At 44.5% G+C, this 57,671-nt stretch carries 47 protein-coding genes (1 of these 47 running past the window's edge); 21 read left to right on the forward strand and 26 right to left on the reverse strand.

The annotated features are described in order from the left end of the window. The 7 genes from K7G75_RS06595 to K7G75_RS06625 form a co-directional block, all read left to right on the forward strand. Positions 1-608 (forward strand): hypothetical protein (locus tag K7G75_RS06595; protein ID WP_222983469.1); only part of this gene is annotated, 608 nt, incomplete at its 5' end. A gap of 167 nt (positions 609-775) precedes the next feature. Beyond that, on the forward strand, positions 776-4,249 hold the full coding sequence (locus K7G75_RS06600) for a hypothetical protein (RefSeq protein ID WP_222983470.1): 3,474 nt from the start codon (positions 776-778) through the stop codon (positions 4,247-4,249). A 49-nt stretch (positions 4,250-4,298) separates the two neighbouring features. Beyond that, positions 4,299-5,579, forward strand: coding sequence for a glycosyl hydrolase family 17 protein (locus K7G75_RS06605; RefSeq protein ID WP_222983471.1), 1,281 nt, complete (start codon positions 4,299-4,301; stop codon positions 5,577-5,579). Between the two features lie 9 nt (positions 5,580-5,588). Further along, positions 5,589-7,121 carry a glycoside hydrolase family 30 protein gene (locus tag K7G75_RS06610; protein WP_222983472.1) on the forward strand — a complete coding sequence of 511 codons (1,533 nt, stop codon included), beginning with the start codon at positions 5,589-5,591 and terminating at the stop codon, positions 7,119-7,121. Then, positions 7,118-8,683, forward strand: a complete 1,566-nt coding sequence (locus tag K7G75_RS06615; protein ID WP_222983473.1) for an MFS transporter — start codon at positions 7,118-7,120, stop codon at positions 8,681-8,683. The genes K7G75_RS06610 and K7G75_RS06615 overlap by 4 nt, the downstream gene beginning before the upstream one ends. A gap of 28 nt (positions 8,684-8,711) precedes the next feature. Then, positions 8,712-9,620 (forward strand): glycoside hydrolase family 17 protein, encoded by a 909-nt coding sequence (locus K7G75_RS06620; RefSeq protein ID WP_222983474.1) that lies wholly within the window; start codon positions 8,712-8,714, stop codon positions 9,618-9,620. A gap of 137 nt (positions 9,621-9,757) precedes the next feature. Then, complete coding sequence (locus K7G75_RS06625; RefSeq protein ID WP_222983475.1) at positions 9,758-10,609, forward strand: universal stress protein; 852 nt, start codon at positions 9,758-9,760, stop codon at positions 10,607-10,609. A 1-nt stretch (position 10,610) separates the two neighbouring features. Here the strand turns inward: K7G75_RS06625 and K7G75_RS06630 are convergent, their stop codons facing one another. The 3 genes from K7G75_RS06630 to K7G75_RS06640 are packed head-to-tail and all read right to left on the reverse strand — an operon-like array spanning position 10,611 to position 13,557. Further along, positions 10,611-11,288 carry an ABC transporter ATP-binding protein gene (locus K7G75_RS06630; protein ID WP_222983476.1) on the reverse strand — a complete coding sequence of 226 codons (678 nt, stop codon included), beginning with the start codon at positions 11,286-11,288 and terminating at the stop codon, positions 10,611-10,613. 8 nt (positions 11,289-11,296) lie between these two features. Further along, a complete protein-coding gene (locus tag K7G75_RS06635; protein WP_222983477.1) occupies positions 11,297-12,559 on the reverse strand; it encodes an ABC transporter permease in 1,263 nt (420 codons plus the stop codon). After that, positions 12,556-13,557 carry an efflux RND transporter periplasmic adaptor subunit gene (locus K7G75_RS06640; RefSeq protein WP_262420273.1) on the reverse strand — a complete coding sequence of 334 codons (1,002 nt, stop codon included), beginning with the start codon at positions 13,555-13,557 and terminating at the stop codon, positions 12,556-12,558. The genes K7G75_RS06635 and K7G75_RS06640 overlap by 4 nt, the downstream gene beginning before the upstream one ends. A gap of 286 nt (positions 13,558-13,843) precedes the next feature. Between K7G75_RS06640 and K7G75_RS06645 the strand changes: the two genes are divergently transcribed. The 3 genes from K7G75_RS06645 to K7G75_RS06655 are packed head-to-tail and all read left to right on the forward strand — an operon-like array spanning position 13,844 to position 16,428. Further along, a complete protein-coding gene (locus K7G75_RS06645) occupies positions 13,844-14,689 on the forward strand; it encodes a universal stress protein (RefSeq protein ID WP_222983479.1) in 846 nt (281 codons plus the stop codon). 17 nt (positions 14,690-14,706) lie between these two features. After that, complete coding sequence (locus K7G75_RS06650; RefSeq protein WP_222983480.1) at positions 14,707-15,555, forward strand: universal stress protein; 849 nt, start codon at positions 14,707-14,709, stop codon at positions 15,553-15,555. Between the two features lie 18 nt (positions 15,556-15,573). Next, positions 15,574-16,428, forward strand: a complete 855-nt coding sequence (locus K7G75_RS06655; RefSeq protein WP_222983481.1) for a universal stress protein — start codon at positions 15,574-15,576, stop codon at positions 16,426-16,428. A gap of 10 nt (positions 16,429-16,438) precedes the next feature. On the opposite strand, the gene trxA is transcribed toward K7G75_RS06655, so the two are convergent. Continuing rightward, entirely contained in the window at positions 16,439-16,819 is a 381-nt protein-coding gene (trxA, locus tag K7G75_RS06660) for a thioredoxin (RefSeq protein ID WP_417950331.1), read from the reverse strand. 43 nt (positions 16,820-16,862) lie between these two features. On the opposite strand from trxA, the gene K7G75_RS06665 reads away from it, so the two are divergent. From K7G75_RS06665 to K7G75_RS06680, 4 genes are read left to right on the forward strand one after another with little or no spacing between them, the layout of a single operon-like run. Continuing rightward, positions 16,863-17,711, forward strand: coding sequence for a universal stress protein (locus K7G75_RS06665; protein ID WP_222983482.1), 849 nt, complete (start codon positions 16,863-16,865; stop codon positions 17,709-17,711). A 2-nt stretch (positions 17,712-17,713) separates the two neighbouring features. Beyond that, complete coding sequence (locus K7G75_RS06670; protein WP_222983483.1) at positions 17,714-18,517, forward strand: universal stress protein; 804 nt, start codon at positions 17,714-17,716, stop codon at positions 18,515-18,517. A 42-nt stretch (positions 18,518-18,559) separates the two neighbouring features. Then, positions 18,560-19,411 carry a universal stress protein gene (locus tag K7G75_RS06675; protein ID WP_222983484.1) on the forward strand — a complete coding sequence of 284 codons (852 nt, stop codon included), beginning with the start codon at positions 18,560-18,562 and terminating at the stop codon, positions 19,409-19,411. A 12-nt stretch (positions 19,412-19,423) separates the two neighbouring features. Further along, entirely contained in the window at positions 19,424-19,843 is a 420-nt protein-coding gene (locus tag K7G75_RS06680; RefSeq protein WP_222983485.1) for a hypothetical protein, read from the forward strand. A gap of 6 nt (positions 19,844-19,849) precedes the next feature. On the opposite strand, the gene cls is transcribed toward K7G75_RS06680, so the two are convergent. The 8 genes from cls to rpsO form a co-directional block, all read right to left on the reverse strand. Next, a complete protein-coding gene (gene cls, locus K7G75_RS06685; RefSeq protein WP_222983486.1) occupies positions 19,850-21,256 on the reverse strand; it encodes a cardiolipin synthase in 1,407 nt (468 codons plus the stop codon). Positions 21,257-21,330: 74 nt separating this feature from the next. Next, positions 21,331-22,020 (reverse strand): DUF4386 domain-containing protein, encoded by a 690-nt coding sequence (locus K7G75_RS06690; protein WP_222983487.1) that lies wholly within the window; start codon positions 22,018-22,020, stop codon positions 21,331-21,333. A 140-nt stretch (positions 22,021-22,160) separates the two neighbouring features. Further along, positions 22,161-22,871, reverse strand: a complete 711-nt coding sequence (locus K7G75_RS06695) for a hypothetical protein (RefSeq protein WP_222983488.1) — start codon at positions 22,869-22,871, stop codon at positions 22,161-22,163. A gap of 91 nt (positions 22,872-22,962) precedes the next feature. Next, positions 22,963-23,949, reverse strand: a complete 987-nt coding sequence (locus K7G75_RS06700; protein ID WP_222983489.1) for a YpdA family putative bacillithiol disulfide reductase — start codon at positions 23,947-23,949, stop codon at positions 22,963-22,965. Continuing rightward, the gene (gene rpe, locus K7G75_RS06705) at positions 23,949-24,608 is read right to left on the reverse strand and encodes a ribulose-phosphate 3-epimerase (RefSeq protein WP_222983490.1); all 660 of its coding nucleotides are present in this window, start codon (positions 24,606-24,608) and stop codon (positions 23,949-23,951) included. The genes K7G75_RS06700 and rpe overlap by 1 nt, the downstream gene beginning before the upstream one ends. A gap of 187 nt (positions 24,609-24,795) precedes the next feature. Then, entirely contained in the window at positions 24,796-25,659 is an 864-nt protein-coding gene (locus K7G75_RS06710) for a sigma-70 family RNA polymerase sigma factor (RefSeq protein ID WP_036382919.1), read from the reverse strand. Between the two features lie 148 nt (positions 25,660-25,807). Then, complete coding sequence (locus K7G75_RS06715; protein ID WP_222983491.1) at positions 25,808-28,045, reverse strand: polyribonucleotide nucleotidyltransferase; 2,238 nt, start codon at positions 28,043-28,045, stop codon at positions 25,808-25,810. A gap of 211 nt (positions 28,046-28,256) precedes the next feature. After that, positions 28,257-28,526 (reverse strand): 30S ribosomal protein S15, encoded by a 270-nt coding sequence (rpsO, locus tag K7G75_RS06720; RefSeq protein ID WP_222983492.1) that lies wholly within the window; start codon positions 28,524-28,526, stop codon positions 28,257-28,259. Between the two features lie 152 nt (positions 28,527-28,678). Between rpsO and K7G75_RS06725 the strand changes: the two genes are divergently transcribed. Next, complete coding sequence (locus K7G75_RS06725) at positions 28,679-29,551, forward strand: hypothetical protein (protein ID WP_222983493.1); 873 nt, start codon at positions 28,679-28,681, stop codon at positions 29,549-29,551. A gap of 129 nt (positions 29,552-29,680) precedes the next feature. Here K7G75_RS06725 and accD read toward each other — a convergent pair whose 3' ends face one another. From accD to tamL, 3 genes are read right to left on the reverse strand one after another with little or no spacing between them, the layout of a single operon-like run. Continuing rightward, complete coding sequence (accD, locus tag K7G75_RS06730; RefSeq protein ID WP_222983494.1) at positions 29,681-30,541, reverse strand: acetyl-CoA carboxylase, carboxyltransferase subunit beta; 861 nt, start codon at positions 30,539-30,541, stop codon at positions 29,681-29,683. Between the two features lie 28 nt (positions 30,542-30,569). Continuing rightward, positions 30,570-31,637 (reverse strand): class II fructose-bisphosphate aldolase, encoded by a 1,068-nt coding sequence (gene fbaA / locus K7G75_RS06735; protein ID WP_222983495.1) that lies wholly within the window; start codon positions 31,635-31,637, stop codon positions 30,570-30,572. Between the two features lie 52 nt (positions 31,638-31,689). After that, a complete protein-coding gene (gene tamL, locus K7G75_RS06740) occupies positions 31,690-34,230 on the reverse strand; it encodes a translocation and assembly module lipoprotein TamL (RefSeq protein ID WP_313777820.1) in 2,541 nt (846 codons plus the stop codon). A 72-nt stretch (positions 34,231-34,302) separates the two neighbouring features. On the opposite strand from tamL, the gene K7G75_RS06745 reads away from it, so the two are divergent. Continuing rightward, a complete protein-coding gene (locus K7G75_RS06745) occupies positions 34,303-35,022 on the forward strand; it encodes a TrmH family RNA methyltransferase (protein WP_222983496.1) in 720 nt (239 codons plus the stop codon). Between the two features lie 15 nt (positions 35,023-35,037). On the opposite strand, the gene porT is transcribed toward K7G75_RS06745, so the two are convergent. Together porT and ubiE are read right to left on the reverse strand one after the other, a co-directional pair. Next, the gene (gene porT / locus K7G75_RS06750) at positions 35,038-35,733 is read right to left on the reverse strand and encodes a type IX secretion/gliding motility protein PorT/SprT (RefSeq protein ID WP_222983497.1); all 696 of its coding nucleotides are present in this window, start codon (positions 35,731-35,733) and stop codon (positions 35,038-35,040) included. Between the two features lie 4 nt (positions 35,734-35,737). Beyond that, complete coding sequence (gene ubiE, locus K7G75_RS06755; RefSeq protein WP_222983498.1) at positions 35,738-36,466, reverse strand: bifunctional demethylmenaquinone methyltransferase/2-methoxy-6-polyprenyl-1,4-benzoquinol methylase UbiE; 729 nt, start codon at positions 36,464-36,466, stop codon at positions 35,738-35,740. Positions 36,467-36,662: 196 nt separating this feature from the next. On the opposite strand from ubiE, the gene trkA reads away from it, so the two are divergent. Further along, entirely contained in the window at positions 36,663-38,012 is a 1,350-nt protein-coding gene (trkA, locus tag K7G75_RS06760) for a Trk system potassium transporter TrkA (protein ID WP_222983499.1), read from the forward strand. After that, positions 38,012-39,502 carry a TrkH family potassium uptake protein gene (locus tag K7G75_RS06765; protein WP_222983500.1) on the forward strand — a complete coding sequence of 497 codons (1,491 nt, stop codon included), beginning with the start codon at positions 38,012-38,014 and terminating at the stop codon, positions 39,500-39,502. Before trkA ends, K7G75_RS06765 begins: the two co-directional genes overlap by 1 nt. A 53-nt stretch (positions 39,503-39,555) precedes the next feature. On the opposite strand, the gene K7G75_RS06770 is transcribed toward K7G75_RS06765, so the two are convergent. After that, positions 39,556-40,740 carry a pyridoxal phosphate-dependent aminotransferase gene (locus K7G75_RS06770; RefSeq protein ID WP_222983501.1) on the reverse strand — a complete coding sequence of 395 codons (1,185 nt, stop codon included), beginning with the start codon at positions 40,738-40,740 and terminating at the stop codon, positions 39,556-39,558. A gap of 11 nt (positions 40,741-40,751) precedes the next feature. Beyond that, a complete protein-coding gene (locus K7G75_RS06775) occupies positions 40,752-41,855 on the reverse strand; it encodes a fatty acid desaturase family protein (protein ID WP_222983502.1) in 1,104 nt (367 codons plus the stop codon). Positions 41,856-41,972: 117 nt separating this feature from the next. Here K7G75_RS06775 and rsmG point away from each other — a divergent pair, with 117 nt between their 5' ends. Then, positions 41,973-42,614 (forward strand): 16S rRNA (guanine(527)-N(7))-methyltransferase RsmG, encoded by a 642-nt coding sequence (rsmG, locus tag K7G75_RS06780; protein ID WP_222983503.1) that lies wholly within the window; start codon positions 41,973-41,975, stop codon positions 42,612-42,614. A gap of 293 nt (positions 42,615-42,907) precedes the next feature. On the opposite strand, the gene K7G75_RS06785 is transcribed toward rsmG, so the two are convergent. From K7G75_RS06785 to K7G75_RS06805, 5 genes are all read right to left on the reverse strand, one after another. Next, the gene (locus tag K7G75_RS06785) at positions 42,908-44,713 is read right to left on the reverse strand and encodes a Na/Pi cotransporter family protein (RefSeq protein WP_222983504.1); all 1,806 of its coding nucleotides are present in this window, start codon (positions 44,711-44,713) and stop codon (positions 42,908-42,910) included. Positions 44,714-45,038: 325 nt separating this feature from the next. Next, on the reverse strand, positions 45,039-46,457 hold the full coding sequence (locus K7G75_RS06790) for an alpha-amylase (RefSeq protein WP_222983505.1): 1,419 nt from the start codon (positions 46,455-46,457) through the stop codon (positions 45,039-45,041). Between the two features lie 62 nt (positions 46,458-46,519). Then, positions 46,520-47,641: a SusE domain-containing protein gene (locus tag K7G75_RS06795; protein WP_222983506.1), complete on the reverse strand. Its 1,122-nt coding sequence runs from the start codon at positions 47,639-47,641 to the stop codon at positions 46,520-46,522. Between the two features lie 18 nt (positions 47,642-47,659). Further along, a complete protein-coding gene (locus K7G75_RS06800) occupies positions 47,660-49,273 on the reverse strand; it encodes a RagB/SusD family nutrient uptake outer membrane protein (RefSeq protein WP_222983507.1) in 1,614 nt (537 codons plus the stop codon). 10 nt (positions 49,274-49,283) lie between these two features. Continuing rightward, positions 49,284-52,262, reverse strand: coding sequence for a SusC/RagA family TonB-linked outer membrane protein (locus K7G75_RS06805; protein ID WP_222983508.1), 2,979 nt, complete (start codon positions 52,260-52,262; stop codon positions 49,284-49,286). Positions 52,263-52,482: 220 nt separating this feature from the next. Here K7G75_RS06805 and K7G75_RS06810 point away from each other — a divergent pair, with 220 nt between their 5' ends. Continuing rightward, positions 52,483-53,544 (forward strand): LacI family DNA-binding transcriptional regulator, encoded by a 1,062-nt coding sequence (locus K7G75_RS06810; RefSeq protein WP_222983509.1) that lies wholly within the window; start codon positions 52,483-52,485, stop codon positions 53,542-53,544. A 44-nt stretch (positions 53,545-53,588) separates the two neighbouring features. Further along, a complete protein-coding gene (locus tag K7G75_RS06815) occupies positions 53,589-55,424 on the forward strand; it encodes a glycoside hydrolase family 13 protein (RefSeq protein WP_222983510.1) in 1,836 nt (611 codons plus the stop codon). A 184-nt stretch (positions 55,425-55,608) separates the two neighbouring features. On the opposite strand, the gene K7G75_RS06820 is transcribed toward K7G75_RS06815, so the two are convergent. Then, on the reverse strand, positions 55,609-56,133 hold the full coding sequence (locus K7G75_RS06820; RefSeq protein WP_222983511.1) for a DinB family protein: 525 nt from the start codon (positions 56,131-56,133) through the stop codon (positions 55,609-55,611). Positions 56,134-56,242: 109 nt separating this feature from the next. Continuing rightward, on the reverse strand, positions 56,243-57,671 hold the 3' portion of the coding sequence (gene pruA, locus K7G75_RS06825; protein WP_222983512.1) for an L-glutamate gamma-semialdehyde dehydrogenase. It continues 200 nt past the right edge of the window; the window shows 1,429 of its 1,629 coding nt (coding positions 201-1,629); the start codon falls outside the window, past its right edge; its stop codon occupies positions 56,243-56,245.

Here is a 57,671-nt window from a genome sequence, read left to right on the forward strand (position 1 = left end):
TGATCATGGACAATGGCACCGCCGGGGACGGCAGTGCCGACTGGACGATCCAGTTCGACAACATCAGGCTGTGCAGCAACAACGCTGGCGGTGGTGGCGGCTCTTGCCCTGCCCCTCCAATAGGTGAGTTGTTGTCCAATGGTGGTTTTGAAGCCAATGCTGGCGATGGTGCCTGCTGGCAACTTAACCAAGGCGGTGGTTCTGTCACAATAATTAATACCGATGCCGATGTTGGTACTTACTCTGCCCGGTTGACAACAGGTCCTTCCCAGGTGCCAAATCTTAAGCAAGAAAGATTCGCTCCTTCGGTGGCAGGCAGTCAGGACATTCAGGTTTCATTTAGATATAAGATTACCTCACCTTTTGTGGATGGTTCCCTGATTCAAGTGCTGGCATTCTCTGAACGTACCGTAGGAGGGGCAGTACCTCATGATTTGGGTAACGCGGATACCGCTACCATTAACGTATGGCAAACCTATACCAGTTCCTTTACCACAGACGCTGGGACAGATGAGGGAATATCATTGTTGATACAGGCCACTTGTGGGGGTGTGGGCACCTGTGCAGGTGAAGTGATAATAGATGAAGTTGTGGTTGTCGAACTATAAGAAACTCTAAATTGTAATTCAACACTCCCTCGGCAAAGGTCGGCCCTTACCGCAGGGAGGGTTGGATTAATTGTTTGGCACCAGTAAGCTCTAATTACCTCATAGGGCAATGCACAATCTTTTGTACTTTGCGTATTGAGGTTTTATTACTTAGTATATTATTAAAAATGACTCAAAAGCAAGATATTTATACAGGAGGTGCAAAATTGTCCACTGACAAAAAAGAAGTAAAGGGACAATCCATTCAGTTTGAAAACGAAGCCTACTACAAAATTTCAAACTACGACGGCATGCGCCCATTTTTTATGAGCATTGTGAGCCATTCGGACCACTGGATGTTCATTTCGAGCAATGGAGGGCTGACTGCCGGAAGAAAAAATTCGGAAAATGCCCTATTTCCCTACTACACCGACGACAAGGTCACCGAGTTGGCCAATATCACGGGAAGCAAGACCATGCTCCAAGTGCAACAAAAGGAAAAGATCCTCTTATGGGAACCTTTTTCCGATTCTTGCATGGGGGCCTACAGAATACAAAGAAATCTGTACAAGAGTAGTCATGGAAACAAGATTGTATTTGAAGAGGTAAATGAGGACTTGGGATTGACCTTCCGATACCATTGGAATTTTAGCGAAACCTTTGGCTTCATTAAAAAGTCGGAACTGATAAACGATGCCGACAAGGATTTGAAATGCACTGTTCTGGATGGCATTCAGAACATAATGCCCTATGGGGTGCCCTCTGGTCTCCAGAACGACAGGAGCAATTTGGTTGACGCATACAAGCGAAATCAATTGGAAGCCGATACGGGTCTCGGCATTTTTGCCCTTAGCGCTATTATTGTGGACCGGGCAGAACCCAGCGAGGCCCTAAAGGCCACTACCGTATGGTCCATGGGGTTGGAAAATGCCAGTTATCTTGTGTCTTCCCTACAATTGAACAGTTTTAAGCGAGGGATTGAAATTGTACAGGAAACTGATGTAAAAGCCGAGAAGGGCGCCTATTTCGTCCATGCGGAGGTAAATTTGGGACCGGGAGCAAAAAAACAATGGATGCTCATTGCCGATGTGAACAAGTCCAGGGCAGATGTAAGCCATATCAAACACACCATCAAGAATGCAAAAAACCTGTTCCAAGAGGTCGAGGCAGACGTTCAAGATGGGACAAAGAAACTGGTTCAACTCGCTGCAGCTTCGGATGCCATTCAGTGTACCTCCGACACCATGAGGGATACCCGACACTTTTCCAATACCCTGTTCAACATTATGCGTGGCGGGATATTCGACAACGGCTACCAAATTGAAAAATGGGACTTCACCAGATATATCCAAAAAGCCAATAAATCGGTTTTCCAACAAAAAAAAGCGTTGCTTGATGGGCTTCCTTCCCAATTTTCATTGGATTTTTTGAGAAAGAAGGTCAATGATGACGACAATCCTGATTTTAAACGATTGGCCTTGGAGTACCTCCCGCTTAAATTTAGTAGAAGGCACGGCGATCCCAGCCGTCCCTGGAACCGTTTTTCCATAAATACAAGGGCAGAGGATGGCAGTAAGGTCCTGGATTATGAAGGCAACTGGCGGGATATCTTCCAAAACTGGGAGGCCCTCGCACTGTCCTATCCGGCATTCCTGGAGAGTATGATCTACAAATTCCTCAATGCATCAACTTTTGATGGGTACAATCCCTATCGCGTCACCAAGGATGGATTTGATTGGGAAGTGATCGAACCTGAAGACCCTTGGTCCTATATAGGTTATTGGGGAGATCACCAAATAATATACCTCCTAAAGCTTTTGGAGTTGATGGAAAGCCATTATCCCAACGAACTGGGTAAATCTTTCCATGAAAACATTTTTGTGTACGCCAATGTGCCCTATAAGATAAAAAGCTATCAAGATATTCTCGAAGACCCAAAGGACACCATCATTTTTGATGCGGATTTGGACCACAGAATCAATAAAGAACGGGAAAGGATAGGGGCGGATGCCTCGTTCATCACCTCAGGGGATTCTTCCATTTATCACGTCAACCTATTGGAAAAAATATTGGCAACGGTATTGTCCAAAGTCTCCAATCTTATTCCAGAAGGGGGTATTTGGATGAACACCCAACGTCCAGAATGGAACGATGCCAATAATGCCCTGGTGGGCAATGGGGTCTCCATGGTAACACTTTATTATCTAAGACGGTTTTTACGCTTTTTTCAGGATTTGGTCCAAAATATGGAGCAAGGGGAGTTTACAATTTCCAAGGAGATGGCCCTGTTTTTCAACACCATTTTGAAGGCTTTGGTCGACAACAAGGGCAAGCTTTCCGGAAAAATTTCCAATACGGATAGAAAATCCATCATGGATGCGTTGGGTATGGCAGGAAGCGACTTCCGAAATACAATCTATGCCCATGGTTTCAAGAATGAAACGGAAAAAATAGGCAAAAAAGACCTTAACCAATTCATAGAGGTGACCTTGGCCTATCTGGAGCACAGTATTGATGCCAACCAGCGCGCGGACAAATTGTTCCACGCCTATAATTTAATGACGGTTGAAAATGATACCGAAGTGTCCATTTCCTATCTGTCCGAAATGTTGGAGGGCCAGGTTGCAGTGCTGAGTTCCGGCTATCTGAACGGTTCAAAATCCTTGGAAGTGCTGGATGCCCTTAAGTCAAGCGCACTATTTAGGGAAGATCAATACAGCTACTTGCTCTATCCGAACAAAGAACTTCCACGGTTTTGTGAAAAGAATACCATCCCACCCAAAAGGGTAGAAGAATCCGATTTGCTTCAGAGACTTGTTCAGGAGGGGAATACCACAATCATTGAAAAGGGAATTGATGGCAAACATCATTTTAATGGAGCGTTCAATAATGCAGACAGCCTAAAACATGCCTTGTCCAACCTTTCTGATGAGGTTTATGGTGAATTGATAAAAAAGGACCGCAAATTGATATTGGACACGTTTGAGGAGATTTTCGACCATAAATCCTTTACGGGCAGATCGGGAACCTTCTACGGCTACGAGGGGCTGGGTTCCATTTACTGGCACATGGTCTCTAAATTGCTATTGAGTGTTCAGGAAACCTGTGTCGCGGCAATTGCTAACCAAGAAGATGATGTCACTGTCGGCAAACTACTTGAGCATTTTTATGAGATAACAGAGGGGATTGGTGTGCACAAGCCACCAAAATTGTACGGAGCGTTTCCAACGGATCCCTATTCCCATACTCCGGCAGGTAAGGGCGCGCAGCAACCAGGGATGACGGGACAGGTAAAAGAGGACATTTTGAGTCGGTTCGGGGAACTTGGGGTTTTCGTTTCCGAAGGAAAACTCTTTTTTGATCCCTGTATGCTGAGAAAGGGGGAGTTCTTGACGGAACCTACCGAATTCAGCTATGTGGATGTTGACGGAAAAACCGAAATTACCACACTCGAAGCGGGTTCATTGGGCTTTACCTATTGCCAGGTTCCCGTGCAATACATTTTATCCACCAAAGAACAGATAAAGGTATCATTCAAAAATGGTTCCCATGCTAATTTGGATGGACTGGATTTGGACAAAAAACACAGCAGCATGCTTTTCGGAAGAACTGGAGATATAAAGACCATTCAAGTATGGGTGGATGAAAAACGACTCAAGTAAGTGTAAATACATTCCAACAAACAAATAAGTGCAAAACATGATGGGACAAATGAAAACAATCAGTATTTTTTTGGTGGTTTTATTGTGCTTTGCATGCAAAAACCAAAACAAACCAGAAGACAAAATCAATACAGTGAATCAACAACTGAATCTTACCGCCAAAGATGTTCTGGGGAATCCGGACTTTTTGGCCATTTCATACGGAGGATATAGGAAAAAAACCAGGGAAGCACAACCTACCATTGCCCAGCTTAAGGAGGATATGAAAATCCTCTCGGCAATGGGTATTGGGCTAATTCGAACCTACAACGTACAATTTCCGCATGCGTCCAACGTGCTCAAGGCCATTCGCGAGATCAAAAAAAAAGACCCGAATTTTCAAATGTTCGTGATGTTGGGCGCCTGGATAGATTGCAAAAATGCGTGGACGGACCAGGAACCCGACCACAATGTGGAAAGTGAGACCAATGCCGCCGAGATTGATCGCGCAGTCGCCCTGGCCAATGAGTACCCCGATATTGTAAAAATTGTGGCCGTGGGCAACGAGGCCATGGTAAAATGGGCCACCAGCTATTACGTTCAGGCCAACGTGATCCTAAAATGGGTAAACCACTTACAGGAACTCAAGGCCAATGGCGGCCTGCCAAAAGAACTCTGGATCACCAGTTCGGACGATTTTGCGTCATGGGGTGGGGGCAGTCCGGAATACCACACTCCAGATTTGGAAGCATTGGTAAAAGCTGTCGATTTTATATCCATGCACACCTATCCTTACCACAATACCCACTACAACCCGGAATTTTGGTTGCATCCCGAGCAGGAAACCAAATGGTCCGATAAGCAAAAAGTGGATGCGGCCATGCAGCGCGCATTGGGTTTTGCCAAAAAACAATACGACAGTGTATCCAACTACATGAAAAGTTTGGGAGTTGACAAACCTATACATATTGGCGAAACTGGTTGGGCCAGTGTGTCCAATGGATTTTACGGACCCAACGGCTCCAGGGCCACCGACGAGTATAAGCAGGCGATGTACCATGAACTCATTAGGGAGTGGACCACCAATGCCGGAATTTCCTGCTTTTATTTCGAGGCCTTCAACGAACCTTGGAAAGATGCCCACAACCCAAAGGGCTCAGAGAACCACTTTGGACTTTTTACGGTGGACGGGAAGGCCAAGTATGCACTTTGGGAGCTGGTTGACAAAGGAATTTTTAAGGGGTTGACAAGAAATGGAAATCCAATCACCAAGACTTACGATGGGGATTTGGAGGCCTTGTTGACGGAAGTCCTTGTTCCGCCCTCCGGGGAGAGGATTGAAACCCCATAAGTGTAAGCAATGAAAAAAGTGTCAGGTGTTTTAGGGTTAATGGCAATACTAATGATGACGAGTTGTGTCAAAGAGAAATCTCGATTGAACGTACAGGTGTACGAAACCGCATCCAATGGTAACGTCTTTAAAAAAATTGACCCTTCAACCTCTGAAGGCCACGATGTACAGGTGGTTGTTTCTCCCGATGAAAAGTTTCAGACCATCACTGGATTTGGAGGTTCGTTTACGGAGTCCTCTGCCCATCTACTGAATCAATTGGGAAAACAGAACAGGCAGCAAGTTTTGGAGGCATACTTTGGAGATGAAGGCGCCCGATATTCCCTCACCCGCACACACATAAATTCCTGTGATTTTTCATTGGGCAACTATTCCTACGCTCCTGTGGAGGGAGATATGAATTTGGATCATTTTTCCGTCATTGAGGATAAGGACGACATCATACCCATGATCAAGGAGGCCATGGCCATTTCCAAGGATGGTTTCAGAATCATCTCCTCGCCATGGACAGCACCCCCCTGGATGAAAGACAACAAGGATTGGGTCGGGGGTAAGCTCCTTCCCGAATATTACGACACCTGGGCCCTGTTCTTTTCCAAGTATATTGATGCCTACAGCGCTGAGGGCATAGACATTTGGGGAATTACCGTTGAAAATGAACCCCTGGGCAATGGAAACAATTGGGAGAGCATGCACTACACGGCCGAAGAGATGACGCAGTTTGTGCAAAACCATTTGGGCCCAACATTGGAAAATTTAGGAAAGGGCAACATAAAGATATTAGGCTATGACCAAAATAGGGAACATTTGAACGAATGGGTGGATGCGATGTTCAGGGATGAGAAAACATCAAAATACTTTTCAGGAACAGCCATACATTGGTATGCCAGTACCTTCGAGGTATTTCCCGAAGCCCTTCAATATGCCCACCAAAAAGCCCCCGACAAGCATTTGATCCAAACCGAAGCCTGTGTTGACGCTGAGGTGCCCAAATGGAAGGATGATCAATGGTACTGGCGCAAAGAGGCCACCGACTGGGGTTGGGATTGGGCTCCAGAGGACCAAAAGCACCTCCATCCCAAGTATGCTCCCGTAAATCGCTATGCCCGTGACATTATCGGTTGCTTGAACAACTGGGTGGACGGTTGGGTGGACTGGAACATGGTACTCGACACAAAAGGAGGCCCAAATTGGTTTAAGAACTGGTGCGTGGCACCCGTTATCGTTGATGTGGAAAAGGATGAGGTGTACTTTACGCCACTGTATCATACCCTCAAGCACTTCAGCAAGTTTATCAGGCCTGGTGCCATTAGGATAGGGGTAAAACCTTCAGAGGATTCCTTGTTGGTCACCGCGGCAAAAAACCCAGATGGTTCCGTTGCAATTGTTGTTTTTAATGAAGGCATGGAATCGAAGCTGGTGAACTTCAAGATAGGGGAAGACGAAATCAATATTCCCATAAGCGGACAGGCCATTCAAACAATGGTCTTGGAACAAGATATGGACAATGGTAAAAACAACCAACTAAATAAACAACTATGAGCAAGGTGAAAACACTTTCAAAAGATAAGGTCCCGGTTGGACAAAAGGCTGCCTTTGGGGCAGGCCATTTTATATTGAACATACTTCCTGGGACACTGGGCGTCTTCATCCAATTCTTTTTGTTGACAGCATGGGGAGTGGACCCTTTATGGGCCGGTCTTTTGGGAGGATTGCCCAGGATTTTTGATGCCATAACCGACCCGATCATGGGTTTCATCTCGGATAACACCAAATCTAAATACGGGCGGAGACGGCCCTATATCTTTTTGGGAGCTATAATAAGTGGGGTCCTTTTCTTTTTGATGTGGCAACTGGATGACAATGCATCACAGTCCTACATTATTTGGCATGTGATGGTCCTTCAAATCCTCTTCTTGGTGGGCAATACCATGTTTGCCACCCCACTGGTGGGTCTGGGCTATGAAATGACATCCGACTATAATGAACGGACCAGATTGATGAGCTTTGCCAATAGCATGGGCCAGATTGCTTGGATGATCGTGCCATGGCTTTATGTCATAATTCCAGATTCCAATACATTCAACACACAAACGGAGGGTGTGCGCACCATGGCTTTGATCGTTGGGGCCATGTGCGTGGTCTTTGGGATTTTGCCCGCCCTGTTTTGTAAGGGAATAGACGCCGCACATATGGAGAACCGCAAGGAAATCACCTTTAAGACACTTTGGTCCAATATGAAGGACCTGTTTGTGGGCATCGTACAGGTGTCCAAAAACAAGCCATTTATGAAACTTTGTGGTGCCACCTTCCTTGTTTTTAACGGATTTCAACTTGTGGCGGCTTTCGGGGTTTTCATCATTGTTTTTTACATGTATAGCGGTAGTTATGAGATGGCAGGGACCTGGCCGGCATGGTTCAATACCGTAAATGCCATGATCACCGCCTTCTTGGTGATACCCATCATCTCCAAAATGTCTGACAAATGGGGAAAGAAAAAGGCTTTTATCATTTCCACTGCATTATCTGTGGTAGGGTATCTGTTGAAATGGTGGGGCTTTGACAAAGAACTGAACAGCCAGTTCAATGAAACGGGACTTGGCAAGGGATTAAGTTCCGGCCTTGCCTCCATTTTTGACTATTTGAACCCGATACTGGACAATGTGGGTATGTCATGGTTTTCCATTGACCCCGCAAACGAAATTCCATGGCTCATTTTTGTGCCGATTCCATTGTTCGCTTTTGGAATGGGCGGGTTGTTTACCTTGATGATGTCCATGACCGCCGATGTGTGCGACCTGGACGAATTGGAAAACGGAATGCCTCGGAAAGAAGGTACTTTTGGGGCAATATATTGGTGGATGGTAAAATTGGGACAGGCCATAGCCCTAGTTTTGGGAGGGTTGATCTTGAAAATCGTGGGCTTTGATCCTAATGTTACAGAACAATCATTGGACACCATGAACAGACTCAGGATAGCGGATATCATCATACCCTCATTCACAGCCGCCCTCGCAATTTGGGTGATGTGGAAGTACAGTCTGTCAGAAGCAAGGGCAAAAGAAATCAAGGAAAAACTGGTAGCCCGAAGAGGCGAATTATAAAACAACATACTAAAAAAAGTAACAGAAAATGTCATTTAGAGAAGGTCATATTTTTTCACTTACCAAGCACAATTATTCAGATTATGCGGGGTTGGACTTCAGCAAAATATCCATCGACGAGCTGCGCCAGCTTTGGTTGGAAACCATTCAGAATGGGATGCACGGGCTTTGTTTCAGTATTTATGAAGATGGACAGAGTCCCGGGGACGTCATTACTAAAGAGCAGGTAAGGCGAAGGATGCAGATTATTAAGCCCTATACACAATGGGTACGCTCTTTTTCCTGTATCGAGGGGAATGAACACGTGCCAGTGGTGGCCAAGGAATTTGGCATCAAAACCTTGGTGGGCGCTTGGTTGGGCCACGACTTGGAACTCAACGAAAAAGAAATAGAAGGTTTGATTGATCTTGCAAAAAATGGCTATGTGGACATAGCGGCAGTCGGTAATGAGGTGATGTATCGTGGGGATTTGACCGAGGACCAACTGCTGGACTACATGCGAAGGGTAAAGGAGGCCCTGCCGAACATACCCATGGGCTATGTGGATGCCTACTATGAGTTTTCACACCGGCCTAGAATCACCCAAGCTTGTGATGTGATCCTATCCAATTGTTATCCCTATTGGGAAGGCTGCCCCATGGAATACTCACTGAACCATATGCAACAGATGTTCGGTCAGGCAACTGATGCCGCTCAGGGTAAAAAAGTGATTATTACCGAAACGGGCTGGCCAAGCAAGGGGGAGAGCCTAAGAGGAGCCGTTTCCTCAGAGGAAAATGCCATGAAATATTTTATCAATACCCAGGCCTGGTCCAAAAAGAATAACATAGAGGTGTTCTATTTTTCATCTTTTGATGAATCGTGGAAGGTCGGTGCCGAGGGGGATGTCGGCGCCTACTGGGGCTTGTGGGACAAGCACGAAAAGCTGAAATTTTAAGCCAAGCAAAACCATTGGCTTAAACATTATCCCTTTCAAAAAATGATTCCATACGCTGGAATCATTTTTTGTTTTTGTTGACAAATATCATTTCCGTATCTGGGGAAATGGCCTAGCTTCATACAAACAAAAAGGTTATGGAGACCCTTGTATGTGCCATTGATTATTCCCAAAACTCAGTCGCGGCGCTTAAAATGGCCCAGGTGCTGGGTAGGCAACTTGGTATGCGATTGATGGCATTACATGTCTTTGATATGGATTTGACCTTCGCAAATCCCTTGAGTACGGCCTATGCCAAAAAGGAGAAGGAAGCTTTTGCAAAACAAGGCAAGACCTTGAAGGAATTTTGTGCTACCCACTTGGGTCTAGGCCAAAACCTTGAAAATGTTGAACTCAAGATAAAAGAACATGCCATTGTTAGAGAGGGGATTGCTGAAGTGATTACCGAGTACAACGCCAGCTTGTTGGTGATGGGTCTTCAGGGCAAAAGTGCCCTTAAAGAAGTTTTTATAGGGAGCAACACGAAGGATATGGTCATGAGAAGCACCTGCCCCGTGCTGGCAGTACCTCCGCACTGGGAAAAGTTTGAGGTGGAGAATATGCTGTATGCAACGGATTTTGAAGAGGCGGATATCCATGCCATCGATTGGCTTGTCAAGACCTTTGCCAAATCTCTTGGCTCCAAAATCAGCGTATTTCACATATCCACAGAAAAGGAATACGCCGGCGAAGATCAGATGCAATGGTTTCAAGAAATGCTGCAACAAAAAGTAACCTATGGGAAAATTAGTTTTGAAATGGTCCGTTCCGAAGATGTGTTCGGCACACTTCTTAAGCAGGTAAAGAATACCCAAGCTGATGTTTTGGTAATGTTGGAACGGGAAAGAGAGGGATTCTTCACTTCGTTGATCCAAGGCGACAAGGTAATGCAGATGATTTCCAAAGGAAACGTACCGCTGTTGGCAGTCAATAAAAGCTTGTTTCGATAACTTAAGGGTTTAAAATGCGACCGTCCTCCATTTGAATGATACGGTCGGTTCGTTTGGCAAAATCCTCATCATGGGTCACCACCAAAAGGGATAAACCCTGTTCTTCCTTCAACCTCTTGAAGATCTGAAACACATTTTCAGAATTGTGGCTATCCAAATTCCCCGTGGGTTCATCGCCCATCAAAATAGTGGGGTTGTTGATCAGGGCCCTGGCGATGGCCACGCGTTGTTTTTCACCTCCAGAAATTCTGGAGGCCCTTTGATCGGCCAAATGCCCAATATGGAGCATTTCCAGCTTTTGTTGGGCGTCCTGTCTAATTTCTGCATCCGTCTTTACTGCCAATTTTTTTGCTGGCAGCATCACGTTCTCCAGAACAGTGAACTCGGACAGTAAATAATGGAACTGAAAAACAAAACCGATATTCTTGTTTCTGATCTGTGAGAGTTCCCGATGGGTCTTGCCCGTCACCAGCTCATCGTTAAGGTACAGTTCCCCGGTATAGTCCGTATCCATGGTGGAAAGGATGTACAACAAAGTGGATTTACCACATCCCGATTTGCCCATAATGGAAGCGAACTCACCTCGGGCAACGGTAAAGGAGATGTCCTTGAGCACATGGAAATCCTTGGGCTTATGAAAGTGTTTATTGATGTTTTTCGCTTCTAGGACAAAACTCATAATGATCGCTATGTTCCTCTAATAATTCGTACAGGATCTATTTTTTTAGCCCTTTTGGAGGGTAAATACCCTGCTATACATGTAGAAATCAGCGCAAAGGTGATTCCGATGACGTAATAGGCCATATTGAAATTGACCGGGAATGTGGTGATGGTGGGCAGGGCTTCCGTTTCAAAAGGGGTCTGATCTATGATATGGGAAAGGACAAAACCTATCAACAGGCCCAATATGCCCCCAATAAATCCGATGATCAGTGCTTGGCTCATAAATATTAGCTGAACGTCGAGCCCGGAGAATCCGGTTGCCTTCAGTATGGCGATATCCTTCATTTTTTCATAGATCAGCATGTTCAGGATATTGTAGATCCCGAATCCGGCAACAATGAGAAGGGTAATGGATACGGCATAGGTGATCATATTTCGAATGCTGGAACCTGTTTCAAACTGCGCATTGGCCTCGTTGATGTCCACAGCCTTCGCATTGAACTGCTTTTCAAGCTTCCGGGCCATGGTGGGAGCTTCCTCAATGTTAAGTAGTTTGATGTTGATGTCGGTAATGTAGTTTTCGGCCTCTCCCAAAATACGTTGGACCGTGTTCAGGTTGGCAAAGCTCTGAATATTGTCGATGTCCGCGATGCCACTTTGGTAGATCCCGACTATTTTTAGGGGAAATATGTTTCCGGCCACCGTGCTTATCTGAACCCTGTCGCCAACGGACAGTGACATTTTTTCCGCCAATCCCGCTCCCAAAAGAATTCCGTTGTCATTGTTTTTGAGGTCTACCGGTGAACCATGGACAATGTTATCCTGAATATTGGAGAGCCGAGCTTCTTCCAGAATGTCAACCCCCACAAGATTGCCACCCAGCTCTATGGAACCCGACAGATAAAAAATCTGTGCTCTGAGCTGTGGGGTGGCCCCCTTTACATTGGGATGTCTTTTTAAATGGTGAAGGATGGGCAGTGCGTTGTGGATTTTCTTTTGGCTCTGTTTTGGTTTGATGGAGCGAACAATGTTGAGCCCTTGCTTAAAATCATCAAAAAGGGCAACAGGCTGTTTTTCCGAAGGTCTTATTTCGTTGTACATGTGGATATGTGGAGTCTGGTTCAGTACCAAATCATCCAGCATAGCATTGAGGCCGGTCATAAAACTCACTAAGGTAATATAGGCCCCAATCCCAAACGTTACACCCAAGGTGGCTGTGACCGTAGACTTGATCTTGGTTATCAAGTGTGTTTTGGCAATTCCCAATATGACACTCCAATTGATCATTCCCTAGGTTTAAGTAGAACAGTGTTCTTGTCGATACCCTCCAGTATTTCAACCCGATCTAGGTTCTGCAGCCCAATGCTTACCTGCACTTCCCCATTTTCGGTGAGCACTTTGGACCCGTCGATAAGGTACTCTTTTGGTATGGTCAAAGCCTCGTTTTTTTTGGCAATTATTATGTTTCCTTCCCCAGAAAGTCCCGGATACAAAGTGGATGGAGCATTGTCGAACAGGGCCTCTACCTTAAAGGTCTGTGTGCGCTCATCTTTTCTTGGATAGATTTTGTTAAGGGTGGCCTCAAAAACTTCTGAGTTATAGGCATCCAAAGTGAGGAGGACTTTTTGACCAATCTTTAGTTTCACAATATCCACCTCATCAACCAAAAGCTCGATCACAAAAACAGCACTCTTGCCTATAGCCGCCACGGGTTCCATGGGGTTGACAATTTCACCTGGGTCTTTGTAGATGGCATAGACCTTGCCATTGATCTTACTTGTAATGGTGAAGTCCTTGTTCATGGTCATAGAGGACTTGAAGTTGTTTTCAGCCTGTTTCAGTTGGGTCTGCAGTTCATTTTGGGTACGTTGATATTTCCTATTCAACAAGTTCAACGTATTCTGGGAAAGTTCATAGGCCAACTTGCGATTGTCGAACTCGACTTTGGAACCGATATTTTGACTCCATAGGTTTTTCTGCCGGAAGAAATTGATGGAATCATTCTTCAGATTCAATTCAGCGGATCGTATTTCATCTTCAATACCTTTCAGGACTGCTGCACTGCCGCTATAGTTTTCTTTGGCCAATTGGAGCGCCAATTCCGAATTTTTCATGCTTAGCTCCGGCGAGGTATTTGTGATTTGGAGTATGCGGTCGCCTTTCGCCACCGCATCGCCTTCCTCTGCCCAAACCCTATCCAAAATACCTGTCACCACGGAATACACTTGGTACAGGCTATCAGGTTGGATGGTTGCGGAGGCATACACTGATTCTGTCAGGGACATGATTTCCGGATGGATTTTTTCATTCTTGGTGCTGCAACCAACAAATAGCAAAAATAGGGTCCAAAAAAATGACGGGTACTTCATAAGGTGGTTTCATCAAGACATCCAAATTACCAATAAAAATTTGGTTTAAAACATGAGTTTGGTCAGTATGGGAATATAGCATGGACGGGGCAAACCTTACTATCTGTTTGTTCAATGAATTAAAATGCGCCGGGATTTCCCCAGATGACCAATATCATTTTTTGTGGTGGTGCAGGCGGTTAACTTTGGGAAAAGTGAGGATATGCGAACTGTACTGATACCTACCGATTTTTCAAGAAATGCATTGCACGCCTTGGAATATGCCCAAGAACTCTTTAAATGCAACCGGGCCTGTTTTTTTCTGCTTCATGCCTTTGCTGATGAGGTATATGGTCAATATAAGACCACACCCACAGATCAAATTGAAAGCTTGGCAGATCAAAAGCGTAAGGAAGTCAAAAAGAGGTTGGACGAATTGGTTCAGCGTGTCGAGGGGCACCCACCAAATCCGCTCCATACCTTTGAGACCATTCCCGTTTTTGACAATTTGGTGGACGGTGTCAATGATTTTGTGAAGGATAAAAACTTGGATTTGGTGATTATGGGTACCAAAGGGGAAACAAGCGACCATAAAACAACCTTTGGAAGCTATACCATAGAGGTCTTTAAGTATGTACAGTGTCCTGTGCTCGCGGTACCCGAGGATTTTACCTATAAGCAACCCAAGAACATTTTGTTTCCCACCGACTATATGCTGCCTTACAAGCGTCGCGAACTGAAACTTTTGGGCGACCTGGCCGGTGATTTCAAGGCAACCGTGCATTGCCTCTACATCACGGATTTTGACGTTCTCAGTCCACGGCAGGAGGATAACAAGCAATTTTTGAAGGACGCACTGCGGAGGGCCTATCTGTCCTTTGAGACCACAGCGGTAAAGAACAGGGCAGAGGTGATAATGGAGTACATCAAGGAAAAAGAAGTGAGCCTTTTGGTGATGGTGAATTCAAGGCACTCTTTTTTTGAGGATATGCTCTATCGGTCCACTGTGGATTTACTTGGCCTTAAGGTAAAGATTCCCTTTTTGGTCATGCAGAACCTGCACCGATGATTTTTAACTAGCAAGTTATGAAACAGATATTGTTGCCCACAGATTTTTCCGAAAACTCATGGAATGCCATTTTGACCGCGATTAAGCTGTATGCATGGATGGAATGCAAGTTTTATCTACTCCACGCCTATGAGCCAAGTACCCAGAATATTGCTGGGTTTAAAAGCAGTGCTAGGGCAGGAGCTGTTTATCAATCGTTGCCCGAGGCCTCAAAAAACCAATTGGCGGAAGTAAAGAAGTATTTGGATGAGCACCATTTCAATCCCAAACATACCTTTGAAACCATTTCGGTATCCGGGGATTTGATCAAGGCAATCCATCAATGTATTTCGAGGTATGATGTGGATGTCCTTGTGATGGGAACCAAAGGCTCAACAGCGGCCAAACAGATCTTTATGGGAAGTTGGACCGTGAAGGTGCTTAAAAACATCAAAAACTGCACCCTTATTGCTGTGCCCAGTTCATTTGATTTCCAAAAACTGAACTTGGTGGTATTTCCAACCGAATATACCCACTATGTCCCCAAAAATGTATTGCGCCCTCTATTGGAACTGATTGATGCCTGGAAGTCGGAGGTTATGATTTTTCATGTGGCCCAAGAGTTTATGTTATCCGAAACGCAGCAGTCCAATAAGGAGATATTGAAAAAAAGATTCAAGAAACATCCCACCAGTGTCCATCAGGTAACCATTGAAACAACCGTGGCGGAAGCCATCCGGAGTTTTTCCGAGGAACAGACGGCTGATATGATAGCACTTACCGCCCATTCCCATGATTTCTTTGAAAAGCTTACCCAGGAACCTGTGGTAAAAAAAGTGACCTTCAGGACCAAGGTTCCCCTAATGGTACTTCCAGATTTTGGATAGCGACTTAAATACAAGGAGATGAAACGAATACTGCTGCCCACCGATTTTTCCAGGAACTCATGGAATGCAATACGATATGCACAGTCCTTGTTTCGCGGACATGCATGTGAATTTTTCCTCCTAAATGCATTTCAGGTGGGTTCATCCGGGTTGGTGACCACAATGGGGAGGACCCATGAAACACGACTTTACAGGTCGTTGAAGAAGGAATCGGAACGGGGACTTGCCAATATACTTGCACTGATGTCAAAATCGGATGAAAATCAGGATCATAGAATCAAGACCTACTCCATGGCCGCCCATTTGGTTCAAGCGGTGGCAACAGTGGTGAAAAGCAAGGATATCGATTTGATCATCATGGGGACCAAGGGGGCCAGCGGCCTCAAAGAGGTGTTTTTGGGAAGCAATGCCCATAAAATAATTAAGGAAATTCATGCGTGTCCCATTATTTTGGTCCCCGATGAATTTGAGTTATACGGAAGTTTTGAGGCCATGGTACTGGCCACAGGGTACGAGCACTTGTTCCATGCCCAAGAATTGAAGCCCATTATCGAGATTAGTAATAATTTTGGCGCGAAAGTTCTGGTCACCCATGCAGGTGAAGCGTCTGCACTTACATCGCATCAGGAAGGCGTTAGAAAACATTTGGCACAGCAGTTGAATACAGTTAAGCACGAGTTTGTGTTCTTAAAGAAAGAAAGTTCGGTCAACGAGACCATTCAAAAAATGATTGGAGAAAGAGGCAATATCCACATGGTCGCCATGGTCAACTATTGGCATAGTTTTTTTGAAAAGCTAACCCAAGAACCTGTGATCAAAAAAGTCGCCTTCAATACTACGGTGCCATTTCTTGTGGTCCACCTATTCGAATAAGGTGTTTCAGCTAGTGTTGAAAAGATTCGAGCACTTCAATCAAGGCCGATTTTTGGAGCACCCCTGACTGTCGCCACAACTGTTGCCCGTTTCGGAACAACATTAGCGTGGGTACGCCCCGCACCTGGTACTCTTGGGCCAAAACCGGATTTTTGTCCACATCGATTTTTATGATCTTTACTGTATCTCCCATGGCAGTTTTCACCTCTTTCAAAATGGGGGCCAACATTTTGCATGGCCCACACCAATCGGCATAAAAATCGACCAGAACCAATTGATCGGCCTGTACCAAAGTTGAAAAATTTCCTTTCATCGATAGAAGAATAGTATCGCAATGTATAAGATCTATTTTTTCTGCCAATTGATGTATGTCATAGTTTAAGATGTTCATATCATCTAGTTTTAAGATGTTGGATTCCGAAAACCCAATTGCCATGAAACGGATTCTTTTGCCTACGGATTTTTCGCCAAATGCTTTGCATGCCATCCACTATGCCATGAAGCTGATGAGGGATTCCACATGTGTGTTTTATTTGATGCATGCATATACCCCAGATCTATACCGGGTGGATTATGCCCTGGGCAGTCCGGGCATATTGGGACTCCCTGACGATTATCAACAGAAGGCTGAAAAGGCACTTGAAAAACTCCGGGAGCAGATTTTGGCGAACTTTCATGAACCTCGCCACAGTTTTGTATCCCATGCCGCTTTGAACACGTTGAAAGCCGAGACAAAGCGCATGGTGAAAAATGAGAATATAGATTTGGTCATTATGGGTACACAGGGAGTGACCGGGGCGAAGGATATTTTATTTGGTTCCAATACGGTGCAGTTGTTTAGGGAATCCGATGTGCCGGTGTTGGCTGTTCCAGAGACTTACACGTTTGATAAACTTGATCAGATTCTCTTTCCGACAGACTACGATATCGATTTTGACGGACCAACCCTGGATGTCCTATTGGAATTGACGGACCTCTGGGGTGCCAACCTTAACATAATACATGTTACCCCACCCAATGGGTTGACCCAAAAGCAGAAAAAAAATCAGCAGGCATTGGAAAAAAGGCTTCGGAAATTCAACTATGAATTGCACGACCTTCCAGACCAACCACTGGTGGATGCCATTAATGCCTATGGTCAGACCTGGTCCATTGACCTTTTGGCCATGGTGGAAAATCAGCATTCATTTTTTGAAGGCTTGGTCCGGGAGCCCGTTCTCAAGACACTTGGATTATACACCGCTGTTCCCTTTTTGGTAATGCCTAAAACACTAAAGAATTAATCATGATGCACGTTGTTCTACCCACAGATTTTTCCAACAATTCATATAACGCCCTGTTTTATGCGGCGCATTTGTTCAAACGACAAAAATGTACTTTCCATGTTGTCCATTGCTGTAATGGGGAAGACAATGCGGCCTACAATCAATCCATGGAGGGCTTGCGGGCCATAGTGCACCGACTTGTTTTGGATACGGGAAAGAATACCTTCCATGAAATTAAGACAGTGGCGCTAAAATCAGAGCTGGTCAAGGGGATTGCCGAATATTTGTCCCAAATCCAACCGGATATCATGGTCATAGGAAACAAAGGCAAGGATGAGGTCAAGGACGTCTTATTTGGGAACAACGCCATGCAGTTGGTAAGGGAAGTGACCCAATGTCCGATTCTTGTGGTGCCTTTGGAAATTGATTTTAAAAAAGTAAAGAAGATGGCATTCATTTCCAATTACAGTCAACCCATTTCTGCGGCAAACGTTAAGGCCCTTCGGGAGATGGTTGCGTTGACCAATGCCCAATTGGTGCCCATGACCATTGAAGATGGAACTGAAAACAAGGCCATTTTAGATCGGAAGGAGGCTTTTTTGGAGCAATTCTCATTGAGTGTTTCCAACGAGGTTATACTACCCGTATTTGAGGACAAGGCAGGGACCATTATTGAATTTGTGAACCATTGGAGCATCGATATGCTATGTATGATCTATTACCCCCATCATTTCTTTCTTGAGTTTATCGGGAAGGGAATCATAAAGGAGCTGAATGAAAAATTGACCGTGCCTTTTTTGATTTTGCCTCAAGGCTTAAATTGATTACAGCACATTGCCCATTATATAATTTCAAACAAAACCACAATGGACAAGCGAATATTGTTACCCACCGATTATTCAAAAAATGCGCTGAACGCCATCCGATATGCCCAACAACTATATGCCAAGGTTCAGTGTGATTTTTATGTGTTGAACGCGTTTCAGGCCTCTGGCTATAGCCTCGAAAGTATGATGGTGCCTGAGCCAGGGGAACGCTTTTACGAGATGGCAAGAAAGGAGTCCGAGGAGGGAATGCACCGTCTCATGGAAATGTTGAAAATCCATCCTGAAAACCCCAATCACCGATTCCATACCATTTGCACCTTTAATAGTTTAGTTGAAGCAATAAAGCATGTAATCAACAAAAAGGACATTGATGTGGTAATCATGGGCACGAAGGGCATCACTGCATCCAAAGCACGCATTTTCGGCACCAATACCGTTACGGTGATGGAAAGGATAAAGGATTGTCCGGTCATAGCCGTGCCTAGCACCTATGTTTTTGAAGTGCCACGGAAAATAGTTTTTCCAACAGATTATAAGACGGATTTCAAAAGGAAGGAGATGCGATATTTGATTGAGATTGCTCAATTGCACGACTCAAAGATCAATGTGGTGCATGTGGACAGGAACAAGGACGGAAAACTGGACCATAAGGAAATGACAAACAAAAAATTGTTACAGGACATTTTGGACGGAACGGATTATGAAATGCATCTATTGCCAGCGGTTAAGGTCAGTGATGGGATAAATCTTTTTGTGGAGACCAAGGGAGCGGATATGATTGTGTTCATGAACCGTAGGCACCTTTTTTTTGGAAGTATACTCTCCAACCCATTGGTCAAGGAAATCGGCTACGACCCCAAAGTGCCCATTTTGGAACTAAATGAAAACTGAAAACAGCGGATTATGAAGCAGATAGGAATTTGGCTGGACAAGCGAGAAGCCATTGGCATTGTATTGGAGAACAATAGGGAGAAAGAGTTTTCGATTCTTTCTGAACTTGATTTTTACAATCCAAAAGGAGGTTCACGGTCCAAAACCAGATGGGGCCCACAGGACGTGGTCCAGGACAGCAAATATCTGGAAACCGAAAAGCACCAACTGAAGCGGTATTTTAGCAATATTGTAGATACCATCGGCGATGTGGATGAATTGGCCATTTTTGGTCCCGCAGAAGCTCCCGACAAGTTTCTGAAAGCCCTGCAAGAAGACCACCCCATGTTGGCAACCAGGGTGAAAGCAAAGGAAAAAACGGACAGTATGACCAAAAATCAGTTTAGGGCATTGGTCAAGGAATTTTTCAAGTTTGGGGAGCAATACCTCTAAATCCCATCAAAGCAAGGGACTCATCAATTTTGCCATGCCCTCAACAAGCTTTTGGCTCCATGGCCTATCGCTGTAAGCTTCATGGTCATCGAGTAAGGTGGATTTTTTGCAGTCTTCAAAAAAGTCGTTTTTCAATTGTTTGCAGAGATCAGCGTCGTAAAGCACGGCATTGGATTCGTAATTGTGCTGAAAACTGCGGTTATCCATATTGGCGGTGCCCACACTGGCAATTTTATCATCACATGCTATGGTCTTGCTGTGCAAAAAACCATCATTGTAGAGGTATATCTTGATACCCGCCCTGAGATATGATTCAAAATAGGCCCTGACACACCAATCCACCAATTTCATGTCCGTGGTGGACGACATGAGCAGCCGGACATCCACCCCACTTAAAGAGGCAGTTTGAAGACTCTGCATTATGGCATCGCTGGGAATAATGTATGGATTGGTAATATACAGGTACTCCTTGGCATTGTTGGCTATGGAAAAATAAACTTGTTCCATAACGGGAAAATCATCATCCGGACCGCTTGAAGCGATTTGCATGGAGGTTCCTTTTTCGCCCACTCCTTCCAATTTGAACTGGGAAAGGTCCATATCCTCCTCAGTGGCCAAGTACCAGTCGGTTAAAAACACCTGATTCAGATAATGGGTGGCTTCCCCTTTTATTTCTAAATGGGTGTCATGCCATTTTCCGGGGTAGGGGTCCTCTTTCAGATACTTGTCGGTCACATTGATGCCTCCTGTAAAGCCTACCCTATTGTCCACCACTATGATTTTTCTATGGTTTCTATAATTCAACGAGGACAAGAACCTACCGAACCTGAACGGGAGAAACTGCTCTGTTTTGACCCCGATCTTTTTTAGGCGTGTTAAGTACTTTTTACTCAGGGAATAGCTCCCAATGCCATCATACAACAGCCGGATAGTCACATTTTCAGCAACTTTCCTTTCAAAAATCTCCATCAATCTTTCCGACAGCACCCCTTCCTCAAAAATATAGTATTGAAGATGGATGTGGTGCTTGGCATTTTCCAGCGCTTCAAAGATGTGCTCGAAGGTTTTTTTTCCGTCTTGCAACAAAGTGACCTGGTTCCGCTCTGTTACTGGACATTGGGAAGTTGCCCGAATCAGTTGGGCAATTTTTTTGTATTCCTGTAAATTGAACTTTTCGTGGTTATCACCAATGGGCTCTAGCTTTTTAAAAAAATCACTTTTCAGGGAAAACAACTTGTTCTTCCTTCTATTTCTTCCGAGCATCAGGTACAGCAGAAAACCGCCTACGGGTATGGTGAAAATGGCCAGCAGCCAAGCTAGGGTCTTGCTGGGCCTTACCCCGTTTATGAGCAAGCTTACCACTACGCTGAGGGCGATAATCACATAAAGTACTACAAGCGAGATGATCAGCATAATGGCAGGAACAGGCGATATATACAAATATAGGCCTCCTACTGCATTGATTCATGAACAAATCACATAGAATGCTATTTAACCACAGGCGATGTCCGTGTTCTCTGGAACCCTAGAATCAACAGCCATCCGGTGAAGAAGATCATAAAAATCCCATTTTGTGCAAAGAGCAGGAACGAAACTTTTAATGCTGCCAATTGCAAAACCCCTCCCACAAAAACCAGGGCAGAGGCCAAAAGACCCCAAATGGATAGCCATTTTGGCACGTATTGCATACAAAACAGGAAATAGAACAGCAGGGAACCAGCAATGCTGTACAGAACAAGCATTAAAAAATGCGTCCAATAATAACCCTCATATAGCATTCTTCCCATGGCCATGTAACCTTCCAATGTTGAAATGGTTGTTTCCGGGGAAACATCCCTACTAAGGAAGATCAGCATGATGTGCAGGATATTGCTCACAACGATTATTACAAAGTTGATGATGGCAAGCCCCAAATACCCCAGCGCCAAGCGGGAGCTATATTTTTTAATGAAGGGTAACAGAAACAGGGCCACGAAGAACATGACTCCGCTGCCAACAATGTCCAAACCAATCGCCCATTGCATTTCAGTTGCTTTTTCAGCAATTGGGGACAAGAAATCGTCCGCATTGATATTTATTCCAGAGAGCCCTCTAAATACAGTACCTGTCACTCCCAATACGATGCTCGTCAAAAAAAGAGTTCCGAGTACCCTACCTGTTCTTTTTGTTGGTTCCATTTGTCGGTCAAAAGTTATGGTTATGTCTTGTTAGAAGAACAAATGGACCAGTTGTTACACCCAAATCCCAAAAAGTGGGATTTAAGCAATGATAAGCCTTTGGCTTAAATGAGGGGTTAGGATGGTGGTGGGCTAAAAAATCAATTGGCTATGTTCTTGTAGTTGCCCAATGCTTGCTTGAAGAAATGCAGTGCCACTTCCTCATTTGCCTCTGATGCGGGCAGTACCGCACCCTTAAAACCATTATTCACCCATTTTCCATGGCTTAGTGGTTTGTAGGCCCAAGTGTTAAGTGTGGTATCCCCGCGGTAACCGCTAATGTAGAAGTAAAAGTCATCCACCAAACTGTCTGGAATGGCCATCCCAAAACCAACGGATTTTCCAGAACCATCGTGAAGGTGTGCAAAAGCACCCATATCAAAATGGTGTGGCCATACCCGTATTTCGGAAGTAAGCGCTGCATCGTCCAAAAAGGAAGCAAGAACCCGTTTTGCCATGGTTCCCAAACGAATCAATTCCTGGACTTCCCCTGAGCTTGAAAGTTGAAACCTTTCATCTACCTCCATGGTATAGGGCAGCTCATAATGAAGATTGTAGGTGTATGGCTTGGAAAAACCAGAAGTTTGCGCCATTTTGGTGAGCCAGAAAGTTACCTCCTTATGGGTCTTTCCCTTTAGGGAAAGCGATTTGGGGTCATCGGATTTCCAGTCCAAGGAAAAGGTTTCATAATTCAATGCCAACCGCAGGTCAGATCCATCCAGTGGGCGGCTCAACAGGCTCTTTTCATGTATGGAGAACTCCAAATTGGTATGGCTGTCATCGGCACGATGTGGTGAAAAACTTTTTGCCACAGTTGCTAGATATTGTGCAGCTAAATGAAATTGACGGAGCATTTGCATGGTGAACAGTTGTATGCACCATAAAATACAAAAAATTACGCGCTTAGGAATTCTTCTCCATCAAATGGAGTTTATTCTTTATGGCTTTGATGATGATAGGGGCGTGGACCCTGGAATTCTCAATGAACCATTTGTGTGTTTCCATACCACCACAGATTACCCCCGCCAAGAACAGTCCAGGCACATTGGTTTCCATGGTGTCTGGGTCATAGGAAGGCAACTTTTTCCCATCATCGGAAAGATGGATGCCCAGTTTTTTCAAAAAAACAAAATCGGGGCGGTATCCCGTCAAGGCCAGCACAAAATCATTTTCCAATACAATTTCGCCTTGTTGGGTGTCAACAACGAGTTCGGTTTTCCTTATTTCCTTTACCGTGGAATCAAAATAGGCCTTTATACTTCCTTCCTCGATTCGGTTGATGATATCTGGGCGCACCCAATATTTCACACGCTGGCCCACCTCGGGTCCACGGATGATCAAGGTTACCTCTGCACCCTTGCGCCAGCACTCCAAAGCAGCATCAATGGCAGAATTGCTCGCCCCTATCACGGCCAATTTTTGACTTGCATAAAAATGCGGATCCTTATAGTAATGGGATACCTTTGGCAAGTCTTCACCGGGAACATTGATTTTGTTCGGAAGGTCATAAAACCCAGTGGCCACAATAAGGTTTTTAGCCGAATACCGTGATTTGTCCGTCGTCACTTGGAACAAATCCCCATCTTTAAGGACTTGCTGAACCTTTTCAAAAAGATGGATATGGAGCTGGTTGGAGGTCACAATACGGCGATAATATTCCAGGGCTTCATTGCGCTTGGGCTTGGCCTCTTTGCTTATGAATGGGATATTGTCTATTTCCAACTTCTCCGAAGAGGAAAAAAAATGCATGTTGATGGGGTAGTTGAAAAGGGAATTTACAATGGGACCCTTTTCAATGATCAGATAGGACAGTCCTTGTTTTTTGGCCTCTAGGCCACAGGCAATGCCAATGGGTCCTCCTCCTATGATCACCACATCAAGCGCTTGCATTAGGCAACTTGTTCTTTTAGGTTTTTGATGGTTCCCTTTGGGTTTTCACTTTTGAAAACAAAGCTTCCCGCCACTAGGATATCGGCTCCGGCACCTACCAATCTTTTTGCATTGGCCGCATTGACACCACCATCTATTTCAATAAGTGCGTCCGATTTTTTTTGAATGATCAAGTTTTTTAAATCTTCCACTTTCCGGTAGGTGTTTTCGATGAAGGCCTGCCCTCCAAATCCGGGGTTGACGCTCATCACCACAACGATGTCGATGTCCTGGATGGTATCCTCCAATAATTTTATGGAGGTATGCGGGTTCAGGGCCACACCTGCCTTCATCCCTTCGGCTCTTATGGCTTGCAAAGTGCGATGTAGGTGGGTGCATGCTTCATAATGTACGGAAAGACTATAAACACCCAAATCGGCAAAAGTTTTTATGTAACGGTCGGGATCAACAATCATCAGGTGTGTATCCAAAGGTTTTTTGGCATGTTGCGCCATGGCCGCTATCACTGGCATCCCAAAGGAGATGTTTGGGACAAAAACACCGTCCATAACATCGAGGTGGAACCAGTCCGCCTCACTTTGGTTGACCATTTCAATTTCATGCTGAAGGTTGGCAAAGTCGGATGCCAACATGGAGGGAGCGATTTTTGTCTTCGTCATGATGCAAAGTTAGCCAATTAGCGGTAGCCATAAATGAAAAAACTCCGGTAATCAGCCGGAGTTTATTCATCAATCAAAAAACGAACAGTCATGATAAACTGTTGTAGGTAACTAAATTACAACTTTCCTGCCAAAAAAACAATTTAAGAGGAATTTAACTGTAATTTGATGGAATATGTCCAAAGGATTATCCCAGATAGGTCTTTAAAATCTTACTTCTGGAGGTATGTTTCAACCTTCTAATGGCTTTTTCCTTGATTTGACGCACGCGTTCACGGGTCAAGTCGAAGGTTTCCCCAATCTCCTCCAAAGTCATGGAATGCTGTCCGGCCAAACCAAAGTATAGTCGGATAACATCCGCTTCCCTGGGTGTCAAGGTTTCCAGTGCGCGCTCAATCTCGGTACGCAACGATTCGTGCAACAATTCTTTATCCGGATTTGGGGATTCCCCGCTTCGCAATACATCATATAGGTTGGAATCCTCACCGTCGATAAGTGGTGCATCCATGGATACATGGCGACCCGAATTTTTGAGTGATTGCTTTACGTCCTCAACGGTCATGTCCAATTCCTTGGCAATTTCCTCTGCAGAGGGAACACGCTCGTGGGCTTGCTCCAAAAAGGCAAAAGTCTTATTGATCTTATTGATGGAGCCAATCTTGTTCAATGGCAAACGTACAATACGGGACTGTTCGGCCAAAGCCTGAAGAATGGATTGGCGAATCCACCAAACAGCATAGGAAATGAACTTAAAACCACGGGTTTCATCAAAACGCTGTGCCGCTTTTATCAGTCCCAAATTTCCTTCATTGATCAAATCAGGAAGGGTCAATCCCTGGTTTTGGTACTGTTTTGCAACGGAAACCACGAACCTAAGGTTGGCTTTGGTTAATTTTTCAAGTGCTACCTGGTCGCCCGCCTTTATACGCTGTGCCAGTTCCACTTCCTCATCGGCGGTGATCAAATCAACTTTACCGATTTCCTGCAAGTACTTGTCCAGCGATGCGGTTTCCCTATTGGTAACCTGTTTTGTAATCTTTAACTGTCTCATCTAATTTTCCCTTCAAATTAAGTTTTTGAGCTTGGGCTCATTAGGTTATACGTAGAAAAAAACAAAAAGTTACAATATGGTCGGGTTTATTTCATAAAAAAGCCCCGGGAACACTTCCCAGGGCTTTAATAACCCACAAAATGGGTGTTTAGTCCCTTCTTGGATTTCTATCGCGGTTTCCGCCTCTGCGATCACCGCCTCTCCGGTCGTTTCCACGACGATCACCATCCCGGTCATTTCTTGGAGGCCTTTCTTTATAGCCTTCCGGTTTTGGCAAAAGGGCCTTTCTGGACACCTTTTCCTTTTTGGTTCTAGGATCGAGGCCGAAATATTTCACATCAAATACATCTCCCATGTTCACAACATCGGAAACATTCTCTGTGCGTTCCCATGCCAATTCTGAAACATGTAGCAGGACTTCATTGCCAGGGGCTTCGGTATATTCCACCACGGCTCCAAAGTCCAACATTTTGATGACCCTGACCTCATAAACGCTACCTACCTCTGGTTGGAACATCAAGGAGTCAATTTTGGCAAGTACTGCATCAATGCCATTTTGGTCGGTACCCAAGATTTCCACAATACCTTCTTCGGTATCGGGGTCTTCATTGATGACAATAGTGGTCTTGGTCCTCTTTTGGAGCTCCTGGATAACTTCACCGCCTTTTCCGATCAAAGCACCGATAAATTCTCCTGGAATGATTCTAGTGACAATTTTTGGAGCATAGGATTTAACCTCTGGTCTTGGCTCGGCAATGGTTTCGGTCAATTTGCCCAAAATGTGCAATCTTCCGTCCTTGGCCTGCTTCAATGCATTCACCAATATTTCATAGGAAAGTCCCTTTACTTTGATGTCCATTTGGCAAGCCGTGATACCTTCTGCAGTACCGGTTACCTTAAAGTCCATATCGCCCAAATGGTCCTCATCACCCAAAATATCGGAAAGTACGGCGTATTTGCCGGTTTCGGTATCGGTGATCAATCCCATGGCAATCCCTGAAACGGGCTTCTTAAGTTGAACACCTGCATCCATTAGGGCCATGGTGCCCGAACATACGGTGGCCATGGAAGAGGAACCGTTGGATTCCAACACCTCGGAAACCACACGAACCGTATACGGACAATCTGCTGGGATCATGCCTTTAAGGGCACGTTGCGCCAAGTTTCCGTGGCCCACTTCCCTACGGGAAGTTCCTCGTATTGGCCGTGCCTCTCCTGTTGAAAAAGGAGGGAAGTTGTAGTGTAGGTAGAAGGTTTCCTCACCCTCATAGGAAGGCATATCTATTTGATTGGCTTCCCTTGAAGTACCCAATGTAACAGTGGCCAACGCCTGGGTTTCCCCTCGCGTAAAGATGGCAGAACCGTGTACGGAGGGCAAATAATCCACTTCGCACCAGATGGGTCTGATATCTGTGGTTTTACGTCCGTCCAAACGTAGACCTTCCTCCAAAGTAAGGTTACGGACGGCCTCTTTTTCCGCTTTGTAGTAGTATTTTGAAACCAATCCTCCGATTTCTTCCAACTCTTCCTCGCTAAAGGTTGCCTTTATTTCTTCCTTGATGGCGTCAAAAGCGGCACTTCGTTCATGCTTTGCAGAACCTGCCTTGGCCACGGCATAGACTTTGTCGTATGCCATTTCATGGATTTTTTTCTGTAGGTCCTCGTCTTCGACCTCTGGTTCGTACTCGCGGGTTTCCTTTTTGCCGAAGGCTTCTGCCAATTTCACCTGGGCAGCACACTGTACTTTAATAGCCTCGTGTGCAAACTTGATGGCCTCCACCATTTCTTCTTCTGATATTTCGGACATTTCTCCCTCGACCATCATCACAGAATCAGCTGAAGCACCAATGACCATATCTATGTCGGATTCTCCCAACTGTGCCCTTGTTGGGTTTATGACGAATTCACCATCGACACGGCCTACGCGGACTTCGGAAATGGGACATTCAAAAGGAAAATCTGAAAGCTGGATAGCTGCCGAAGCGGCCAATCCGGCCATGGCATCGGGCATTACCTCCTCGTCGTGTGACATGAGTTGGATCATTACCTGGGTCTCAGAGTGATAATCCTTGGGGAACAATGGGCGCAAGACCCTGTCCACCAAACGCATCGTCAACACTTCACCATCGCTGGGTCTTGCTTCTCGTTTGAAGAATCCACCAGGATAACGCCCGGCGGCGGCAAATTTTTCCCGATAGTCTACCGTGAGGGGTAAAAAATCGACATCGCTTTGTTTGTAGTTTGAGACAACGGTGCACAATAGCATGCACTTGCCAGATTGGACTACCACAGAACCATGGGCCTGTTTGGCCAATTTTCCGGTTTCGATAGAAATTTCCCTACCGTCGCCAAGGTCAATGACCTCTCTAAAAGTTTTTGGAATCATAAAATTAATCTTACCCGATATGCACGGGTCGTTAAACATTTGGTCTACCGCCATCCGGACGGTCGGGTTGTGTTGTTGTGTTTGCCTTGCGGCATGGACCAATGAAAAACTATTTGAAGCTTTTTGTGTTTGCCCGACTTTTTAATCGGGGCTTTTGTGTTGGAACTTCCCCAACCAAAACAAAAGGGAAGCCGAAGCCTCCCTCTCATTTTTATTTTCTAATACCTAATTCCTTGATCAGTTCACGGTATTTTACAATGTCTTTTTTCTTTAGGTAATCCAAAAGACTACGTCTTTTACCTACCAATTTCACCAAAGAACGCTCGGTGTTGTAATCCTTGTGGTTGTTCTTGAGGTGTTGGGTCAAATGGTTGATACGGTGGGTGAACAAAGCAATTTGCCCTTCCGTGGAACCTGTGTTGGTTTCCGAACCGCCATGTTTCTTAAAAATGTCGGCCTTTACTTCTTTGGTTAAATACATTCCAATATTTATTTAAATGATTTTTATGTATTGATTGTCCTTCAATCAGCGTGCAAAGATAATTCTTTTTTTATAATGGAAAATTTTGAACGACAAATTAAACCTTTTCAATTTCAAATGGTCCAAGAGGCAAACCTTTTAAAACAAATATTATGAAAAAGCGTCTCAAACAATTGAACTTAAACACTGAACTACTTGTGGCAATGGTATTGATGGTATTGGCATCCTGCAGCAAGGACGAAACAGCTTCGGAAACACTATCCGGCAGCGAGGTAATTTCGGCAACGGAGCTGAAATTTAGTGATGAAACCGAAATGATCTCTGAAGAAGTAACGGCAATCGCAGAAGATGTATATGCCACCGAGGAAATAGCACTAACCTCCAAAAATGATTATACGACCGATTTTCTTCGGGATTGTGTGACCATCACAACTGTGGTAACCGATACCACACGCGAAAAAACCATCGACTTTGGTGAGGGCTGCGAGCTCCCCACGGGTAATATGTTGAGTGGAATCATCTACTTAAGCTATGCTTTGGATATGGAAGCTGCTTCGGCCAATATTACCCTTTCCTTGGAAAATTTCACGTTTAATGGAGTGGCCATCGAAGGTGGTGCGGACATACTGCGCGTTCGTTCCAACGAAAATGGAAACCCGCAAGGCACTTCGAATGCAGCATTTACCGCCACATGGCCCGATGGTGAAACTGCATCATTCACTGGAACGCGCACCCGGGAATGGATAGAGGGCTTTGGTTCTGGATTTTGGGGTGACAATGTGTATTTGATCACCGGGAAAAGAACCTATACAGGGAGACTTGGCAATGTATACGAAAAAGAAGTGGTTACGCCATTGCGAAGGGAACTGGCCTGTCGGTTTATAGTAAGTGGCGTATTGGATATCTCCAGGAATGGCTCTACCGCCAGCTTGGATTTTGGGGATGGTTCCTGCGATGCCAAAGGTGTGCTTACTTACCCTGATGGAACCGAACAGGAAATTTTCTTGCGACGGTTTAGGAATTGAATCTGCTGATGGGCACATCGAACGCCCACCGGTGCCATGAACATTCGAAAAATATTCATTGTTATATCGCTCTCGACTCCGCGTAAGCTGACACAGTAAGTAAAAAGGCCCCAAAAATTGGGGCCTTTTTTATTTTCTCAAGGGTTGATTGGTAATCAAATCAATGTAGAGGTTGATTTTCTTTTTCAATTCCTTTCTGTGTGCAATGAAATCAAGAAAGCCATGTTCCAAAAGAAATTCTGAGGTTTGGAATCCTTCGGGGAGATCTTTTCCCACGGTGTCCTTGACCACTCTGGGCCCCGCGAAACCTATCAAGGCCCCGGGCTCTCCGATATTGATGTCCCCCAACATGGCATAGGAAGCCGTTGTCCCTCCTGTGGTGGGATCGGTGCACAATGATATATAAGGTATTTTGGCTTCGGCCAATTGGGCCAGTTTGGCTGAGGTTTTTGCCAATTGCATCAACGAAAATGCAGCCTCCATCATACGGGCACCTCCGGATTTCGAAATCATCACGAAAGGAATTTTCTTCTTTTTGGCCACATCGATGGCCCTGGCTATTTTTTCGCCCACAACACTTCCCATGGAGCCCCCGATGAAGCTAAAATCCATACAGGCAACCACCAATTCCTTGCCCATGGATTCACCCACAGCAGTCCTAACGGCATCTTTTAGGCCGGTTTTTTGTTGGGCCGCTTTCAAGCGATCCGAATACGGTTTGGTATCCACAAATTTCAAGGGATCTTTGGCGGATAACTTTTCGTCCAATTCCTTGAACTGGTTGTTGTCAAACAGTATTTCAAAGTATTCCTTGCTGCCGATCCTTACATGGTAGTCATCTTCAGGACTGACATAAAAGTTTTTGGCCAAATCTTCGGACTCCACGATCTTGCCAGTGGGGGTCTTGTACCATAGCCCCTTTGGTGTGTCCTTTTTTTCCTCAGTAGAGGTCTGTATTCCTTTTTCCTTTCTTTTAAACCAAGACGACATGCAATCAAAATTAAATTAGACCAAGGACTTATAGGGTATTGATATTGTTGAGGTCCTCAAAGGCTTTTTTCAACCGATCAACAAAGGTTTTTTCACCTTCGCGAAGCCAGACCCGTGGATCATAGTATTTTTTGTTGGGCTGATCATCACCATCAGGGTTTCCTATTTGCGATTGCAGATAGCCGGATTTGTTCTGAAGATAGTCCCTTACCCCGGTAAGAAAGGCATATTGAAGGTCGGTATCGATGTTCATTTTTATGACACCATAGCCAATGGCTTCCCTTATCTCCTCTACAGTAGATCCTGACCCACCGTGAAAAACAAAATCGATATGATTGTGCCCAACTCCGTATTTGTTGCTAATGAACTCTTGGGAGTTTTTCAAGATCTTGGGGGTCAATTTTACATTTCCGGGCTTGTATACACCGTGAACGTTTCCGAAAGCTGCCGCCACGGTAAACCTATGGCTCACTTTGGAAAGTTCTTCATAGGCGTAGGCCACTTCCTCGGGCTGGGTGTAGAGTTTGGAATCATCAACATCAGTGTTGTCCACACCATCTTCCTCACCTCCGGTAACACCGAGTTCAATTTCGAGGGTCATGCCCATTTTGTCCATGCGCTGCAAATAGTCCTTGCAGATCTGAATGTTTTCTTCCAAGGGCTCTTCGGACAGGTCGATCATATGCGAGCTGAAGAGGGATTTTCCCGTTTCCTTGAAGTGTTTTTCGCTGGCGTCCAACAAACCATCAATCCATGGCAACAGTTTTTTGGCACAGTGATCCGTATGCAAGATGACGGTTGCCCCATAGGCCTCCGCAAGTTGGTGTACATGTTTGGCCCCGGCAACAGCTCCCAAAATTGCCGCTTTTTGGTTTTCGTTGGATAGCCCTTTCCCAGCATTGAATTGGGCACCCCCATTGGAATATTGGACAATTACGGGTGAATTGATAGCGGCTGCAGTCTCCAATACGGCGTTCACGGTATTGGACCCGATAACATTGACCGCGGGCAATGCATAACCGTGTTCCTTTGCGTGCTTGAAAATGGCCTGGACTTCGTCACCGGTGGCAACACCTGGCTTTATGTTGTGGGACATATTTAGTTAGTTTCTGGTTAAATTAGTAAGCAAAAGTAATAAAATATTTAGTCTAGAAGGGATAATTGATCCCCACGTTGAACACGGCGTTTCTCAAATTGTATCCCCTGAACCAACGATCGGAACCCTCTCGGGCCGGATTATAGGTTTTAAAACCCGCATCCACGCGAAAGACAAAGTAGGTGAAATCGTAACGAAGACCGAGTCCTGTACCCAAGGCGATATCCTCCAAAGAGCTGAAACCGCTGAAAATGGCATCGGGGTTATTTTCGCTATCGAACACGTTCCAAATGTTGCCTGCATCGGCGAAAAGAGCTCCCTTTACATCACCGGCGATAGGGAAGCGGTATTCCAGGTTAAAGGCCAGTTTAAAATTGGCTTCATTAAAATCGTTCAAATTTTCCGTACTACCAGGGCCTAGCTCATAGGCGTTCCAGGCCCTATTGTCGTTGGAGCCACCCGCAAAATAACTTCGAACAAATGGGATGTTGTCTGAATTCCCATATGGCACTGCCATTCCCATAAAGCTTCTAAATGCAATGACACTGGAATTTCCAATGCCCCAGTGACGGATGAAATCAATCTCGGTTTTGAGATATTGCGAAAATGGGACCCCGAAAACCAAGAGTTGCCCATTATCGTTCTCATTGTAGGGAAACACGTTGGCCATAAGCGAAAGTACATTGCCAGCACTTTCCAATTTTATTCTGTACTGATAAAAGTCCAAGTCGTTTATGCCTGCCTTGCTATTTTTTGAAAATGTGTAGCTACTGGCGAAAATGAGGTTGTTTTCCGTAAGTCTTTGCCGTCTTTCCTCCACACTGTTCACCTCGTCCCTTTGTTCGTCCGATACGGGTATTTGGTTATTCAATACACCTTCGGTGAATGCCGTGGTACCCTCCGGGATGCTTAATCGAAGTGGGTCAACCACGGTGTTGGTCGGCTCAAAAAAGTCCTCGAACTGGGGGTCGTCTTGGAAATCATCCGCTATATCATCAAGGGTTCTATAGGTATTTCTATACTCGACGAAGAAATTATCGGGATTTACATTGCGCACAAATTCTACATTTAAGAGTTCCACACCATGTTTTAAACTGTTGTTGGGAGACCAGCTGTACGACAGAATGGTGTTAAGCGTTTGTCTATCCAACCCAATGTTTCGTTGGAAATTTGTACCCAATAGCAGCCGACTTTGGGGCAGCATATAGTATGGGATGATTTTTTCCGTGTTCAAAGGGAACCAGATTCTTGGGAAGGTAATATTGATGTCACCTCCAATTTCGGAAGTAAATGTTTCGTCGGATAATGACGCATCACTCAATAGACCGATGGAGCCACGTGCCGAAACGTTCAGTGTTTCCGCTCCTCCGAAAACGTTTCTGGTAACGACGGTGGCACTAAAGGCTGTACCAACCTGCTGGATGTTGGAATGGGTCACATCAAAATTGAGGTTTAGCGAAAATTTGGGTCTGGGTGCCAAATAAATGTTCGATGTCAAGTGGGTTTGGGTAGAATCCTGTATGAACTCAATGTTGGGATATTTGAACGTGTTCAGGTTGGTGATTTGCCTATACGTGCGAATACGGTCCAAATCGCGATAAACGCTGTCCTTTTCAAAAAAAATAGCGTCGGTAAGCGCTTTTGGGCGATAGTTGAGCTTATCGTTGTATAGTATGGTATAGTTTTCAAACTCCACACGTTGCAGGGAATCGGGATTGCCCCCTATCAGATAATCTGGGAAAATGTTTATTTTTTTGAACCGGTGCACTTTATATACATTGTCGGTTGCGCTCGTGTCATTTACACTTCGAGGCCTTTCTATGTTCAATTGTACATCCATCCCCTGGTCATCGGCCACTAAGGAGGTGTCCCTTGAAATATCATAGTTAATGGAACTTTCCTGAAAATTGAACACCCCGGAGTTTCTGAACAAAGTGGTTAGGCGCTCCCTTTCCAGGTTGAATTTGGCCAAGTCGAACTGTTCCCCAGCTTTAACAAAGGATGCCGAAGAGGTAATACCGTAAATGGAATCCAATTGTGGGGAAGCAATGTTTTTTTGCACCGTATCGATGATGTAGGGTTTTTGAAGATCGATTTTGTAGGCCACTTGCGCCCTTTTTTTCCGTTTACCTTCGACAATTTCATAGGATCCGGAATTGTTGAAATATCCCTTACTGTTGTAATAGGCTTCAAGCCGCCCTACCGTTTTGTTGGTCAATACAGTGTCGATTACAACCGGGGGTTCGCCTATTCTTTTTAAAAATTCACTGGCCCCACTTACCAAAAAGGATTCCTTAAGCCGTTCCACCTGCTTCCTGGAAAGCAGGTTGTTAAGTCTTTTTTCGCGTTTGTCTTTGCGCTGCAACCAATTTTCGAATAGCGAATCGGGGTTGTCCTTGGCAAGATTGTAAAGGTTCAACCGCAACGGATAGCCCAAAACGGTACTGTTGGGTTTCTGGACAATTAGGCTTCGAATATCGCTGTCGGTAATCTTTTCCTCATCCGCATAAAGGGTATTCTTGGTCAACAGCAATTCCTCATCACCAACCTTTTTAAGGGTATTGCAACCTGAGAAGGCCACTATAAGCGACAATAATCCTATTTTTGCCCAGTGACACATTAGACCTGAATAACCCCTCATATACGCCAAAAATAAACGATTTAGATGGTTACGAAAAACCAAATTAAACTAGTTACTAGCCTACAGCAAAAAAAGTACCGAACTAAACACGGACTATTTGTTGTGGAAGGGATAAAGACGGTAGACGAACTTATTGACGCAGGGTACGTGGCGTATGGATTGTTTGTTAATACAGATGAGATGTTTCAGAAGTATCCAGAGGCAAAAATCGTTGCTGACGATATTCTGAAACAAATGAGCGGTCAGGTGAATCCGAGCGGTGTTCTTGGTGTGTTTTACATTCCCAAGGCCCAAAAAGTAGGCAATCATGATTGGATACTTGCCCTTGATGCCGTCCGTGACCCTGGAAATTTGGGAACTATAATACGGTTGTGCGATTGGTTTGGCATTGAGGATCTTGTTTGTTCTGAGGACACGGTTGACTGCTTCAATCCTAAGGTCTTGCAGGCGACCATGGGTTCCATTGCAAGGGTAAACATCACCTATCTAGATCTGGGGGAATTTTTGCATGAAACTTCCTTGCCTGTTTATGGTGCTTTTATGGAGGGTAAGAGCATTTATCAAATGATATTGCCAAAAAAAGGGATTTTGGTCATGGGGAACGAAGCCAACGGTATCTCAATGGAAATTGAGAAATGCATCATGGAAAAGGTTTCCATACCCCAGTTCGGTAATCAAACCGCGGAAAGTTTGAATGTCGCTACGGCGACAGCTATTCTTTTAAATGAGATCAGAAGAGGCTAACGACCAAAAGCCATGCTACTCAAAAGTGAAATTGATGAAGAATCCCCTGGTCCGCATGGCATTTATGTTGCCTGTCCATGGACTATTGGGATCATTATCGGGAACAAGTTCATCAGTGAGTGCAAACACTCCGCGTATGGAAGGTGAAAATTTGAAATATTCCGTGTAAATGTCAATCCCAAACCCAAGTTCATAGCCATACACGTTTTTCTTCATTCGAAATTCGCCACTGCTGTTGTCGTCCAAACTGTCCTCCTTGCTGCCCAGGTTCATGGATGTATATAGCCCTCCGGTAACATAGGGTTTCCAGTTGCCAAACCTACGCGCACTAACCTTCAACAATAACGGGAACCGAATATAGGTGGACTTCACCTCTCTGATGGCATCCACTTCGGTGGTGAATCCAGGAAAACCCAGCGTCCTTGCCGTATATAGCAGCCCGGGTTCAAAACGGGCGTCCAAAAATTCGTTGATGCGCATCTCGCCAATCAACCCTACATTAAAGCCGAAACTTTTGTCCACAAGAACATCTTGCCCGATGTCATTCGCATATTCAAACTGAAAATCATATTGGTTGAACCCCAAATAGTAGCCCCAATTTAAAAACCGCTTGTCCTCATTTTGAAGATTTAGGATGGGATCACTGTTAAACTGGGCCATGGAACTTGAACCTACCAAAAGTATCAGTCCAACTAAGAAGATGTTTCTCATCAAATTATTTTGTAGCGACATAAATGGATGCCACCCCAAAAGTCTGGGGTCTGTTCTCTATACCTATAAACCCGATTTTGGCCAAAATATTGTTGAATGCCTCTCCGTATGGGAAAACGGAGGCCGACTCGCTCAAATAGGCATAGGCGGAACGGTCTTTGGAGAAGAGTTTGCCAATAAGTGGCAGTATGTTCTTGGTGTAGAACCGATACCCTTGTTTAAAAGGGGCCTTGGTGGGAACGGATGTTTCAAGGATTGCCAAATGCCCACCGGGCCTCAACACCCGATAGATTTCAGCAAGCCCTTTTTCAAGATCTTCAAAATTGCGAACACCAAACGCCACGGTGATGGCATCAAAGGAATCGTTGGCAAAGGGAAGGTTTTCGCTGTCACCCACGACCATCTCAATGATGTCTTGCAAGTTTTTGTCCACTATTTTGGATTTGCCCACATCCAACATTTGGGGAGACAGGTCCAGACCCACAATTTTCTTGGCACCGGTGCGGACCATGGCTATGGCCAGATCACCTGTTCCCGTGGCTATATCTAAAATGTTTTTGGGATTTTTTTCCGCCAGGAATGACACCACTCGCTTTCTCCACTTAACATCAATGCCAAAGGAGATGACCCTGTTGAGTCCATCATAGTTCTTTGAGATGGTATCGAACATTTGCCGCACCTGTTCCTTTTTTCCCAAATCGGAATCTTTGTATGGTTTGACTTTTTCTGACATTTATGAAGTTTGCTGGCAAATATACGATATAGGCTTATGGAAGGGGTACCAAAATATTTATGTAATTTTGTCCCGCGCAGTGGGAAACTTTTCCATATATGTTAACAAGCTGTCTTTTGGACAATAGTTCCTATTCTTTATCAACCGTTTGTTTTACACGGACCAAATTTATTTTGAACACATCTTATTTTATTCAATGAAGATCATAATTGCGGGAGCAGGTGAAGTGGGGTTTCATTTGGCAAAACTCTTGTCCTACGAGGCCCAGGATATTACTTTGATCGACACAGACAAGGATAGCTTGGCCTATGCCGATAACCATTTGGACATTAGGGTGCTTCGTGGGGACGCCACCTCAATAGAAATACTTAAGGAGGCCCGTGTGGAATCCTCCGACCTTGTCATTGCCGTAACAGCTTCGGAAACTACTAACATTACCCTATGTTTTTTGGCAAAGCAATTGGGGAGCCAACGTACCATAGCCAGAATCTCCAATACGGAGTTCTTGGATAACAGAGAGCTTATCAAGTTTGAGGAGCTTGGCATTGATGAGTTGATTTCCCCGGAAGAACTTGCTGCCACGGAGATTCAATTGTTGCTCAATCAGTCGGCTTTTAACGACACCTATCAGTTTGAGGGAGGTCTACTGACCATGATTGGGGTATTTCTGCCCAAATCAGCACCTTTTGTGGGAAAAATGGTAAAAGAAGCGGCCCGGATTTTTCCTGAAATCCATTTTATGCCCATCGCCTTGCAACGTATGGGAACCCAGTTCACCTTGATTCCCAGGGGGGATACGGTTTTTAAGGAAGGGGACCAGGTGTATTTCATTACCTCCGATAAGGGCGTGGATGAACTGTACAAGCTCACGGGCATGCAGAAGAAAGAGATTAAGAATGTTATGGTGCTCGGTGGCAGTAAAGTGGGGTTCAAAACGGCTCGGGACCTTTGCAACAAAAAGTTCAATGTAAAGCTGATTGAAAAGAACAAGGAAAAAGCGTTGGACCTTGCGGATGAACTGCCCTATGCGCTCGTAATAAATGGCGATGGCAGAAATGTGGAACTATTGGAGGAAGAAAGTTTGGATTCCATGGATGCGTTCATAGCCGTTACCGGAAATTCGGAGACGAATATCATGTCCTGCCTGGTGGCAAAATCAAAAAAAATCAAGAAAACCATCGCCCTGGTCGAGAACATGGATTATTTTCAGTTGTCCCATTCCATTGGTGTGGATACATTGATCAATAAAAAACTTTTGGCGGCCAACAACATCTTCCGGTACATACGAAGAGGGGAGGTGCTGGCACTGACCCGGTTGAACAATCTGAATGCCGAGATCTTGGAATTTGAGGTGAAGCCCACTTCCCTGGTCAACGGGGAAATAATCAGGGAACTGAACTTTCCACGCGAGGCCAGCATTGGGGGTGTCATCCGAAATGGGGAGGGAATCATTGCCCTTGGGGATTTTAAGATCATGGAGGGAGATAAAGTGGTTGTCTGCTGCCTGCCTAAGGCCATTCCCAGAATAGAAAAGCTCTTCCTGTAATGAAGCTGAACGCCCGAATAATTGTCCATATCATGGGGCTGTTGCTCCTTTGCAATGGTTCCTTTATGCTTCTGGCCGCTTTTGCCAGTGGAATATATCAGGATGGGGCCACCCTGGACATAGCCCTTGCGGCCATTGTCACCATGCTTTTTGGGGTAATGGCCATGTTCTACACCCGTGGTCACAAAAAAGAGGTAAAGCGCAAGGAGGGATATATGATAGTTACCTTCGGATGGGTGATCATGTCCATTTCAGGCATGCTGCCCTATCTATTTTCGGCGTCCATACCATCGGTCACCGATGCCTTTTTTGAAACAATATCGGGATATACCACCACTGGGGCCTCCATTCTCAATGATATAGAATCCCTGCCCAAGGGTATTCTCCTTTGGAGGAGTTTAACGCATTGGATAGGGGGTATGGGTATCATTGTTTTGGCCATTGCCATACTACCGCTGCTTGGCATTGGGGGCATGCAGTTGTTCGCTGCGGAGGCTCCGGGACCGGGAGGGGATAAGCTCCATCCAAGGATTACGGATACAGCAAAAAGATTGTGGCTCATTTATGTGGGCTATACAGTTTTGGAGACACTATTGTTGAAATTGGCCGGCATGTCATTTTTTGATGCCATCAACCATGCACTATCCACCCTTTCCACAGGTGGTTTTTCCACCAAGAATGCCAGTATAGCATATTGGAACGATACGCCCATCATTCAATATATCATTATTGTTTTTATGTTTTTGGCGGGCACCAATTTTGTGATGAGCTATTTCGCATTTACCGGAAAGGTGAAACGCATCATCCAAGATGAGGAGTTCAAGACGTATTCCCTTTTGATTGGTATTTTTACGCTAATTGCGGCTCTAATTGTTTATTTTCAAGCAGATGTCCCCATCTCCGATTACCACCCCATGGTCTTGGGTCCGGAGGAGAGTGCCTTTAGGCATGCGCTCTTTCAAGTGTTGGCCATTGTGACCACAACCGGTTTTGTTACCGCCGATTTCACCAGTTGGACGCCATTTTTGACCGTTTTCTTCTTTGGATTGATGTTTCTCGGAGGGTCCGCTGGCTCCACTTCGGGAGGAATCAAGGTAATGCGACACCTATTGATCATTAAAAATGGCATTCTCGAGTTCAAAAGGACACTGCACACCAATGCCATAATCCCTGTGCGTTACAATCAAAAAACAGTCTCCGAGCATATCGTATATAACATCATTGCCTTTTTTGTGCTCTATATGCTGCTTTTTATCATCGGTGCATTGGTGCTGGGCTATTTGGGACTTGATTTTGAATCGGCCGTTGGAGGTGCCGCTTCTTCGCTGGGCAACGTGGGTCCGGCTTTGGGCGATTTGAACCCTGTGGTTAACTTCAGCGCGCTCCCCGCTTTTGGTAAATGGTGGTGCGGATTCTTGATGCTCCTCGGCAGGTTGGAACTTTTTACCGTGTTGATTTTGTTTGTGCCCTATTTTTGGAAGAAGACATAAAAAAACCTCCCAAATTTTTCTTCAGGAGGTTCTTAAAGATATTCTTTTGGTAATTAGACCACTGCCTTGATTCGAGCTATGGCCTCTCTTAATTCTTTTTCCGAAGCTGCATACGATATGCGTATACAGTTGGGATCTCCAAATGCTTCACCCGTAACGGTAGCGACATTGGCATGTTCCAATAAGTACATGGCAAAATCGGAGGCATCTTTTATGACAACCCCGTTGAGGGTCTTTCCAAAAAACGCCGAGATATCCGGGAAAACATAAAACGCTCCTTCAGGAACGTTCAGTTTAAATCCCTCGATTTCACCCAAAAGGTCAAGGACCAGGTCCCGTCTTTTGTGGAACTCATCGATCATATATTGGATTTTGCTCTTCGGGGCCTCCAACGCTGTGATAACGGCGCGCTGTGCTATGGCGTTGGCACCACTTGTCACTTGCCCCTGCAGTTTTGTGCATCCTTTCGCAATCCACTCGGGAGCTCCTATGTAACCAATACGCCATCCGGTCATCGCAAAGGCTTTGGAAACTCCATTCACCGTAACAGTTCTCTCATACATGCCCTCAATACCGGCAATGCTCACATGGCCCCCACGAAAATTTATGTGTTCATATATTTCATCGGATACGACAAAAATATTGGGATGTTTTCTGAGTACTTGAGCCAGTGCTTCCAGTTCCGCCTTATTGTAAACAGATCCACTTGGATTGCAGGGTGAACTGAACCATAGCATTTTCGTTTTGGGCGTAATGGCCGCTTCCAACTGCTCGGGGGTCATTTTAAAGTCTGTATGTATTCCAGTGGCTACTTCAACGGGCACTCCCTCGGCCAATTTTACAATATCGCTATAACTTACCCAATAAGGTGCGGGCAGAATTACTTCGTCACCCGGATCCAACACCACCATGGCAACATTGAAAAGGGATTGTTTGGCACCCGTGGAGACGACAATCTGTTTAGGATCATAATCCAGGTCATTGTCCCTTTTGAACTTGTTGGATATCGCTTTTTTAAGTTCGGCGTAGCCATCCACAGGGGTGTAGCTGGAATAATTTTCGTCAATGGCCTGTTTGGCCGACTCCTTTATAAAATCTGGAATATTAAAGTCTGGCTCTCCAAGGCTCAGACCTATTATGTCCTTTCCTTCATTTCGTAACTCCCGGGCTTTTGCCGCCATAGCCAAGGTGGCCGAGGTGGACATGTTCCGGACCCGATCAGATAGATGGTTACTCATCGATAAGTGGTTTATTGGTACTGAAGGGCTGGTTTTTTACCCAGTTCCCTTAAATGTTTGAAGTGCGAAATTATGGCTTTTCTGGTAGTTTTGTATTCGTTGTATGGCAAATTGAATTCCCTTGCCGTTTGTTTCACAATTTTGGAAATTTTTGTGTAATGCACATGGCTGATATTGGGGAAAATATGATGCTCTACCTGGTGGTTCAGGCCACCCGTGAACCAATTGACGATTTTGTTCCTCGTGCCGAAGTTCACCGTGGTGAACAACTGATGGATGGCCCAAGTGTTCTTCATTGTACCCGTTTCGTCCGGTAATGGGGTCTGCGCATCATCCACAATATGGGCCAACTGGAACACCACACTTAGGATGACACCGGCAACATAGTGCATAATAAAGAATCCAAGCAATACCTGCCACCAAAGTATGTTCGCAAAAACAAGGGGCAATACGATCCAAACCGTAATGTAAATAACCTTGGTGATTACCAAAGTGCTCCAATTGATCACCGGATTTGGGAGTTTTCCGTAGGACAACCTTCTTTTCATGTATCTGTACATTTGTTGGAAATCGGTGGTAACCGCCCAATTAAAGGTCAATAATCCGTATAGAAAAATGGAGTAATAATGTTGGAACTTATGGTGTCTATGCCATTTGGCATGTTTGGAAAAACGCAAAATTCGACCGGCTTCCATATCCTCATCATGCTCGTGGATATTGGTGAAGGTGTGGTGCAACACGTTATGCTGCACTTGCCAGTTATAAACATTTCCCGCCAAAATATAAATACTGCTTCCCATAATTTTATTGACCCATTTCTTGGTGGAATAGGACCCATGGTTTCCGTCGTGCATTACGTTCATCCCAACACCGGCCATTCCCACACCCATTACCACGGACAGTAGGAGATAGGCCCAGAAGGGCAGGTTTAGGGTCAATATCAAAAAGTAGGGGGCCAAGAAAATGGAAAACATCACTATGGTTTTAAGGTGAAGCTTCCAATTTCCCGTTTTCTTTATTTCGTTTTCATTGAAGTAATCGTTTACCCTTTTGTTCAGGGTTCTAAAAAACTGTGCAGAATCTTTTCTGGAAAACCGAATGGTATTCTTATCCATAAAATAAATTTTTGTAAAGGTAACCAAATTGAACTTCCACGAGGGTCAATACATAGATGGAACGGTGTAAAGGTGTCCAAAAGTATTAGATTTACCAATAATTTAACAGGATTTGGTATGGATGTCAACATTGTATTTAAATATTTCCCTGGGTTGACGGATTTGCAAAAGCAGCGATTTACGCAATTGGAGGCGCTCTATCAGGACTGGAACCAGAAGATAAACGTGGTTTCCAGAAAGGACATTGATGAGCTTTATCTACGCCATGTGTTGCATTCGTTAGGAATAGCCAAGGTGCAGCGTTTTAACGAGGGAGCACTGATTTTGGATGTTGGAACCGGGGGCGGTTTTCCGGGAATTCCACTGGCCATACTCTTTCCCGAAGTTGATTTTACATTAGTGGATGCCATCGGAAAAAAAATCAAGGTGGTGCAGGAAGTGGTCGAGGGATTGGGGCTGTCCAATGTTACCGCAAAACATTCACGGGTTGAGGATATTGATGGGCAATTCGATTTTATAGTGAGCCGGGCGGTGGCCGCCATGCCTACGTTTGTGCATTGGACCAGGGGTAAAATCAAGAAAGATTCTGCCCATGAACGGCGCAATGGCATCCTATATTTAAAAGGAGGGGACTTGACAGAAGAGTTAAAAGGATATGAAACCGTTCAAACCTTTGAACTGGCAACATACTTTGAAGAAGATTTTTTTGAGACCAAAAAAGTGGTATACCTACCACAGAAACACCATAAGGTTTCTTAGGTGCTCCATATATGTCGGTATACGTTCCTACATTTCCTTGAGTAGGTCTTGAGGTCCCGCCATACAAGCTCCAATCTATTGGTCATGGATTGCAAACTTTTGGACAACAGCTTTCCCATATTGTTTTATATTAATCCTGTTACATTAACGTAACAATTAATTAACGTTAAATTTACATAGAAATTATGTAATAGTCAACAAAATAATAAACCTTAACAAAAATGTGGCCTGGCACTAATGCCTTCTTCAAAATAAGAAAGTGCAAATTCAGTGGCATCTGATTCAATGGCCTATCAACCCACCTGGCCGCGCTCCTCGGGGCTAAGGATACCCTCTTCAAACTCGAGCTGTTCGGGAAGTTTGGATTCTTGCAGAATGGAATCCTTGGTGATATAGAGCAGTTCAGCAATAGAGATCAAACCCTTTACCATTTGGATCACCGTGGCACTGTCGTTCATCAATGAAGTTGCCATTTCGTTGGTGATCCTATTTTCCCTGATGAGTTGGTTAATGGAACCGTTCATGATAACATCACTCTTGTCGGCCCTGTCCCTCAATTTGTCCATTTTCCCCTTGAAGGACAACGGATTTTCCGATTGCTGCAAGTCTTTGATGATACGCATAACCTTGATGATTATCTTTCGCAGCTTATCGTATTCCTTTTTTACATATGGATTATCGGAATCCATATATTTTGAAAGGTTCATGTGTATCGGTTTCATGGCTTTGACAACCGCAACGATATGCCTGTTGGCTATCAATATGTTTCGTATTACGGCAATTAGGTTTTTGTCCAACTCATACTTGCTCTGGAGCAAAGTGGCATATTCAACAATTTTGCTGTAAATCGACTTGATTTTAAGATAATAGAGTTGGTCCAGGTCCACCTCAATTTCTTCCTTACCCTTTATAATGGCCTTAACCTTTTTATCCGACTGAATGTCTTCCCTGTGCACGTGGATGCCATGTGCGATTGCTTTGTATGCCGATTTCTCGAATAGCCTGGTGGATTCCTTCAATAATGCCGCTATGCCCGTTTGCGGATATTTAAGGTCTGCCTTGGTCAGATACATCGGTTGGTCAATCTCCTTTTCAGGGTCGATTTTTTCCGGCACCAATTTTTCCACAATTTTGACGATTATGGGCACAAACCATATCAACAAAAATGTGTTGGAAACATTAAATGCCGTATGGAATACCGATAGCGCAACCGGGATGGCCGTGGCACTTGTGAAGGCGGAGGTGCCTCCTTCCCTGGTGATAAACCAGTCTATGGCATTCAAGATAGGGTTAAAAAGAAGGATTGCCCAAATCACACCGATCACATTAAAGATCAGATGCGCCATTGCGGTCCGCTTTGCATGATAGTTGGCTATCAGGGCGGCCAAATTGGCGGTGATCGTTGTTCCGATGTTTTCACCGAGAATCATGGCGGCAGCCATATCGAAAGGAATCCAACCTTCATGGCACATCACCAAGGTCAATGCCATGGTGGCGCTGGAAGATTGTATAATGATGGTGAGCAAGGTCCCGATCAATAAAAAAAGGAGCACGGACCAAAAACCGGACTGTGTGTACTTGGCCAAAAAGGCAAGAACTTCCGGATTGCTGCCTATATCCGGTACGGCTTCCTTCAAAAACTGGAGCCCAATGAACAAAATGGCAAACCCCACTATAAAGCGGCCCCATTGATTGACTTTTTTCTTTTTTGAAAAAGTGAACACAAAACCCAGCGCGACCAGTGGAAGTGCAATCGCCCCTATGTTCACCTTAAATCCCAGCAGGGTAATAAGCCACGCTGTGACCGTGGTGCCGATGTTCGCACCCATGATCACACCTATCGACTCAAACAGGGTAAGCAGGGACGCATTGGCAAAACTCACCACCATCAATGTGGTGGCCGAAGAGGATTGGATGACGGAGGTAATCAAAAAACCAGTAAAGACTGCAAAAAGACGATTGGAGGTCATGGAGGCCAGGATCTGCCGCATTTTATCCCCGGCAACTTCCATGAGGGCATCGCTCATCACTTTCATTCCGTATAGAAAGAGTCCAAGCGAGCCCAGTAAGCTCAGTATTTCACCAAGACCATATTGCATAAAACTGGTTGTTCCGAAGCAATGAATTTACAATTTCCTTGCAATAAATATCAAAAATACTTGGGCATGGAAATGTTGTGAAGAAAAGAAAGCTTTTGTGTTGGAGCAACTTCAGATTAGCCTACTTTGAACATTTTGGACTTTTTAAAACTACGCATAAGTTATTCAAGATAAGTCCTAGAGCTAAGTTCTTACCGAAGAAAAGAAGAAACCCTCGGAAGCAAGAGCAACAATGTATTGAGGTAAGGCTTTGCTATTCAAAGTGGTCTACTTGCCCTTAATAGATAAGGGCAAGCAATTATCACCACCTAAAACTAACTCAACTTTATTTTACAGACCAAACGGCATAGCCGTTGGCAGGAGCCTTTAATGATACCACACCGTTTGCATCAGTGGAAAGCGAAGTTGTAATTCCTCCGATATAGTCATGCAGGTCCTCATTGGACCAATGTGTTGTTACCTCCCTATTCAATTCAAGTCCATTTCGATTGATGTAAAGTACCAGTCCTGGATTATCAGCATTCCCCTTTCTAGCAGCTATGTATTCATCACCATCGGCGTATAAAACTTCCACTTCGCCTGAGGCTATGGTTCGGTTGATCAAGATGAGTTGATTCAACTTTTCCTTAAATTCCTCATTTTCATAATCCAGGTAAAAAATTGTGGGATATCCCGGATGTGTAAGAATATAAGCGTAGGCGTAAAGTTTGTATTCTTCTGCTATGACCGGCTCCCTATCGGTGTCGTGATTCGCAACAAAGGTTACCGATTCGTTGGGGTTGGTCTTCCAAAGCATGTCCCCATTTTGTAGGATGGTAAGATCATTACGCTCGAAAGCATCTCTCATTTGAAACAGACAAGGAAAATCAAACGCATTAATTTCAGCGCTTGACACCCAATCACGCACCAAATTTGCATTGCCATCAAAGAATTCGCCCACGGACCAACCGCCGACTTCGTCTACCCAAGCGGCCACGAATTCTGGACTGAAACTTTTTACATAATCAAATCGCCAACCGTCAAAACCCACGGTGTTCTTGTAGTACTTGGCAACGGAATTGTCAAATTTCCACAACCAGTTCTGTACATTATCCTGAAGATGGCAGAGGTCTTGTTCTTCAAAAAATAGGGCTTCCTCGTCGTTGTTGTGAATACTATTTGGATGATAGTCCTCAAAACTCCTATTGAACATCCCCGAAGCATTCCCATTCATTTCGTTGAACAAGGTGAACGTATCCTTGCCACGGTACGGATTGAACTCTGGCCCTCCACCGCTGTTATGCCCCATTACAATATCGGCGATGACCTCAATATTGTTCTCATGGGCCTTGGAAATTAGGTTATCCAGTTCTTCCCGGGAACCGAAACGGGTCTCGGTTGTCCCATGTTGAAAATATTCACCTAGGTCATAATAGTCCGAAGGGTCATAACCCATTGAAAAGCCACCAGATTGTCCCTTTGAGACAGGGGGCAACCATATTCTATCGATACCTGCAGCAGCCCATTCATCGGTCTTGTCGGCAATAAGGTCCCACCAATCAAAACGAGGTTCCACATCCCAATAAAAAGCTTGCATCAGGACCCCATTTCCATTTAGGAAAGCCGTAAGATCTTGCCCCTCGGATATCTCCTCTGCCGCAGTGGTATTTTCCACTAGACCGGAAGGTTGATCAAAAACATCGGAACAGGACCAGTGGAAAACGAGTCCAGAACCTACAAACAAGAGGGCTAAGGCCTTTTTCATATTTTTAATTTTCATCGTTTAATCAGTTTCCATTTGACTTATTGGACAAATCAATTTTGGCATTAGTTCTTAGGAACCAAAATGTAACGGCCATCAAGGTCATTGAACCAAATATCATATGTTCCGGCGGCAACTGGGATATTTGGCCCATCTTGGGTTCCGACACCCGAAATAGCCGTGTCTCCTCCCCAGTTTACTCCCCAGTCATCTTCGGCCCGGAATTTCATTTCTCCATCAAACAAAGTAACATCGGCAGCAAACCAGATGTGTGTATCAAAAGAAGATTGTGTGAAATCCAAATCGGAATTCCATCCGGTATCATCACCAGTTGTTGCAGAGCCAATGTAACCTACTGTGGTGTAGTCGGCAGCCCCAGAAGCATCAAAGGCTTCAAAACTGAAAACTGCATCTTCAAGGTTTATCTGGAAGGAATAAAATCCATCTGCCCCATTTGAGAAAGCGCCTGGGTCGCTCCCCGTTCCGTCGTTTACTTCAACCGTGTTGCCACCATTGGTTCCCCATTGGGGTTGCCACTGACCCAGTATTTCCAATATTTTAAATTCACCCGCTGCAAAAAAGCCAGTATAGTTATATATATTTTCATTGTCCGGAGCTCTAAAAAGAATCTGGTTATTGTTGTTGTTCTCCCAACCAGAGATGGTGGCAGGCCCTACGAAGAACAGCTCCTTAAGCGGAACAAAGGTTTCAAGTTCGAAAGGTACAACGTTGAAGCTGATGACACCGGACTCCATGGACATCGAACTTCCCAATGAAGCTACAACCTTGGCTTCCAGTTCCACGGGAATGGTATTGTCCTCAGCATCTTTGGTGACTGGTTGATTGAATGTGCTTTGCAGCAAGTTGTTCAATTCCCCAACGGTAATGGATGTAAAGGTATTAGTGGTTACACCAAAGCTGTAAGGGGTAGCGAACTCATTTCCGGACAATCCCAATAACAGTTCATAATTCTCCACGGTTGTGACATCAAAATCCGCCGGGGACCATGTAAAAGTAACGGCTATATTGGATGATGTTTCTTCTGTCAATACTATGGTGCTTCCGTTTAGTTCAGAGGACAGGGCGGGTGGTGCTACCACAGACGCCACTTCCACGGGATCATCCTCCTCACACGCAAGGAAGGAGAATATTACAATAAATGTCAATAGTTTTGCTAAGTATTTCATCTTCATAAACAATTTAAATTAATAACCTGGATTTTGATCTAAGTTGGGATTGGCATTCAAATCTCCCGATGGTAACGGGAAAATTTTCAGATGATCAGGGATGGATGTACCATTTTCAATTCCACCCTTCCAATCCCATACGTACGTGTTTCCGGTGTATTGCTGGAAACGTATTAAGTCTGTTCTTCGATAGCCTTCCCATCCAAGTTCCCTGCCCCTTTCATCCAAGATAAACTGAAGGTCCAAGGAGGTGACATTGCCCGAGGTATCTCCATAGGCTCTTTGCCTTATTTGGTTTACATAACCCAGTGCCGTGGCCTCATCACCGCCACCTCCTCTTAAGAAGGCCTCGGCGTACATAAGGTAGACATCGGCAAGTCGAAACAGTGGCAAATCGATATCTGGATAGGTATTGTCTTGTCCTGGTGCTCCTGAGGAAGTTAGGTTTCTGAACTTTGTATAGCCAAAACCTTCCTGAAAATCACTTCCAGTGGGCGGGGAGGTGAGTTCCAGAGAATGTCCATCCTTAAAGAAAAAGGAGGCTCTTATGTCTGGACTGTCCTGAAAAGGGTCGTCTCCCGGGAATTCGAATAGCCTTACAAAACTTTCTTTGCAGGTCAAAGCGGCGAAACCGCCTGTATTGGCTCCAAAATCCCCAGATGCATTGATGTTGGCATCCAAAGTTCCATTTACCAAAATGAACATATAGCCAAAGGATTGTGTTTCTATCCCATCATGTGTAATAGGAAAAATAATCCCTTGTGCGGTGTTATTGTCGGCAAGGAACAATTCATTGTAATTGGGATGAAGCACATATCCTGCATCAATAACCCTGTTGCAAAAGTTTAAGCAATCACTGTAACGATCTTCTCCTATGTAGACTTCAGCATTTAAGTAGAGTCGTGCAAGTAATGTCCAGGCCGCTGCTTGATCTGCCCTCCCGTATCCATTTTGCCTTGCAGGAACCAATAGGTCGGCTATCTCAAGCAATTCAGCCTCGATAAAGCTGAATAAATCATCAGCATTTGTTTGTTCGGGAAAGAAAGCACCTGGTAGGTTTTCCTCGGTCACGAAGGGAACATTGCCCCCAAACAGTTCCAGTGCATGATAGTAGCTAAGGGCCCTTAAAAACCTCGCTTCTGCGCGATAGAAAGCAACATCGGCTTGGACATCAGCAGGTACGTTTCGGCTGTCCAATGTAGACTGTGTGGTTTGTCTTAAAAATTCATTTACCTGTGTTACCTGAAAAATGATGCGGTTGTATACAACGGAAATCACATCATTGTCAGGTGTCCAGGTGTTGATCAAAAGTTCTCTCACCCCAGCATCATCATAACGCCATTTTACAGCATCTGCGGTAAGTTCATTAAGATAAAAATAGGTTCTGGTATACTGTGAATTACCTTCATCAAAACCGATAAGGTCCCCTTGTCCCGATGGGCCCTGCTGTCCGGTTACTGAGTAACCCGCATATATTTTGGCCAAGAACTGCAAATAGCTTTCTGGGTCTTCAAAGGCATTTTCAGAGTTGACATTGTTCGTCGCAATGTTATCCAAATCATCGGTGCAACCAAAAAGGCCCAAACCGAATGCAAGAATAAAAATGAGCTTGTATATTTTATTGATTTTCATCTCTTTGATTTTAAAAGTCCAATGACAATCCTACTTGTACGGTAAAGGGTCTAGGATAAATATTGTTGTCAATTCCGTTGGTTATTTCCGGATCCAGACCGTCATATTCCGTAATTAGGAAAACATTCTGTAAAGTACTGAAAATGCGCATTCTTGTATCCTCTTTCCATAGCTTGTTAATGGTATAACCCAGGGTCATGTTGTCCATTCGAATAAAGGATGCATCACGTACATAATAGTCCGAAAATGTTATCTGATTATTGGTCCCTTGAAAGTTCGATTGTAAAACCGAGGTGGCCACATTTCTTAGGTCCTGACCAATGTTCAGATTTCTATAATTACCACGGTTAAGGTCAATACCATTATAATTATAATTACCATAATTGGCACGGGCCGAAAAGCTAAAGTCCCACTGCTTATAATTAAATCTACTGTTCAAGCCAAAGATTGCCAATGGGGCCGCTTGCTTGTATGGTCTTCTATCCAAATCATTGATTATGTTATCGTTGTTCAAGTCTCTTACGGTACCTTCAATGGGCACCCCCTGTTCATCATAGATCTGTTCAAAGACAAAGTAGCTTCTGGTGGGTTCACCGACCAGATGCCATTGTGCACCGTCATCTCCGCCAATACCTATCAGAGAGGTTCCGCTTACGGGAATACCGCTTCCGGGATTATTGCCGGTTAAAAACAGGCGCTCAACTTGATTATCATTATATGCAAAATTGAAACCGAGATGCCATGAAAAATCATCTCTTTCGAAAATAGCGGCATTCAAGAAAAACTCCACCCCTTTGTTGGTAAGGCTTCCGATGTTTGTGGGGAGACGGTTTGTAAGGTTACTGCCTGCCGCAACATTGACCGTACTCAACAAATCTTCCGTCTCACGGTAATATGCCTCTATGGCTCCATTTATACGGTTGTTGAAGAGGCCGAAGTCCAAACCAATATTGTAGGTTGTGGTCTCTTCCCATTTAATGTTCGCATCAAAAGGTTGTGCCCGAATGGTGGTAATGAAGACAGGGTTGCCGTTGGCATCTTGACCCAATTGTGTGGATGCCCCATTTTCACTGGGAGCAAACTGGGGTAAAAAGGGTTGGGTATCGGTTCCTTGAAGCACATCCTGCTGCCCGGTTATACCCCAACCCAACCTTAGCTTTAAATTGGAGAGCGTTTTAGAGTTGGCCAGGAAATCCTCCTCGGTAATGTTCCATGCCAAGGCAGCAGCTGGGAAATTACCCCATCTATTATCACCTCCAAATCGAGAAGAACCGTCCCTTCTGTAAGTGAGTGTCAATAGATATCGGTCCTTTAAGGTATAGTTGAACCTTCCGAAGAATGATTGCAGGTTACTTTCCAAAATGGTGTTGATAATCAGAGGGTCTCCGACACCATCTCCACGTAAATCCACACTCATTCTATCTTCATAAAAATTTTGATAGGAATAACCTGCTGTAAAGTCAAGTCGGGAGTCGATCTTATCAAATTCTTTGGCATACTTTAAATAGAAGTCCATGAGTTTGTTCTCTTCATCCTGCTCAAAAGTTCTGATTCGACCGTCCACGATGGCCTGGGCAGCCAAAGTTGGAGGTTGATTATCCGTACCGTCGCCCATGGATTTATCAATTCCCAGGTTCAAGGTCGCTGTAATATCTGGAAAGAAATGCAGTTGATAATCAAACTTCGCGTTCCCGACAAATCTTCTTGCAATGGCACCGTTGTCCCGAAGTTGCAGAAGTGCAAGAGGATTGTTTATGGTATTGGTGGTCGCGGTTCCATCATTTTCATAGTAATCAAAAAATCCCCCTGGAAGGGATGCATCAAAAACTGGTTGGGTTGGGTCAAATTCCAAAGCGCTGCCAATGGCACCGGTATCGGCAAAGTTGTTTTCCACATAAGAGCCCCTACCGTTAATTTCTATCTTGAGTTTATCATCGAATAGTCGTGGTGTAACATTAAGGGAGAGCGTGGTACGTTCCAAAGCCTCAGTTTTTAGAATTCCATCTTGTTGTGTATATCCTATGGAGGCCCGGAAGGGTATGCCTTTAATACCTCCACTCACGCTAAAATTGGTGTCGGTTCCCAAAGCTGATGAAAAGATTTGCTCTTGCCAGTTGGTATTTGCCGGCCCAAGATCTTCAACACGGTTAGGCAAGCGCTGTCCAATAAGTTCTCTATAATCCTCGGCACCGAAAACACCTATGACCTCTTTAATGGTACTTGCGGAAGCAGAGGTGTTCAATGAAAATTTTAGATCTCCAGTGGCTCCCTTTTTGGTGGTGATGATGATTACCCCGTTAGAAGCCCTTGAGCCGTAGATTGCCGTGGCAGAGGCATCCTTAAGAATGGAAAAAGAGGCAATATCGTTGGGGTTAACGAAATCAAAAACGTTTCGTGAGCCGGAATTACGTTGTTCATCGGCCCCAGGGCTGTCCAATGGAACACCATCTACGATGATCAAGGGGTCATTACTGGCGTCCAAGGAGGACCCTCCCCGTATACGTATTTGACTTCCACTTCCGGGTGCACCCCCATTGGTCGTAATGTTTACACCTGCAGCCTTACCTACTAAAAGATCTTGTGGTGAAGCAATGAAACCTTGGTTCAGCTCTTCCTCAGTTACCCCGATCACGGAACCAGTTGCATCTTTTTTGGTGGTGGTGCCATAACCAATGATTACAATCTCATCCAGTTGCTGTGCATCTTCAACGAGAGTCGCGTTCAATGTGGGTCCAGAAACGGTAAGTTCCAAAACTTGGTAACCCACATAGGAAAATTGCAGGATATCTCCAATGCTGGCAGCTATCTGATAATTTCCGTCAAAATCTGTACTAGTACCCGTGGAAGTTCCCTTGATAATAATTGTGGCACCGGGCAGGGGAGACCCTGTGGTCTGCTCAGTGACCGTTCCACCAACTGTGATTTGTGCAAAAATCATCACGGGAAAAACAAATAGGATAACTAGAAGAAACTTTTGTACTATTTTCATAAAGTTTTTTAGCTATTGCTTATTTGGTTATTGTTAAAGCATTGTTAAGAATCCCTGAAAAGTATGTAATTTTTATATTACAAAATTTGTTTCTGAAGGGTCCTGGCCACTTACAACGTTTTACGGTTAAAAACTTTTTGTTGACAACTGCTAAAAAAGTGTGCTAAGTAGAAAACAATGATAAACTTTATACTTTTCAATCGCTAAATTCGTATTTGCCATGAAACAAAGAATGACCCTAAAGAAGATTGCCAGGGAGTTGGGTTTATCTATTTCTACTGTTTCCAAGGCACTTCATAACAATAAGCTGATAAGTCAGGAAAATCGAGATAAAGTGCAGGCGTTTGCCCAGCATCATAATTATCGTCCCAACAGTATTGCGATAAATCTCAAAAACAGAAAATCAAAAACGATCGGTTTGATCATCCCTGAAATAGTACACTATTTTTTTGCCAAGGTGATCAGTGGAATCGAAAAGGTGGCCAACTCAAAAAGTTATAACGTTGTGATTGGACTGTCCAACGAATCCATGGAAAAGGAGATTATCAACATGGATCTTTTGGCAGATAGCGGTATTGACGGTTTCATTATTTCCCTTTCTAAAGAAACGTTGCTCAACAAAGACTACCACCACCTTAAAGAATGCATAGACCAAGGTATTCCGGTGGTTATGTTCGATAGGGTGGTGGACGAATTGGATAGTGATAAGGTAATTGTTGACGATAAGGAAGGTGCAAGAAAAGCCGTTTCGCTCTTATTGAAAACTGGTTGCAAAAAGATTTTGTTGCTCACTACCAAGGATTATATCAATATTGGAAAACTGCGGACCGAAGGATATATTGAAGCGTTGAATGATTTTGGGATAGAGGTGAACGATAATCTTATCGTAAAAGTGGACGATATTGGGGGGATGGATGAGTACCAGGTTTTTCTGGAGGCGGAGATCAACAAGAAACTGGATGTGATTCCTGATATCGACGGGGTCTTTGCTGTAAATGAAACCTATGCCGTTACCGCTTTGAATGTGGCTCGAATGAGGGACCTTAAAATTCCCGATGATCTTTCAGTTATAAGTTTTTCCGATGGCATCCTTTCCCAACATTCGCGCCCAAGTCTTACCACGGTAAAGCAGCATGGCGAAAAAATGGGACAATTGGCTGCAAAAATCTTGATCGATACTTTGGAAGCTGATGAGGACCAATCCATTTTTACCACCCACATTGTTAAAACGGAGTTGGTTGAGCGTGATTCCACTAAGAAAGGTTTCAGCGGAAATCCTTAAAATTTAGACTTTTTTCAAAGCACATAACGTAAATCAATAAAATTATGAGATCTACTTTTTTAATCGCGCTGTTGTTCTACAGCATTTCGTTTTTTGGTCAAATTGAAAAAGTGGAGCCACCCTTTTGGTGGAGTGGTATGCACAATCCCTTACTTGAAATTATGGTTTATGGCAAGGATATTGGCAGTTATGATGTCACCATCAAGGAGGGAGTAACCCTATCCGGAATCATCAAAACAGAGAATCCAAATTATGTGTTTATTACTGTGGATACCAAGAAAATGCCTGCAAAAAAGTTTGACATCGAGTTTTCCAAAGATGGCCGGGTCGCTTTCTCCCAGCCGTATGAGCTTAAAGAACGTAGGGATAATTCAGCCTTAAGAAAGGGGTACGATTCCAGTGATGTGATCTACCTCATCATGCCTGATAGATTCGCGAACGGAAATCCAGAAAATGATTCCCATCCAGACCTGAAGGAAAAGGCGGACAGAGGTTTTGATGGTGGCCGTCATGGTGGGGATATTCAAGGCATTATCGACCATTTGGACTACATAAAAGATTTGGGGGCCACCGCCATTTGGAGTACTCCGCTGCTGGAGGATAATGACGAACGCTATTCATACCACACCTATGCGCAAAGTGATGTCTACCGAATCGACCCTCGGTTCGGCACCAACGATGACTACAAACGCCTGGCCGATGAAATGCACGAAAGGGATATGAAGTTGATAATGGATTATGTGACCAACCATTGGGGCATTGAGCATTGGATGATGAAAGACCTGCCTACATACAATTGGATCAATCAATGGCCGGGATATCTAAATACTTCGTATCGTATGACCACCCAGTATGATCCAAATGCTTCCGAAGCAGATTACAAGCATTGTATGGATGGATGGTTTGTACGCTCCATGCCCGATTTGAACCAAAAAAATCCCTTAATGCTCAACTACTTGATCCAAAATGCTATTTGGTGGATTGAATTTGCAGATTTGGATGGATTTCGTGTGGATACCTACTCTTATAATGACAAAGAGGGTATTGCAAAATGGACCAAAGCCATAATGGATGAATATCCCAATTTCAACATTGTTGGTGAGGTGTGGCTACACGACCAGGCACAGATTGCCTACTGGCAGAAAGACAGTGCCATAGGGGCGTTACAAAGCTATAACACCCATTGTCCAAGTGTCATGGACTTTACCCTTCACGACGCGATTATGGAAGTGTTCCACGAACAAGAGGCCAGACGGGACAAAGGAGTTGTCAAAATCTACGAAAATATGGTCAACGACTTTTTGTATCCCGATATCAACAATATCATGGTCTTTGCCGAAAACCATGACACACCGCGAATCAATGAAATCTACCCCAATTTCGAGGATTATCGATTGGTGATGACCCTTTTGGCCACCATAAGGGGTATCCCCCAAATTTATTACGGCACCGAAATTGGAATGAAGGGCAAGAAAGAAGTAGGTGATGGCGATATCCGGAGGGACTTTCCCGGCGGATGGCCCAAGGATAAAAACAACGCCTTTACAGAATCAGGACGTACCGACCAGCAAAAAGCCTATTTCGATTTTACAAAAAAGGTTCTTAACTGGAGGAAGGACAAAGAGGTGATCCATACTGGAAAGACGATGCAGTTCGTTCCAATGGACAATGTTTACGTTTTCTTCCGATACAATGATGGCAAAAGGGTGATGGTCATACTAAATAACAGCTCAAAGCCCCAAGAACTTGAACTATCTCGGTTTCAAGAAATGCTTGGAGGATATGGTCAAGGTCTTGAAGTGATTTCGAACAAAAAAATCTCCTTGGAAGGTACACTGGAAGTCCCAGGCAAATCGCCTATGATTATCGAAATTCTATGATAGTATATCCAGTTTGGTAAAGTCAATCCGTTTTTTAATGTTATAATTTTCCAACTTATATAATGCCAATCTTGTCCGGTTGACGGCATTGTAATGTCACGTGCCATACGGTCATTACCACCCTTATTTTTTTTGTTGATGGTTGACATATAAAAAAAAAGCCCCTTATAAGGGGCTTAAAATACTATTGTGCAGCGCTCCAGGGAGGTACCACCCCATTGGAACGTGCATAGGCAATCAATTGGCCTTTGTGTTCTCCATTGTGCTCCATGATGATAAGCAAACCGGAAAGTTGGTTGAACTTACCGAATCCGAAGTCCACTTCTTCATCAAAATTTTCAGATTCCACCATTTCGATTTTGTCAAGGACAAATGCATTTGATTTTTTAAGTGCTGCAACAATGTTCTCTTTTCCGGTTACCTTGCCCAAATTCATCATGTCCACATCATCAGGAGGTGCAAAACCCAATTTGGAGGCCAAATAGTAGTTGGCCCCTGCGATGTGCATCAATGCCTCGCCCACAGAGTTCACTCCTTCCATGGGTCTCCAATCATATTGTTCTTCCGAGAAAGCTTCTGCTAGTTGAAGTACCTGGCCCTGATTGTAGGCAAGCATGCCTTTTATGGACGAGGTAACGGTGTTGCCTTCCTCTTGGCAGAAGGCCAGAAGAGCGGTAAAGCTTAAAAATAGGGTTGTCAATTTTTTCATTTTGCCATAGTTTATTTGAATCAGATTCAATGTACTAAATATATTCAGTTTTCCATGCTAAACACGGTACTTAAATTAATCTAAAGCCCTATGAAACGTAAACTTTGGATTATCCCAAAAACGGATAGCGATAATCTTCAGGAGTAACAAAGGTCTCTTTGATGAGTCTAGGTGATACCCAACGCAACAAGTTCTGTGCGGAACCAGCCTTGTCGTTGGTTCCCGAAGCCCTCGCCCCGCCAAAGGGTTGCTGGCCAACCACGGCTCCAGTGGGTTTATCATTCACATAAAAGTTCCCGGCACAGTTTTGCAGTGCCTTCGTAGCTTCTTCAATGGCATAGCGGTCTGTGGACAACACGGCTCCTGTGAGCGCATATTCAGAAGTGCCGTCAACCAATTTCAATGTAGCGGACCAATCCTTATCTTCATAAATATAAACCGTGACCACGGGACCAAAAAGTTCGGTACACATGGTTGTGTACTTAGGGTCTTGGGTCAAAATTACCGTCGGTTCTATAAAATAACCTACAGACTTGTCGTAACCACCTCCTGCAATAATTTCAGCATTTTTGTCCGCTTTGGCTTGGTCAATATATTTGGCCAGTTTATCAAATGATCCTTCATGGATTACTGCGGTAATAAAGTTGCTCATATCCGCTGGAGATCCAGGTTTGTTGAAGGAGGCAATATCCTTTTTCACCAATTCCAAAACCTCATTGGCGATGGATTTAGGAAGATAGACCCTTGATGCCGCACTGCATTTTTGACCTTGCAATTCAAATGCGCCCCGAATGATGGCTGTTGATACTTGTTTTGGTTTGGCCGACGGATGGGCGATTATAAAATCTTTGCCTCCAGTTTCGCCTACTATCCTGGGATAGGTTTTATAGGTATGGATGTTGGTCCCGATTTGTTTCCAAAGTTCTTTGAACACAAAGGTGGAACCCGTAAAATGAAGTCCAGAGAAATCGGGGCTGGAAAGTACGGTATCGGTGATCATTACAGGGTCTCCAAAAACCACATTGATGACCCCGTCAGGCAGTCCAGCTTCCTTAAAAACATCTATAATGACCTTTGCGGAAAAAACTTGACTGTCACTGGGTTTCCATAGGACCACATTGCCCATCATGGCTGCGCTGGCCGGCAGGTTTCCTGCAATGGCGGTAAAATTGAACGGGGTTATGGCATATACAAAACCTTCCAAAGGACGATATTCCACCCTGTTCCAAATGCCTTCTGAAGATTCAGGTTGTTCACCATAGATCTGCGACATGAACTCCACATTGAAACGCAAAAAATCGATAAGTTCGCAGGCGGCATCTATCTCTGCCTGATGGATGGTCTTGGATTGGGCCATCATGGTGGCCGCATTTATTTTGGCCCTGTACGGGCCGGCCAACAGTTCGGCAGCTTTCAAAAAGATGGCCGCACGCTGCTCCCATGGAAGATTGGCCCATGCATCCCTGCTTTCCAAACCATTGGTAATAGCTTCCTCAACATGCTTTTTTTCGGCCAAATGGTAATGACCTACCACATGC

Source organism: Flagellimonas meishanensis, from assembly GCF_019880545.1.
GTDB lineage: Bacteria > Bacteroidota > Bacteroidia > Flavobacteriales > Flavobacteriaceae > Flagellimonas > Flagellimonas meishanensis.

Coding starts and splice junctions, on each gene's coding strand:
- K7G75_RS06600 (WP_222983470.1), top strand. CDS start 776: ATGACTCAAAAGCAAGATATTTATACAGGAGGTGCAAAATTGTCCACT.
- K7G75_RS06605 (WP_222983471.1), top strand. CDS start 4,299: ATGAAAACAATCAGTATTTTTTTGGTGGTTTTATTGTGCTTTGCATGC.
- K7G75_RS06610 (WP_222983472.1), top strand. CDS start 5,589: ATGAAAAAAGTGTCAGGTGTTTTAGGGTTAATGGCAATACTAATGATG.
- K7G75_RS06615 (WP_222983473.1), top strand. CDS start 7,118: ATGAGCAAGGTGAAAACACTTTCAAAAGATAAGGTCCCGGTTGGACAA.
- K7G75_RS06620 (WP_222983474.1), top strand. CDS start 8,712: ATGTCATTTAGAGAAGGTCATATTTTTTCACTTACCAAGCACAATTAT.
- K7G75_RS06625 (WP_222983475.1), top strand. CDS start 9,758: ATGGAGACCCTTGTATGTGCCATTGATTATTCCCAAAACTCAGTCGCG.
- K7G75_RS06630 (WP_222983476.1), bottom strand. CDS start 11,288: ATGAGTTTTGTCCTAGAAGCGAAAAACATCAATAAACACTTTCATAAG.
- K7G75_RS06635 (WP_222983477.1), bottom strand. CDS start 12,559: ATGATCAATTGGAGTGTCATATTGGGAATTGCCAAAACACACTTGATA.
- K7G75_RS06640 (WP_262420273.1), bottom strand. CDS start 13,557: ATGTCCCTGACAGAATCAGTGTATGCCTCCGCAACCATCCAACCTGAT.
- K7G75_RS06645 (WP_222983479.1), top strand. CDS start 13,844: ATGCGAACTGTACTGATACCTACCGATTTTTCAAGAAATGCATTGCAC.
- K7G75_RS06650 (WP_222983480.1), top strand. CDS start 14,707: ATGAAACAGATATTGTTGCCCACAGATTTTTCCGAAAACTCATGGAAT.
- K7G75_RS06655 (WP_222983481.1), top strand. CDS start 15,574: ATGAAACGAATACTGCTGCCCACCGATTTTTCCAGGAACTCATGGAAT.
- trxA (WP_417950331.1), bottom strand. CDS start 16,819: ATGAACATCTTAAACTATGACATACATCAATTGGCAGAAAAAATAGAT.
- K7G75_RS06665 (WP_222983482.1), top strand. CDS start 16,863: ATGAAACGGATTCTTTTGCCTACGGATTTTTCGCCAAATGCTTTGCAT.
- K7G75_RS06670 (WP_222983483.1), top strand. CDS start 17,714: ATGATGCACGTTGTTCTACCCACAGATTTTTCCAACAATTCATATAAC.
- K7G75_RS06675 (WP_222983484.1), top strand. CDS start 18,560: ATGGACAAGCGAATATTGTTACCCACCGATTATTCAAAAAATGCGCTG.
- K7G75_RS06680 (WP_222983485.1), top strand. CDS start 19,424: ATGAAGCAGATAGGAATTTGGCTGGACAAGCGAGAAGCCATTGGCATT.
- cls (WP_222983486.1), bottom strand. CDS start 21,256: ATGCTGATCATCTCGCTTGTAGTACTTTATGTGATTATCGCCCTCAGC.
- K7G75_RS06690 (WP_222983487.1), bottom strand. CDS start 22,020: ATGGAACCAACAAAAAGAACAGGTAGGGTACTCGGAACTCTTTTTTTG.
- K7G75_RS06700 (WP_222983489.1), bottom strand. CDS start 23,949: ATGCAAGCGCTTGATGTGGTGATCATAGGAGGAGGACCCATTGGCATT.
- rpe (WP_222983490.1), bottom strand. CDS start 24,608: ATGACGAAGACAAAAATCGCTCCCTCCATGTTGGCATCCGACTTTGCC.
- K7G75_RS06710 (WP_036382919.1), bottom strand. CDS start 25,659: ATGAGACAGTTAAAGATTACAAAACAGGTTACCAATAGGGAAACCGCA.
- K7G75_RS06715 (WP_222983491.1), bottom strand. CDS start 28,045: ATGATTCCAAAAACTTTTAGAGAGGTCATTGACCTTGGCGACGGTAGG.
- rpsO (WP_222983492.1), bottom strand. CDS start 28,526: ATGTATTTAACCAAAGAAGTAAAGGCCGACATTTTTAAGAAACATGGC.
- K7G75_RS06725 (WP_222983493.1), top strand. CDS start 28,679: ATGAAAAAGCGTCTCAAACAATTGAACTTAAACACTGAACTACTTGTG.
- accD (WP_222983494.1), bottom strand. CDS start 30,541: ATGTCGTCTTGGTTTAAAAGAAAGGAAAAAGGAATACAGACCTCTACT.
- fbaA (WP_222983495.1), bottom strand. CDS start 31,637: ATGTCCCACAACATAAAGCCAGGTGTTGCCACCGGTGACGAAGTCCAG.
- K7G75_RS06745 (WP_222983496.1), top strand. CDS start 34,303: ATGGTTACGAAAAACCAAATTAAACTAGTTACTAGCCTACAGCAAAAA.
- porT (WP_222983497.1), bottom strand. CDS start 35,733: ATGAGAAACATCTTCTTAGTTGGACTGATACTTTTGGTAGGTTCAAGT.
- ubiE (WP_222983498.1), bottom strand. CDS start 36,466: ATGTCAGAAAAAGTCAAACCATACAAAGATTCCGATTTGGGAAAAAAG.
- trkA (WP_222983499.1), top strand. CDS start 36,663: ATGAAGATCATAATTGCGGGAGCAGGTGAAGTGGGGTTTCATTTGGCA.
- K7G75_RS06765 (WP_222983500.1), top strand. CDS start 38,012: ATGAAGCTGAACGCCCGAATAATTGTCCATATCATGGGGCTGTTGCTC.
- K7G75_RS06770 (WP_222983501.1), bottom strand. CDS start 40,740: ATGAGTAACCATCTATCTGATCGGGTCCGGAACATGTCCACCTCGGCC.
- K7G75_RS06775 (WP_222983502.1), bottom strand. CDS start 41,855: ATGGATAAGAATACCATTCGGTTTTCCAGAAAAGATTCTGCACAGTTT.
- rsmG (WP_222983503.1), top strand. CDS start 41,973: ATGGATGTCAACATTGTATTTAAATATTTCCCTGGGTTGACGGATTTG.
- K7G75_RS06785 (WP_222983504.1), bottom strand. CDS start 44,713: ATGCAATATGGTCTTGGTGAAATACTGAGCTTACTGGGCTCGCTTGGA.
- K7G75_RS06790 (WP_222983505.1), bottom strand. CDS start 46,457: ATGAAAAAGGCCTTAGCCCTCTTGTTTGTAGGTTCTGGACTCGTTTTC.
- K7G75_RS06795 (WP_222983506.1), bottom strand. CDS start 47,641: ATGAAATACTTAGCAAAACTATTGACATTTATTGTAATATTCTCCTTC.
- K7G75_RS06800 (WP_222983507.1), bottom strand. CDS start 49,273: ATGAAAATCAATAAAATATACAAGCTCATTTTTATTCTTGCATTCGGT.
- K7G75_RS06805 (WP_222983508.1), bottom strand. CDS start 52,262: ATGAAAATAGTACAAAAGTTTCTTCTAGTTATCCTATTTGTTTTTCCC.
- K7G75_RS06810 (WP_222983509.1), top strand. CDS start 52,483: ATGAAACAAAGAATGACCCTAAAGAAGATTGCCAGGGAGTTGGGTTTA.
- K7G75_RS06815 (WP_222983510.1), top strand. CDS start 53,589: ATGAGATCTACTTTTTTAATCGCGCTGTTGTTCTACAGCATTTCGTTT.
- K7G75_RS06820 (WP_222983511.1), bottom strand. CDS start 56,133: ATGAAAAAATTGACAACCCTATTTTTAAGCTTTACCGCTCTTCTGGCC.